This window comes from Citrobacter sp. Cpo040, assembly GCF_030332915.1.
GTDB classification, from domain to species: domain Bacteria; phylum Pseudomonadota; class Gammaproteobacteria; order Enterobacterales; family Enterobacteriaceae; genus Citrobacter; species Citrobacter portucalensis.
Map to the genome: position 1 here is coordinate 687,790 of NZ_JAOWGX010000034.1, position 56,753 is coordinate 744,542.

The following is a 56,753-nucleotide window of genomic DNA, read 5'->3' on the forward strand; positions in this document are numbered from 1 at the left end:
GTCACCTTCCACCAGCGCATGACGAATGAACAGTTCACGCGACAACGCGGGATCGATCTGGCTGTAATTTACCTTACGGGCCGCAACAATCGGTAAGCCGTAGACAGTGACTTTTTCTGTCGCCATCACAGCACCCTGCGCGCGTTCCCAGTGCGGTTCGCTGTATGAACGTTTGATCAGATGCTGGGCTACCGGTTCCACCCATTCGGGATCGATACGCGCGGCAATACGTCCCCACAGGCGGCTGGTTTCCACCAGCTCAGCGACCATCGTCCACTTCGGCGGTTTTTTGAATAAACCTGAACCCGGGAAGATCGAGAAGCGAGCGTTACGCGCCCCGGTAAACTCCTGTTTATCGGTATCTTTCATCCCGATGTGCGACAGTAAACCGGTCAGCAACGCGACGTGGATCTCCCGATATTCAGCGGGTTCGCTGTTGACCGGAATACCCAACTCTTTCACCACCTGGCGCAGTTGCGTGTAGATATCCTGCCACTCACGCACGCGCAGGTAGTTCAGAAAATCAAGTTTGCACTGGCGACGGAACTGGTTTGACGACAGCGCTTTTTGCTGCTCGCCGAGATAGTTCCACAGGTTCACAAATGCAAGAAAATCAGACTCTTTGTCGTGGAAACGGCGATGCTTCTCATCGGATGCCTGCTGCTTGTCCATTGGACGCTCGCGCGGATCCTGAATGGACAGTGCCGAGGTGATGATCATCGCTTCGCGCACACAACCATGTTTTTGTGCTTCCAGCACCATTCGCGCCAGCCGTGGGTCCACCGGAAGTTGCGACAGCTGACGGCCCAACGGCGTTAACTTGTATGCGGTTGCCTGTTCGTCGGTGGTTATCGCCCCCAACTCTTCGAGCAGGCGCACACCGTCCTGAATATTGCGCTTATCCGGCGCTTCAACAAACGGGAACGCCGCGATATCGCCCAGCCCCAACGCGGTCATCTGCAAAATAACGGATGCCAGGTTGGTACGCAGGATCTCCGGGTCGGTAAACTCCGGGCGCGACAGGAAATCGTCTTCGGAATACAGACGAATACAGATCCCTTCCGAAACACGACCGCAGCGACCTTTACGCTGGTTAGCAGAGGCCTGCGACACCGGTTCAATCGGCAAGCGCTGAACTTTGGTGCGGTAACTGTAACGGCTGATACGCGCGGTGCCCGGGTCAATTACGTATTTGATTCCCGGAACGGTCAGCGACGTTTCCGCCACGTTGGTCGCCAGCACGATACGGCGACCGCTGTGCGACTGGAACACGCGGTTCTGTTCGCTGTTTGAAAGACGCGCATACAGCGGTAGCACTTCGGTATGGCGCAAATCCAGCTTATTCAGCGCATCGGCGGTATCGCGAATTTCACGTTCGCCGCTCATGAAGATCAGAATGTCGCCTGGCCCTTCACGCCCCAGTTCATCTACGGCATCAAAAATTGCCTGCAGCTGGTCACGCTCAGTGTCATCTGCATCTTCAACAATTGGACGATAGCGCACTTCCACCGGATACGTTCGTCCGGAGACTTCGATAATCGGCGCGTTATTGAAATGCTTTGAAAAACGTTCAGGATCAATGGTCGCCGAAGTGATGATAATTTTTAGATCCGGGCGACGCGGTAGAAGTTCTTTCAGATAGCCGAGCAGAAAATCGATATTCAGACTGCGTTCATGCGCTTCATCGATGATGATGGTGTCGTACTGCATTAGCAGCCGATCCTGTTGGATTTCTGCCAGCAGGATACCGTCCGTCATCAGCTTGACCATGGTGTTATCACTGACATGATCGCTGAAACGTACCTTATAACCGATACAGCCGCCCGGCTCGGTCTGCAGCTCTTCCGCAATACGGTTCGCCACGGTGCGCGCCGCCAGACGACGCGGCTGGGTATGGCCTATCAGCCCTTTTACCCCGCGCCCCAGTTCCATACATATTTTGGGTAACTGGGTGGTTTTCCCCGAACCGGTCTCACCGGCGACAATCACCACCTGATGGTCGCGAATAGCCTCCAGAATATCCTGTTTTTTCTGGCTGACGGGCAGGTTTTCCGGGTAGCGGATTTCCGGACGCGCCGCTTCACGCAGCACAACTTTACCGGCTGCCAGCTCAATCTCTTTCGCCATCTCCTGGTAAATGGCCTGTTGTGCATCAGGATTTTTAACCTTCTTCACACCGTGCAGGCGGCGGGCAAAACGCTGTCTGTCACGCAGCATCAGTGAGTCCAGCTGTTGCTGCAACATGTTGAAGGTTAATTTTTGTTGTTCTGTCATAGCGTTAAAAGGCAGTGCTCTGCCGGGTTAAATCTCTTTTAGATGATGGGTATAGAGTACCACATCGGCGCTTTTCATGTGTTGTTCAATAATTTCGAACATAGGATTCGATATATTGCGCTATCACTGCGACAGGATTGTGAATAAAGTGTCAACAAGCAACGGGGCACTACCCCTTCAAACACATAAAAGGAAACACCCATGAGCAAGGTATTAGTTCTTAAATCCAGTATTCTGGCAGGGTACTCTCAGTCTGGTCAGTTGTCTGATTATTTTGTTGAACAGTGGCGTGAAAAGCACTCTGCTGATGAAATCACTGTCCGCGACCTGGCTGCAAATCCTGTACCGGTACTGGATGGCGAACTGGTGGGTGCGATGCGCCCGAGCGATACACCGCTGACGCCGCGTCAGCAAGAAGCGCTGGCGCTGTCCGATGAGCTGATTGCTGAGCTGAAAGCGCATGATGTGATTGTTATCGCCGCGCCGATGTACAACTTCAACATCCCAACGCAGCTGAAAAACTACTTTGACCTGATTGCCCGTGCAGGTGTGACTTTCCGTTATACCGAGAAAGGCCCGGAAGGTCTGGTGACAGGTAAACGCGCGGTGGTGCTGACCAGCCGTGGTGGTATCCATAAAGACACACCAACCGACCTGATCACGCCGTACCTGAACGTATTCCTGGGCTTTATCGGCATCACCGACGTGAATGTTGTCTTTGCTGAAGGTATTGCTTACGGCCCGGAAGTGGCATCTAAAGCACAGTCCGATGCGAAAGCCGCTATCGACAGCGTGGTTGCTGCCTGATAATTCCCCCTCTCACCATCCGGTGGGAGGGTTTCTCCGACACTTACTTCTTTCCCTGCATCTGTATCTGTTTGCCGTGAATGCGATTAATATCACGCCAGATGGTTGCATAATCCCTGCATTTCGCCAGATTCTCTTCCCAACAATGAAGCAAAAACTGTTCCGGTTCCGCGACATCCCGGCTTAACAGCTTGAATACCCAACGATTCCAGACATACCACTTGAAAAGCCACATGATTTCACCCTACGACGCGACCGGTGTTGGACTATACCAGCATCCATTTTATGCCGTGTGGCAACTATTGCGATGTCAACGATTAATCCAGATGAATGCTACACAAGCAGTACCAGCCAGACAGCCCACAGAATAGCTGCCAGGCAGAGCGTATGCCGACACTGTTGCAATGCGCCGGACTGGCGCTCGGCCAACGTGAGCGTTTTCAGTCGCTCACGACGCCAGATAAAGCACAGCGCATCGCCTGCCTGTACATTGTTATGTGCAGTGATTAGCGAAAAATAGCGCTCATCAAGCCATAATCGCCAGCAGCCAAACCAGACAATGGCGCACAGCAGCGCGATAATGGCACGCAGGACGCCAGGCGGTGCGACAAAGAGCACCCACACCATCGGCGGGAGGGAAAAAAGCAGGATGAAGCGCCAGCTTGCCAGCGTGTTTCGCAACAAGTCATGCCGAAGCGCCTCCCCATCTGTTACGTTGTCACTTTCCGTTGCCATTGTTGCAGCATCTCCAGATGTTTATCAGTCAGCACCACCTGTGGGCGGCACGCACGGATCTGTGCCACGGCCTGCTCTACCGTAGTTGCATTACCATGGAGTAACAACCACGCCGCAATCACCATCGCACTACGCGATAGTCCTAAAGCACAGTGCACCAGCACCGTGCCCTGAGTCTCACGCAGGGTCTCCAGACTGCTCACCGCCTGATGAAGTTCAGCTTCATTCGGGATCACTAAATCCAGCATTGGTACGCAGTGATACGTTCGCGAAGCCGTCGCCCGTCCACGAGGAAACTCAAAGGTCACGTCCAGTACCGCATTTTGTGCTGGCTCCTGGCGCGGAAAACTACCAAGATACACGCCAGGTGCCACCGAACTTACCGCAGGCAAACGGCGGGTAAACCAACGCATCGACAGCCACATTCCTGCTCGCCACGGCAATGACAGCCAGTAAACAGCGGGAGGGAATCGGCCATGCGAATCTTTCGCCGTCGTTGCTGCACCGAATCCAGCGTAGCCGCACCCGGCGATCAACAACGCCAGCGCAGGCCATAACAACCATGGCGTCAGCAACACTGCTGAAATGAAGCATACTGCCGCCCCTGTCAGGTATCGCCGCATCAACCTCATGCGCGCTGCATCCGGTTTACACCAGTGCCAGCGGCGTTGTTCCGGAACCATCCAGTCAATCAGCATTCCTGCTGCCAGTCCGGTAATAATATCTATAAAATGGTGTTGCCAGGTGGTAAGAACAGAGATAGCAATCAGCAAAAACCAGCTATCAAAGAGCCTGCGCCAACCGCCTGACAGATACCGACTGAAATGCCGCCACAGCAGCCAGCAGAGAATAATATGCAGTGATGGCGACTGGTTATAAGGTAGATCGAACTGCTCCAGTTGCGCAAACAGCCAACCCGCCGCCCCCACCACCTCGGGACGCGTAAAACTAAACTGCAACGGAAACAGTAAAAAACCGCCGCAGGCAATCACCGATGCCAGTACCAGCCGGAGCACCAGTCGACGCTGTTCGAAACGCGTGGTGCAAACAAACAGAGATAATCCGTAAAACAGATCCAGGCTCCAGTAAGGAAGAATGGTCCACGGAATAAAAGGAATGGCCGACTCCCAGTCAAAAACGATACTTCCAACGTTCTGATATTGCGCGTCTTGCCAGGCGGTAAACTGATTTACCTTGCCATACGTAAGGAAAAAAAACGGTGCCAGCAGCAGTAACCAACCTGCTGCCTGCACCATGACTTTACGCTGCTCAGGAGGCACGACGCACCGCCATAGAAACGGTGAAGATACCCCATTCATCAATCAGCTGTGTACACTTCTCAAAGCCCGCGTCACGAACCAGCGCATCCATTTCCCCCTGCGTACGTACGCGCATCACCCACGCTTTACCATCTTTATGGCTGGTCAGCGACCAGGCGATCGTTTTTAGCTGTGGATGCCAGGGTTGCCCGGTATAGATCAACACGCCCCCCGGCGCTATCGCCTCTGCCAACCCGGACAAAGAGTTTTTGACCAGCGTGTTGTCAGGAAAGAGTTCGTACAAACCGGAGACAATCCCTAATGTGGGACAAGGTTCCAGCGCTGCCAATTGTTCGCGGTTGAAGGCATCACCTTGTTCAAAGTGCGCAATGTCAGTCATGCCTCTGCTGGCGATCATTTCGCGACCTTTATTCACGTTCAGCTCACTGTAATCGCGCAATAAAATTGAACTTACCGCCGGTTCGCCTTCCAGCGCATCGAGTACATAGCGTCCATGTCCGGCAGCAATATCCACCACATGCACCGGCGTGCCCTGCTCCGCCAACTGAGCGACTGCCTGGCTAATCAGCATCTGCAAATGAACCTTACGCTGGCGGATCCCCTGCCAGCCGACATTGTTCAGGTAGTTCTTGTCAATTAAACGCCCCAGCGCACTGCTACCCTGAGGCTGGTTGCGATAGACATAATCCAGCGTACTGCCGGAATCAAAACCGGTGTCAAACCCCAGACGTACACCCGTAGATTGCGTCCCCAGAAGCTTCATGCCATAGCGCAAACCGCGGTACGCAAGATCTTCAAGAGAATACGGCGCAGGTCCGCCATTGAGCATCCGCCAGGTATCCGCACCCGGGCTCCAGCGGTCTTCGTTACTGTAATCAAAACGCTGCACCGGCGTAGCATAGAGCGTCGTAATAAAATCGCGCATTTTATCGAATGCCAGGTACCGATCTTTTTCGCCTAACGTGTCGTGGTAAAAACCCGGCAGCACGTGCAATTCTTTCAGGGGATTCCTCAGGCGCTGATAAAAATCAATCTGCGGCTGGCGATGCACAACAAAATCATCCCCGGACACCAGCAACTGCACAGGTAACGTAATAGCAGCGGCATCGCTGACAATTCGCTCTGCCGTTTTGTAGAGATCCAACAGGATGTTCACCGCAATGGCACGGGTGATCTGAGTATCAAGGTTAAAGCTGGCCACGCGATCAACATCGTGCGTCAGGTATTTGCCTTTAACATAAGAATTAACGAAAAACAGGCCACGTAGCCGGTGCAGTAACGTTAGCCCCTGGCGGGCAAACGGCACATACAATTTCACTTTGAAAGCCGGTGACGCCAGCACCAGTCCACGAATATCAGGCGCATAGTCATGTGCCCAGGTTGCAGCCAGTACCGCGCCTACGCTTTGGGCTACGACGACCACATCTTCCATTGCGGCCTGGCTGTCTGCTGCGGCGAAACGTACAAATTCTTCAACATCCTGCACCGAGCGCGCCAGCGAGGGGCTATAACCACGCTGACCCGGCGAGTGCCCGTGACCACGTGCATCCCAGGCATAAAATACGGTGTCTGGCATCGCCAGTTCATCCACAATATGCTGCAGCCGCCCGGAATGTTCGTGTCCACGATGGAACAGAACAATCACTTTAGGTGTCATGCCTGGCGTAGGCGCAGGCCAGTGACGATAAAACAGCACGGTGTTATCGCTGGTCAAAAAATGTCGCTCGTCTGGCACGCGTGTATTATTCATGTGGCTGCATTCCTGTAGTTTGTTGCTGTAGCAGCAACAACTGCTGCCTGAGTTCGTCCATGAAGCGGTGTTTATCATCATGAAAACGCAATGCTCTGCCAATATTGACGTCAATAAACAGCGGCAGCGGTATACGATTCCCTTTTGCCATTACGTGTTCCGTCCCACGTAGCCAGACGGGAATAATCGGCACATCCGGCACTCTCTGGCTCAGATGCCATAACCCGGATTTCAGCGGTGACAGTTTTCCCGGCTCACCGCGCGTCCCTTCCGGGAAGAGGATTAGGATCTTGCCGTCGCGTAATGCCTGTTCACACTGCGCCAGCGGATTGGTTTCCCCGCCCTTACGCGAAATGGGAATAATGTTGAGAATATTCAGCGCAAACCAGGCCATCGCCTTATTACGCAGGAAATAATCAGCAGCAGCCACCGGATGAATGGACGCCTGGCGGCGCAGCGGAAAGAGCGAAAGGAGTGCAAACACGTCCATATGGCTGTTGTGATTGGCGACAATAATCGCCGGGCCGCGAATGGGCAGACGATCCCGATGCCTGATACGCAGCCCAAGCCACAGCCATATCACTGGCCAGACAATGCAAAGCGTAAACAGCGTTCGCAAAATTGAGCTCATCATAAGTTAGTAGCAAAAGTAGCGGATGAAGTGGAAAAAAACGGGGGCGGTGAAGATCAGAGAATCCAGTCGATCAAGAATACCGCCGTGGCCTGGCAACAGTGTTCCGCTGTCCTTCACGCCGATATCACGTTTTATTGCCGACATCACCACATCGCCACAAAAACCGCTGAGACCGATAATAAAACCCGCCAGCAGCGACAACGGTAAGTTTAATGGCGTCATCACAGGCCCAAGCAGTGCCGCCATCAGCGTAGTCGTTGCCACGCCGCCGATCAATCCCGCCAGCGTCTTGTTAGGGCTGACCTTAGGCATAACCTTCATACGCCCAATCGATTTTCCCCACAGGTACTGCGCAATATCGTTGAATTCCGTTAAACCTACCAGGAAGAGCACCAGCAATGCGCCGGTTTGTTTGCCATCATCAGGCAGTACCAGCAAAAACGCGACATGGCTGAACGCAAATACGGTGGTCATCAGGCTCCAGTGATGCTGCGAGGCAAAACGTAAGAAGCCCTGCGTATCACCCGCAATCACCATACGAACAGGTAAGAATAAGAATGCATAGACCGGGATAAAAACGACAAACATGCCGTACCAGTTGATCCCAATCAACCAGTAGTTAATCGGAATAGCAACGAACATCCACAGCAGCGGCATGCGGTCGGTTTGACGCGACGGAGCCAGCGTCAAAAACTCCTTTAGCGCCATGAAACTCACCAGCGCAAAAAAGGTTAACGCCAGCCAGCGCGGACTTAAAATAGCCAGAGAAAACAATAAGATGATTACCCACCAGGTGCGAATGCGTAATGTCAGTTCCCGCCAGTCTTTGCCCGGTCGTCGCCACACCAGTAATCCATTCACCACCGTTGCAACCAACAGCAGCGCAAAAATGACCGCGAGTGACCTCTCTAACAGCATCATTTCACGGCCTCTTCACGCAATGCACTTTTACAGCGATTAATCACCGTCCATAGCAGTAAGAGCGTAGCAATACCCCAGAGCACATTGTTCCACTGCGCAACCTGCGGCCACAGCGCCAGCGCCAGACCCCACGCGCCAAATACCAACGCTCTGTCGCTTTTACCCAGCGGTCCGGCATAGCTGCGGACGCCATTAATCGTTTGTGCCAGGACGCCGCAAAACTCCGTCATCACCGCACAGAACAGCATCACCAAAACCAGTAATACGTTACTGTCGGGGAGCAGCATAAACGGCAAGTAAAGCGCAATGTCGGAAAGAATGTCTCCGCTTTCATTAAGAATGGCCCCAAGTCGCGATTGTTGGTTGCATTCCCTCGCCAGCATGCCGTCCAGTGCATTGAGCGCCATCCGTATAAACAACACGATGGGCAGGAGAACAAAAAATTCAGGTTGGGGGAAAATAACCAGCACTGCACCGGTCACAAAAGAAAGCGCCATCGCGGCAAGAGTAACGTGATTCGCTGTGACGCCTTTTTTATGTAGCCAGAACATGAGAGGCCGCAAAAGCGCCTGAAAGGCGGGCTTTATCTGATAAAGCGTCATCATCACTCCTTGATAATTTGTTGATTTAAATATAGTGGATTAATTAACCGCTGCCGCCTATTACTTTTTATGGGAGTAACTACATAAATCGAGCTTATTAAAATACTCTATTGTTTTTTCAGCCACTTACCATTTATACCCTGCACATACTCTCCCGGTTTAGCGCGAGCAACCAGCTTTTGCCCGGCCATTTTTGCCACTTCATCTGGCGGAATATTATTGCTCTCAGCCAGTTGCTGATAGCTGGCGTTGCGCGCTTTATTAATCTCACTCACCAGCGCCTGCGTTTCGGCATCGGTTTGCAATGCAACCAGATAGCCATTTAGCGTTTCCCCTACTCGCCCCTGAGTTCTGGCTTCATTCAGGGTCAATGCCCACGTATTGCTGCTGAGTAAACTTAGGACGACCAGCGCCACTGCAAACTGTTTTCTCATCATGACCTCAGAACAAATCGCTGCGCGATTTCAATAAACTTTCGACGTCTTTATCAACTTTGATATGGATCTCATGCTCGATTTTGACGTTCATATTAATGGTGATGGGCTCTTTTGGCGCAGCCACTTCGATTCTGGGAGTACATCCTACCAGCAGAGATGAAGTCAGCAGACCTAGCATGGCAGCTATCGTTTTCATTGTTGTTCCTCACATTCCTTGCCTTCCGGGCAATGGGTTTCCGGCAGCGCTGCATTTTGTTCAAGCCATGCCTGTAAATTGTCGCCAAAACGCAAACTGCGCCATAGCGTAAAGACGTTTTCCTCGTGGGTATAATTCAAATTAACCGTACCTACTTTGCCATCTACCCGACTATTGCCAGTCACGGTTGACTGCATGGTTAAGACACCGAGGTTATCCAGATTTATTTTCGTCCACGAATGGCTTATTTCCATATAACGCAGCCAGTTAATGGCCGCCCCCGCCGCCATGTTATCTTTGACGACCGCATCCGCTGTGTCCTTATCAATACGCAACGTCATCGGCCCTGGATTAGTCAACCAGCCGTCTTTAATGATCCATTTTTCGTTGTCCAGCCATAATGGCAACGCACCACTGACCGGGCCAGACATGGCGAACTGTTTGGGGTTAACCGCACTGATAAGCTCGCTGGAAGAGATATTCTGCACCCGCAATAAGGCCGGGTCGTGCTGCGGCATCCGCAGTTGCTGCATGATGATTTTGCCACCCAGCAGGTCGGCACTGACATCGCTCAACAGTAACGGGTTGTTTTCACTCCAGGGGTACGCCCCCTGCAGATCGGCGGCGATATTCTTCACCGTCACCTGATTCACCACTTCCGCAATACGCAATGAAATAGGTCCACGCGTACCCAGTTGCCATGCGCCTTCACTAAACCGGAAAGGCAATACAAAATCGACACCGTTGATTTGGTTATCGGGCATCCAGGCGCTACCGCCTTTTAACACCCCATGACCGCCTGCTTCAAAGCCCTGCTCCGGGGCTGCCGAAAATGCGACCTGCGCATACAGATCACCTTCACGTAGCTTCATTTTCCAGTCAGGTGGAACCAGAGGTTGGAATACGGTGAGCGATTGTTTTGGCCACCAGGCCTGTCCGCGCAGGCGGATACCGTCCCAACGACCATTCAGCTGTACGGGCCCAATCGCCCCAGCGTGAAGCTGGCCTTTGAACTGGAAAATTGTCGGATCGCTACCTTCCACGCTGAACTTCAGCGTCGATGGTGGTAACACGCTTCCCCCGGTGAAGGTGGTGTTCCCTGCGTCCAGCGACAGCGCGCCGCTAAATGTCGGTTTGGTTGCATCCCGCACCCAAACTATCGGTTCGTCCATCACCAGACGCGGATTTTCCACCTTCATCGTGCCGTATTGCAGATGATCAAATCCGGTAGAAAGATCAAATAGCTTCAGGGTGTTGTCATGCCATTCTCCCTTACCCGCTACGTCCCAACGGGCATGCATCGGCGTAAAGCTGCCTTCCCCCCAATATCGCCACTGCCAACGACCGGCATCAGGAAGAAAATCATTTGCCAGGCCATCCAGATGCAGTTCAAAGCCCCCCATCTGGTTTTCATGCGCACGTAAAATAGCCTGCAGACGCCCATCCACACCACGTTGCGTGACTTTTACGCCTGCCAGCGGCCAGCGAATCTCGTCAATATCCAGCGAATCAATTACCCGCCCACGTGAGCGCAGCAGCGCTCCGGGCTCAAAAGCCAATTGTGGATCGTTCAGACTTCCGGTAAGTCTGGCGGGCAATTTCGCGTAGAAGATCAGATCGCCCTGTTTCGCTTCACCGGTCAACTGTAGCGGCATCTCGCTACTATCCATGCCAAGCTTACCCGGCCCCAGCGTTAATACGGCATTTCCTTTACCGGCGTCGCCATGCGTCAGAACGTTCAGACGCCCGCTCACCACCGCGTTTTCCAGTCCGGCCTGCCAGTTTTCAACTTTTATGCCCAACCGCCCGCTTAACGGGAATCCCTGATAAGGCCAGTTCCAGCGTCCGTCGCTGATGGTCAGTTGCTGGCGTGTTATTTCCCACGGAAGGTCCAGCAGCGGATCGGCATTATCACGCGCCATGACAATCAGTTGTCCGCTGTTTTCTTGCCACTCCAGTTCGGCGTCCACAAGCGTAGGCTCTTGCGGCAGACTTAACGTCGCAACCGCATGACCGCTTACCGGTAGCCCATCGGGAACCAGTGGCATAGTAAATTCACCGACCAATTTTACCGGCGGCTGGCCTTCAAATGCCGCAACATCCAGCTCAGTTACCGTGAGGTTTTGCCCGTGCAAACGCCCCTGGAATTTAACTTTTTCACCCTGGTAACGCAGCTGTTGAGTGGTGGGAGTGAGCGAGAGTGACAGTTTTCCCTGCCATTCCTGCCATGGAGAAAGAATAAGTTTGTCGATGTTAATCCAGGTATTGGGCAGCATTGACTGCCATTCAGCCAGCGTTTTAGGCGCTGCCGGCGATGGCTCTGCCTGCGGCAATTTGGACAGGCAAGCTGAATCCAACTCAATGGTCCCAACATTGAGCAACCAGCGGCTGGGGTGAGACAGATCCGCCTGAGTGATGCGTGCTAGCGGGCAATCTTCAACCAGATAGCGGAGTTCAGGTATATGCAACCCATGCCGTGTCAGCCGCGGGCTTTCATCCAGCGCGATGCGTGTTCCAACGGGTAACCAGATACCCACCAACGTAGGCACCCACAGGCCAAGCGTCATCACTAGCGTCAGCGGCACGAGAATCAATAATAAGAGGAGTGCCAGAACGGCTTTATATTTACCCTTCATGGGTAGTTAATATCCTGATTTAGCAAAAATTTAAGCCGGTTTAGGCCTGTATTGTGGCATGTTTAACTGGATATGCCCACATTAAGGATAGATAACCGATTTCTAGGCACGCTGTTACACGTGCCGTCTGGGATATTAAGATTCAGACTCAATGAGGCCTAAGTTGTCCATCGCTATGTTTAGGTCCGATACGACCTGCTTCTATCAGAATTTCCTCAATGAGTTCTTCGAGGCACTCCCTACCATGATGATCGCAGACCAGATGTACCTGCCGGGAAATCTCATCAGGTTTCATACCATCGCATAATGCCGCCTTGAGCATTAGGGTGGCCCATCGTTTTGCTTCAGAGTGAGTCAGCATAACCCCTCCCGATAATTGCTACCTGTATAAGCGTAGCTGCCCGGATGTGATTCGGCTGGCTTTTTACCTGCCGCGATATTCGGGGGTTGAGTTGGATAGAAAAATATACAGTTGTTGAAATTGTGTAACCTGCCCACACTAACAACAGATGCGCTGACATTATTCATTACGCCTATGACTATCAATAACTTTTTAGATTTTGTAAAATAATTTGAATTGGATTAATGTGACGTCAAAATCACTGGAGAAAGTCTTATGAAACTCGCCATCTATAGTACAAAACAGTACGACAAGAAGTATCTGCAGCAGGTTAACGAGGCTTTTGGTTTTGAACTTGAATTCTTTGACTTTCTGTTGACGGAAAAAACAGCGAAAACCGCCCATGGCTGTGAAGCTGTGTGCATTTTCGTCAACGACGATGGCAGCCGCCCCGTTCTGGAAGAACTGAAAAAGCATGGCGTGAAATACATTGCGCTGCGTTGTGCCGGGTTCAATAACGTCGATCTCGACGCAGCAAAAGAGCTGGGTCTGCAGGTGGTTCGTGTTCCAGCTTATTCACCAGAGGCTGTCGCTGAGCATGCGATTGGCATGATGATGACACTGAATCGCCGTATTCACCGCGCCTATCAGCGTACCCGTGATGCCAACTTCTCTCTTGAGGGGCTGACCGGTTTTACTATGTATGGCAAAACCGCTGGGGTGATCGGTACCGGTAAAATCGGTATCGCTGCGCTGCGGATCCTGAAAGGTTTTGGTATGCGTCTGCTGGCGTTCGATCCTTATCCGAGCGCTGCTGCTCTGGAGTTAGGCGTTGAATATGTCGATCTTAAAACGCTGTTTGCAGAGTCAGATGTCATCTCTCTGCACTGCCCGTTAACACCGGAGAATTATCATTTGCTCAATCACGAAGCCTTTGAGCAAATGAAAAACGGCGTGATGGTCATTAATACCAGTCGTGGTGCATTGATCGACTCACAAGCCGCTATCGATGCGCTGAAAAACCAGAAAATTGGTTCTCTGGGTATGGACGTGTATGAGAACGAACGCGACCTGTTCTTTGAAGATAAATCTAATGATGTCATTCAGGATGATGTATTCCGTCGTCTGTCAGCCTGCCATAACGTGCTGTTTACCGGTCATCAGGCATTCCTGACCGCAGAAGCGTTAACCAGCATTTCTGAGACCACGCTGCAGAATCTGGCCCAAATCTCTAAAGGCGAGACCTGTCCAAACGCCCTCTTCTAATACCTGTGCTCCCCTGGCGTCAGGGGAGCATTTTCAGACAATCACCGATGATAAAACATTCAGTATCATTATTATATTGAATGTATTCCCGTCACAAACGTAGAGAAATTTAATGAAGAAAGTTGTCACGTTGATTGCGCTCAGCATGCTGATGGCTGGCTGTGTGAGCAATGGAAAAGTTTCCGTCAATCGCGAACAGTTGCAGCATCACCGCTTCGTTTTGCAAAGCGTGAATGGTAAAGCCGTCACCGCCACCAACAACCCACCTGAGTTAAGTTTTGGCGAAAACATGACGGTATCAGGAAAGATGTGTAATCAATTCCACGGCCAGGGCAAGCTGTCCGACGGTGAGTTGAAGGTAAAAGATATGGCGATGACGCGTATGATGTGCGCCGATCCACAGCTTAACGCGCTCGACGGGATCGTCAGCGAAATGTTTAAGCAAGGCGCACAGGTCGATCTGACTGCTGACCAGTTAACGCTGGCGACAGCAGAACAAACGCTGACGTATAAACTCGCGGATTTAATGTAGGAAACGTGGTGGCTTAATAGCTCCCACAACTTCCGGCGGCAAGCGACTGCTCACTACAGCGTTTGCCGTTGGGTAGCGCACACATCCCGATAGCAGAACCATCCAGTTGACGAGCAACAGAGAGCGAACCGCCAATCATGGCGCAATTAGCTTCTCCTGAACTGGACATTGCTGCCTTCATGCCCGGTGCGACATGCGCGGCGGTTGCCTGCTGAACAGGTTCGCTGCTACAAGCCGATAATAATAACGCGGCACATCCTACCCAAAACGCTGCGCGCATCTTACTCCCCTCTGAATATTAACCAAACGACACAGCCATAAATAATAGGCAGCGGAAACACCGCCGTCGAGAGGCAAAATACGCATTTATGCGTACTGTTTACATTTTCTGGCAATTTTTTGCCTGCTCCTTTGATCAAACCATTCATTCTGTTTATTCCAGGGACACAAAAGCGAAAATCTGTCTTTAGCGCTTTTGCTAAAATAGAAAGATAACTACAGGACTCGCCGCTGTTACGCGTGTCCCTCTTTTTGCGCAATGTAAGGGTGTCAGTATGATCACAATTGACGGTAATGGTGCGGTTGCTTCAGTCGCATTTCGTACCAGCGAGGTTATCGCCATCTACCCGATTACGCCCAGTTCGACGATGGCTGAACAGGCAGATGCCTGGGCCGGGAACGGGCTTAAGAACGTGTGGGGGGATACCCCTCGCGTCGTAGAAATGCAGTCAGAAGGCGGCGCGATCGCAACCGTTCATGGCGCGTTGCAGACCGGTGCGCTCTCTACGTCGTTTACCTCATCGCAGGGCCTGTTGCTGATGATCCCAACGCTGTACAAACTGGCCGGTCAGTTGACCCCGTTTGTACTGCACGTTGCGGCTCGTACAATTGCAACTCACGCATTATCGATCTTTGGCGATCATTCCGACGTGATGGCGGTGCGCCAGACAGGATGTGCGATGCTGTGTGCCAGCAGCGTTCAGGAGGCACAGGACTTTGCGCTGATTTCGCAAATTGCCACCCTGAAAAGCCGGGTTCCGTTTATTCATTTCTTTGATGGTTTCCGTACATCCCATGAAATCAATAAAATTGTGCCACTGGCCGACGACACGATCCTCGGATTGATGCCGCAGACGGAAATCGATGCTCATCGCGCTCGGGCGCTTAATCCTGAGCATCCGGTTATTCGCGGTACGTCTGCGAACCCGGACACCTATTTCCAGTCACGCGAGGCAACAAACCCGTGGTACAACGCGGTTTACGATCATGTAGAGCAGGCGATGAACGATTTCGCCGCAGCGACAGGTCGCCAGTACCAGCCATTTGAATATTACGGCCATCCTCAGGCTGAGCGCGTCATTATCTTAATGGGCTCGGCAATTGGCACCTGCGAAGAAGTCGTTGAAGAACTACTGGCGCATGGCGAGAAAGTCGGCGTTCTGAAAGTGCGTCTGTTCCGTCCATTCTCTGCCAGACATTTACTGCGCGCGCTGCCGGAAACCGTACGCAGCATCGCCGTCCTGGATCGCACCAAAGAACCCGGCGCACAGGCAGAACCGTTGTATCTGGACGTAATGACCGCGTTAGCAGAAGCCTTTAACTGTGGCGAGCGAGAAACGCTACCGCGCGTGATTGGCGGACGTTATGGCCTTTCTTCCAAAGAGTTCGGTCCAGACTGCGTGATGGCAGTCTTTAATGAGCTGAGCAGCGCGAAGCCGAAACCTCGCTTTACGGTCGGTATCTATGATGATGTCACCAACTTGTCGCTACCGTTACCGGAAAACACCCTGCCCGGTACGGCTAAGCTCGAAGCGCTGTTTTACGGGCTGGGCAGCGACGGTAGCGTGTCAGCCACCAAAAACAATATCAAAATTATTGGTAACTCGACGCCATGGTATGCGCAAGGTTATTTCGTCTACGACTCGAAAAAAGCAGGCGGTCTGACAGTCTCCCACCTGCGCGTTAGCGAGCAGCCTATTCGATCAGCGTATCTGGTTTCACAAGCCGATTTTGTTGGCTGTCACCAGCTGCAATTTATCGATAAGTATCAGATGGCCGAGCGCCTGAAACCAGGCGGTATCTTCCTGCTTAATACGCCATACAGTGTGGATGAAGTCTGGGGTCGTCTGCCACAGGAAGTTCAGGCGGTACTGAATCAGAAGAAAGCCCGTTTCTACGTGATTAATGCGGCCAAAATCGCCCGCGAATGCGGTCTGGCAGCGCGTATTAACACCGTTATGCAAATGGCCTTCTTCCATTTGACGCAAATCTTACCCGGCGACAGCGCGTTGGCTGAATTGCAGGGGGCGATTGCGAAAAGTTACAGCAGTAAAGGACAGGACCTGGTTGAACGTAACTGGCAGGCTCTGGCCCTGGCACGCGAATCCGTCGCCGAAGTAGCACTCCAGCCGGTTGATCCGCACAGCGCAAACCGCCCACCGGTGGTTTCTGATGCCGCACCTGATTTCGTGAAAACCGTCACCGCGGCAATGCTCGCCGGTCTGGGTGATGCCCTCCCCGTATCCGCGCTGCCGCCAGACGGTACCTGGCCAATGGGCACCACGCGTTGGGAAAAACGCAATATCGCCGAAGAGATCCCCATCTGGAAGGAAGAACTGTGTACCCAATGTAACCACTGCGTTGCCGCTTGCCCGCACTCGGCAATCCGCGCCAAAGTGGTTTCACCTGAAGCGATGGAAAACGCCCCTGCTAGTCTGCATTCTTTGGATGTGAAATCACGCGATATGCGCGGTCAGAAGTATGTCCTGCAGGTTGCACCAGAGGATTGCACTGGCTGTAATCTGTGTGTCGAAGTTTGCCCGGCAAAAGATCGCCAAAACCCGGAAATCAAGGCCATCAATATGATGTCGCGCCTTGAGCATGTTGAAGAAGAAAAAGTTAACTATGACTTCTTCCTCAATCTGCCGGAGATCGACCGCAGCAAGCTTGAACGCATTGATATCCGTACCTCGCAGTTAATCACTCCGCTGTTTGAATATTCCGGCGCCTGTTCTGGTTGTGGTGAAACACCGTATATCAAACTGCTTACGCAGCTGTATGGCGACCGCATGCTGATCGCTAACGCGACCGGCTGTTCATCGATTTATGGCGGTAACCTCCCTTCAACGCCGTATACGACCGATGTCAATGGTCGTGGACCTGCGTGGGCAAACTCTCTGTTCGAAGATAACGCCGAGTTTGGTCTGGGCTTCCGCCTGACGGTGGATCAACACCGTGTGCGCGTCATGCGTTTGCTGGAGCAGTTTGCGGATAATATTCCGTCTGAACTGAATGACGCCCTGCATGCTGAAGCGAGGCCAGAAGTACGCCGTGAGCAAGTTGCTGCGCTGCGCCAGCATCTGAAAGATGTCGAAGGTGCACAGCAACTGTTAACCGATGCCGACGCGCTGGTCGAGAAGTCCATCTGGCTGATTGGCGGCGACGGCTGGGCTTACGATATTGGTTTTGGCGGGTTGGATCACGTCCTGAGTCTGACCGAGAACGTCAATATTCTGGTGCTGGATACCCAGTGTTACTCCAACACGGGTGGACAAGCGTCGAAAGCCACACCGCTTGGGGCGGTTACAAAGTTTGGTGAGCATGGCAAGCGCAAGGCTCGCAAAGATCTTGGCGTCAGCATGATGATGTACGGGCATGTTTATGTCGCACAGATTTCTCTGGGCGCCCAGTTGAATCAGACGGTCAAAGCTATCCAGGAAGCTGAATCCTACCCCGGCCCGTCGCTGATTATCGCGTATAGCCCATGTGAGGAGCATGGCTATGATCTCGCGCTAAGCCACGATCAGATGCGTCAACTCACGGCTACCGGATTTTGGCCGCTGTACCGCTTTGACCCACGCCGAGCAGACGAAGGTAAGCTGCCGCTGGCGCTCGACTCGCGCCCACCGTCAGATGCGCTGGCCGAAACATTGCTTAACGAGCAGCGTTTCCGCCGCCTGAACGCCCAACAGCCAGAAGTTGCAGAACAGCTGTGGAAGGATGCGACGGCTGATTTGCAAAAACGCTACGACTTCCTGGCCCAACTGGCAGGCAAAGCGGAAAAGAGCGGTACCGAATAATACGATTTTCTCAGTATTAGCCCGGAACCAAAAAAAAAGCCCGAACAGTTGTTCGGGCTTGTCAATTTATTCGCTGGCTAATTAATAAGTGTCATCAATATACCAACGAAAAATAAAACGTGACAATAAAGGCATATAACACGCGCAGAATAGCCCAACAAAATTCAATTGTATAATTTTTATTTTATATATATTTTCATTAACTCATTCATGTCAACTATCACTATTTCCGTAGAATTATTTGTTTAAGGTTTTACTTAAGACGTAACAATTCATATTTATCTCTTTACGGAACTTCTCCTTTAGCATGCTTTTACTCCCTACATGGGTAGTCACAGGTTAATAAAAAAACTAAAGGATTATTTCAATGAACAGAAAAGTACTGGCTCTCGTAATTCCTGCCCTGCTGGCTGCAGGCGCTGCTCACGCTGCTGAAGTTTATAATAAAGACGGCAACAAATTAGATCTCTATGGCAAAGTAGACGGCCTGCATTATTTCTCTGACGACGCTAACAGCGATGGCGATCAGACTTATATGCGTATGGGCTTCAAAGGCGAAACACAGGTTAATGATATGATCACCGGTTATGGCCAGTGGGAATATCAGGTTCAGGCCAACGGCACCGAAGGTGATAAAGGCGACTCCTGGACTCGTCTGGCATTCGCAGGTATTAAAGTCGGCGACTACGGTTCATTCGACTACGGCCGTAACTACGGCGTAATGTACGACGTTGAAGGCTGGACCGATATGCTGCCAGAATTCGGTGGCGACTCTTACACCAAAGCTGACAACTTCATGACCGGTCGTGCAAACGGTGTTGCAACCTACCGTAACACCGACTTCTTTGGTCTGGTTGACGGTCTGAACGTTGCACTGCAGTACCAGGGTGCGAACGAAAATCAGTCACCAGAGCAAGAAGGCACCAATAACGGTGGCGACGATCGTAACATGAAGAACTCTAACGGTGACGGCTTCGGTATCTCCTCTACCTACGATCTGGGTATGGGCGTAAGCTTCGGTGCGGCATACACCTCTTCTGACCGTACTAATGAGCAGGTAAACCACTCTACCGCAGGTGGTGATAAGGCTGACGCATGGACTGCTGGTCTGAAATACGACGCGAACAATATCTACCTGGCAACCATGTACTCTGAAACCCGCAATATGACCCCGTATGGTGGTTCTGACGGTAGTGATAATACTATTGCCAACAAAACTCAGAACTTTGAAGTCACTGCACAATACCAGTTCGACTTCGGTCTGCGTCCGGAAGTTTCTTTCCTGATGTCTAAAGGTAAAGATCTGGGTGTAAACGGATCAGACGGTGACCAGGATCTGGTTAAATATGCCTCCGTAGGTGCCACTTATTACTTCAACAAAAACTTCTCCACTTACGTTGATTACAAAATCAACCTGCTTGATGAAGACAAAACCTTCTACACTGCCAATGACATCTCTACCGATGACACTGTAGCACTGGGTATGGTTTACCAGTTCTAATCCGTCAGCCCGCTGGCAACGGCGGGCTCTCTTTACGCTCTAATAATTCTGTTTTATCTCATTCAAAACATTATATCTGTTGCGTTAAAACACATCTCTGATAGATGATATCTTGCATTAAGGTCTGTAGTAGAGGATACCTGCAATGAATCATCATCCTGTAAAATCATCCCGTATTGCATCCGTCGGCTATGACGAATCCTCTTGCACGCTAGAAATTCGCTTTCACCAGTTGGCTACGCTGCAATATCAGCAGGTCCCTGCCCGTATTTTTCGTGATTTCCTGATCGTGGTCTCTAAAGGCCGATTTTACGATGGGGTAATAAAAGGCAAATTTCCTGAAATCAAAATAAAGTGATGCCAAAATGTGATCGTTGTCATTGTACATAAAGTGCCATTACGCGGTAAGCTTTAGGTGGATACTTAAACAGGAGGTTTTATGAACAGAACGATTCTTGTACCCATCGATATTTCAGACTCAGAATTAACTCAACGCGTTATTGCCCATGTTGAAGCAGAAGCAAAGATCGACGATGCACAGGTTCATTTTTTGACCGTCATTCCGTCATTGCCCTATTACGCTTCCCTGGGACTGGCCTACTCGGCAGAGTTACCGGCCATGGACGATCTGAAAGCCGAAGCGAAATCTCAACTGGAAGAGATTATCAAGAAGTTCAATATCCCAACGGACAGAGTGCACGTTCATGTCGCAGAAGGTGCGCCGAAAGACAAGATTCTGGAGATCGCTAAAAAATTACCGGCTGATATGGTCATTATTGCCTCACACAGACCTGACATCACCACCTACCTGCTGGGCTCTAACGCCGCGGCGGTAGTGCGTCACGCGGAGTGTTCGGTACTGGTAGTCCGCTAAGCTGTTTGGCCCGCACATCGTTGCGGGCTTTTTGTTTCTACGCCTTATCCCCCACGATTCCTGTCCTAAATGTGCTGACATTTTTCCCGCCAGAACATTCAGCACGTTGCCGCAAAAGGCAAACTTACTTGTTCCTTTATTAAGCGCCTGTAGTTTCAGTTTTATGAAATTTGATAATGATCCACTTGTGCAAGCAACCTACGCCCCTAATGCGACAAAATCTACAGTTTTTGCCGCAGGTGGAAAACCAGATAGTGAGATAAATATTCCGGAAATAAATGGGACTTGCATCAACTACACCTTAAGAAAAGATGCAGAGACAATGTCTTTTTATGTGGCATTCGATAAGAATGGGAATAAAAAACATTTTGGCTATATATCCTGACAACAGGCGAGAGATAGGGGAATATTTAGCCAATAAGGAAGATTAGAATACCATTCCTCTTATATCAACTAAGATAATAGAGGAATAGATTAATTGCTTATAAATTAGTATCCTGCAGCCTTATTTGCTGCTTTTATGCGCTTATTTCTTGCGTCTTTTTCATTTTTGTCTTTAGCTTGCATTATCCCACTGGCGGCATCCAACCAATCATTTGTTGTGCATCCTGACAATACCATGCTCAACATTAGTGCTAACACACACTTCATTTTAACTCCATCATTTATTTTTTGTACAAATAACGTCCGTGTAATACTTAATGTATTTAACGATTATGCAGACAATTTAACAAATAACCCCAATCCTGGCAAGGCGTCATTTAAACAACCCGTTAAGCGATGAGGGTATCATTACCATTTTTTAAATGAGGATAATCAAAAAGAATAAATCGGTCCGCAAAAAGATATATTACATAATGGACCCTATGTTTCTACGCATCTATCCTACATGACTATCCTAAATGACAGTTCGATGCACAGATAATATCGATGGTACGGCTCTCGCTTTCCTGCGTTGATGTATCGCTACGTCGCGACAACATTACGTCCTCTCTTGAAACCCAGGTAAAAACAGAGTATAAATACTGTATATAAACCCAGCAAATGAGCGATAAGCAATGTTCGTGGAACTCGTTTATGATAAAAGGAATTTTGATGGTCTGCCCGGCGCAAAAGATATTATTCTGGGCGAGTTGACCAAGAGGGTTCATCGGATCTTCCCCGATGCTGAAGTTCGGGTTAAACCGATGATGACACTTCCGGCGATCAACACTGACGCCAGCAAGCATGAAAAAGAACAGATAAGCCGAACGGTTCAAGAAATGTTTGAAGAGGCTGATATGTGGCTGGTTTCAGATTAAGCACCTTGAACCGTCATATTGCTTAAGTACCATCCGCTGTGACTGGCAATCATTCTATACTCGCACTATCGGACGTTTGCCGGTCGGCCGCAGCCATGCTCTTGCATACGGCATGGTTGCGGCAGTTCGCTACACCCTGCGTTTTTCGCTCCCTGACATTGCTCGTTGATAGTTCAGAACTGAATTATCTGGCGGTGAACTGCTCCACAATTTTCTTCAACGCTTCAATATCTGCTTTCAGCTGATTAATTGCTTCCTGTCCGGGGCCATGTACCTTTATTCAATCATGCTGTTCGTAGTTTATTCTGGTCTGGTCACGAAGAGCAAAAATCTTACTACTCTATGAGTAACATCGGTGCCAGATAGAACTCAGCTGTAAAACGTGCTGGTATTCGTCGCCGTAATCCGTACCATACGCGGCATACTTTTGCCTGCTGGCAGTAATCGGCTGGAGCGAACCCATCATTTATAGCTAATCAGATGGGGCATGAAAACGCGCAAATAGTGTACGACGTCTACAGTACATGGATTGAAGAAATGAATGACGATCGGGTTGCAATGTTGAATAACCAACTAGCCCTGTGATTGAAGTTTGCCCATTATATGCCCCTTTTGGTTTTTGAGAACGGTAAGAATGCAAGATAATCAACAAGTTACAAAGAAAGAACAATACAACCTGAACAAACTGCAAAAACGTCTGCGTCGTAACGTGGGCGAAGCCATTGCCGATTTCAATATGATCGAAGACGGCGATCGCATTATGGTGTGCCTTTCCGGCGGGAAAGACAGCTATACCATGCTGGAGATCCTGCGTAATTTGCAGCAAAGCGCCCCGATCAGTTTTTCCTTAGTTGCGGTTAACCTCGATCAAAAACAACCCGGTTTCCCGGAGCACATTCTGCCAGAGTATCTTGAACAGCTGGGCGTTGAGTACAAGATTGTCGAAGAAAACACTTACGGGATCGTCAAAGACAAAATCCCAGAAGGCAAAACGACCTGCTCGCTCTGCTCTCGCCTGCGTCGCGGCATTCTGTACCGTACGGCAACCGAGTTAGGTGCCACCAAGATTGCGCTCGGCCACCATCGCGACGACATCCTGCAAACGCTGTTTTTAAACATGTTCTACGGCGGGAAAATGAAAGGCATGCCGCCGAAGCTGATGAGTGATGACGGTAAGCACATCGTGATCCGCCCGCTGGCTTACTGCCGTGAGAAAGATATCGAGCGTTTCTCCGAGGCGAAAGGTTTCCCGATTATTCCGTGCAATCTGTGCGGCTCACAGCCTAACCTGCAGCGTCAGGTCATTGCCGACATGCTTCGTGACTGGGACAAACGCTATCCAGGCCGCATTGAAACCATGTTCAGCGCAATGCAAAACGTTGTACCTTCACATCTGAGCGATATCAATCTGTTCGATTTTAAAGGCATTAAGCACGGCTCAGAGGTTGTGAACGGCGGTGATTTAGCGTTCGATCGTGAAGAGATCCCGCTGCAGCCTGCGGGCTGGCAGCCAGAAGAAGATGATGCTCAACTGGATGAATTACGCCTGAACGTGGTGGAAGTGAAGTAAGCGTCTGTCAGGCCTACAACGTGCATAAGCGCCTGTAGGCCTGATAAGCGGAGCGCCATCAGGCGCCCCAACGGGTAGTTATTTCAATAACCGGACCCGGCAAGTCTTGCCTTTAATCTTACCGTTTTGTAATTGCTTCCACGCCTTGTGCGCTATGTTCTGGCGGACGGCGACATAGACGTGTGCCGGATGAACAGTAATTTTGCCGATATCAGCGCCATCCAGGCCAATGTCACCGGTCAGAGCCCCCAGAACATCGCCAGGACGCATTTTCGCTTTTTTACCGCCATCAATGCATAACGTCGCCATCTCTGCTTCCAGCGGCAGGATTGAGCCGTTAACTGGCGCAGTTAGCCAATTCAGCTTCAGTTGCAGCATTTCAGAAAGGATGTTGGCACGCTGCGCTTCTTCCGGCGCACAGAAGCTAATCGCCAGACCGCTGTTGCCGGCACGCGCGGTACGTCCGATACGATGGACGTGGACTTCCGGATCCCACGCCAGTTCGAAGTTAACTACCAGCTCAAGTGATTTGATATCCAGGCCACGTGCGGCCACATCGGTTGCGACCAGGACGCGCGCGCTACCGTTGGCAAAACGAACCAGCGTCTGATCGCGATCGCGCTGTTCCAGGTCGCCATGTAATGACAGTGCGCTTTGCCCTGCCGCATTCAGTGCATCGCAAACGGCCTGACAATCTTTTTTGGTGTTACAAAAAACCACACACGATGCGGGTTGATGCTGGCTGAGTAGCTTTTGCAGCAGCGGAATTTTTCCGTGGCTGGAGGTTTCGAAAAACTGCTGTTCAATCGCCGGTAACGCATCGACCGTATCAATTTCAATCGTTAATGGATTTTGCTGTACCCGGCCACTGATAGCAGCAATGGCTTCCGGCCAGGTTGCGGAAAACAGCAAAGTCTGACGTGACGCAGGCGCAAAGCGAATGACATCATCAATCGCATCGCTAAAGCCCATATCCAGCATGCGGTCGGCTTCATCCATAACCAGCGTATTCAGGGCATCCAGAGAAACGGTGCCTTTTTGCAGGTGGTCAAGTAAACGACCCGGTGTGGCAACAATAATATGTGGTGCATGTTGCAGGGAGTCACGCTGTGCGCCAAAGGGTTGCCCACCGCACAACGTTAAGATCTTGGTGTTTGGCAGGAAGCGCGCTAAACGACGCAGTTCACCCGCCACCTGGTCGGCAAGCTCGCGCGTTGGGCACAGCACCAGAGACTGCGTCTGAAACAGCGCGGCATCAATATGCTGTAATAGCCCAAGACCAAAAGCAGCCGTTTTGCCACTGCCGGTTTTAGCCTGCACGCGAACATCTTTACCTGCCAGGATTGCCGGTAACGCAGCAGCCTGAACAGGCGTCATTTCAAGATAGCCCAGCTCGTTAAGATTCTCGAGTTGAGCAGCAGGTAAAACATTCAGGGTTGAAAAAGCGGTCACAATTTAATCTCGCGGTAAAAACTCACATTCAGCAGGCGCGTATCCTCGCAGATCTGTGCCCGTGATGCGACAATTTAATCGGTTCTTCATCCGGCGGCGGATCCGGCATGGGCTGCGGACGAGGTATGGGATCGGGAATGGGAACCGGATCGGTCGGTAGCGAATCAGTGTTCGACGTTGCAATCAGACAGGTCATATACCCCTCCAGTCATTCAGGTTGACTCTTTTAGGGTAGACGCTGATTTCCTGCGGGCAAAAAAAAGCCGACTAATCTAAGTCGGCGTCGTACGAATCAATTGTGCTATGCAGTAATTCAAAAAAGGAAGTAAGACAATATGGAGCGCAACGCCCATCGCTTGACGTTGCATTCACCTGCGAGAGAGATATTGCCCCGAATAGGTAGATGGTTTATTGACTTCGCTCAAAAATCAGGACGTTTTCATGCGCAAAAGCCACTAAAAAACGTTGTTGTTACAACCATTTACTACGGTGCAACCATAAAGTAACACCACCAATCAGGACCACTAACAGAATACAAAAAAGTGAGAAACCAAACTGCCAACCACCGCCGGGGATACCGCCGAGGTTAACGCCGAAAAGCCCAGTTAAAAATGTGCTGGGAAGAAAAACCATTGCCATCAATGACATTGTATACGTTCGGCGAGCCAGAGACTCCTGCATCACCTGCGCAATTTCATCCGCCATAATACCGGTCCGGGCAATACAGGCGTCTATTTCATCCAGCCCTCTCCCCAGCCTGTCAGCGATATCCTGCATCCGTCTCCGATGGTCGTCGGTCATCCAGGGTAAACGTTCACTCGCCAGACGGGCATAGACATCACGCTGTGGTGCCATATAACGGCGCATCACAATTAGCTGCTTACGCAGTAAAGCCAAAAAACCACGCGGTGGGATCTGCTGATCGAGCAGGTTATCTTCCAGATCAATAATCTTGTCGTGCAGCTGTTCGATAAATTCGCTGGCATGGTCGGTTAGCGCATCACACACATCCACCAGCCAACTGCCACAATCAGCCGGTCCTGTCCCTTCCTGGAGATCGCTGACCACATCATCCAGTGCCAGCACTTTGCGCTGGCGGGTTGAGACAATCAGACGTTCATCCATATATAAGCGCATCGCCACAAGTTGGTCAGGACGCTCGTCGGTGCTGCCGTTAATACAGCGCAGTGTAATCAGCGTACCTTCCCCGACTCTACTGACGCGTGGGCGTGTACTTTCGCCTGCCAGCGCATCACGCACATTGTTGGGAAGAAGAGGTGTTGTCGCCAACCATTGGGCGCTTTCAGGATGGGTATAATTAAGATGTAGCCAGCAGGGATGCTGACTATCGATAACATCGTTATCTTCCAAGGGTTTCACCCCACCCCGGCCATCCAACAGCCAGGCAAACACGGCATCCGGCACATTAACATCCGTTCCCTTAATGGCTTCCACAGCGCCTCCACAAACATTCAGCTTTTTTCGTTAGTCTAGCTGTCAGAATATGTTAAGCAATATCTCATTGTCCCATTGTGCTGAAATGATTCATAAAAATATCTGATAATACAAAAAGCGCCGACGATTGCGACGCTTGCATCGAGATGTCCGGTTAAGCCCGCTGCCATCTCGCTGACTCAAGAGCGTTACTTAAGCGAAATTTATGTGTTCGCGACTGGAGATCAATCACCTGGTTTTTCAGGATACCTGAGGAATCAGAAAGCTCATCAACCATAATGGCATTACTTTGGGTTACATTCTCCAGTTCGGCCAGTGCATGAGTAATTCTGATAATTCCTTTCTCCTGCTCCTGTGTAGTGGTTAATATCTCGCCCATCAGTTGGTTTAATTGACCGGCACCACCGACAATATCATGCATATTTTTTTCTGCTTCACGCACAATAGCTGCACCTTGCTGAACATTTTGATGGGTTTGCGCAATCAGCTGCTTAATATTCTTAGCAGCATCCGCACTTCGGTGTGCAAGCATTCTGACCTCACCGGCCACCACGGAAAAACCTTTGCCATGTTCACCGGCCCTCGCCGCTTCCACGGCAGCATTCAATGCCAGAATATTTGTCTGGAATGCGATACCATCAATTAGCGTAATAATTTCCGTCATCTGCTGTGCACATTCGGTGATTGAACGCATATTTGTCGCAACCTGCACCATTAATTCGCCACCCTGAATGGCGCATTGCGTGGCAACTGTTGCCTGGACGCTGGCGATTTGCGTGTTGTCAGCATTATTTCGCGTATTAACGGCTATCTCATCCATATTAGCAGCCGTCTGCATCAATGCTCCGGATTGTTGTTCCGTTTTCACTGAAAGCTCGGCGCTGCGTTCCGCAAGCTGTTCAGAGAGCGCCATCGCCGTTTGCGAGGATGTTCTGATCTCATTAACGAGTGTTGAAATATTACTCGATAAACTATTGATGCCCGGTATTAGTCTACCTGCACAATTATTACCAAACTCTGGAATACTGATCGCCAGATTCCCAGACGTCACTTCCTCAATGCTCCTTTTTACCGTATTGATCGGCATGACCAGGTATTTCGTCATATACCACCATAAGCATAATATAGAAATAAGGCTTACCACATTCGTACCAATTATAATTTCCGACGTGGCCGAGAAAATCATCTCAACAATATTGAGAGCAACCGCCGAAATGAGCAGAAATAAAATAATGAAGGTTCTGACGCTAATATCATTTAACATTTTAGTCCTGTGCACAAAGAAATCATGTAGATATTATTTTTTATAGCACCTGCAATGCAGAATGCCATTGCTCTGCGACGAAAGCTGAACTTTCAATGAGAGCCCGCAATCCTTTTACTTAAGGCAAGAAATTGCACCTTTTATTTCTGTTAGTTCAGTGTTTTATTCCATTAAATGGCTGTAATGGCGCCAGGCATCAGGTTATTGTGATGACAAGCACATGGAGAGCATAAAACGCACAGAACTATAAATTTGGTGAATGTTTATATAAGTAATGACTCGTTATTTTCACTATTTTCCTGTTTCCTCTAATACCAGTGTAAAAACATAAGAACATTCCCGGTGTTATCATGTTAACTGGACAAAACCTGCTAGATTTATTACCACGGCTTTTTTTCGATAGGTAGTATGATGTTGAACGTGTCGTGGGACCCTGTATTGATTGGGATTTCCTTTGTTGTCGCGTTTATTGCCTCTTTTATTGCTCTCGATAGTGCGGGCAAGGTGGCAATCTCCAACCGACGACAATCTACCTTCTGGCGGCTGTCTGGCGGGGCTACGCTAGGGATGGGTATTTGGTCAATGCATTTTATCGGTATGCTGGCCATGAAGATGAGTATGCCGATCAATTACCATTTTTCGCTCACGGCATTTTCTTTCTTTATTGCGCTCATTTCTGCAACTCTCGCCATTAATATCGCCATTTCCGGTAATACGCTTTCAACAAAACGATTAGTCGTAGCCACAGGAATATTAAGCGCCGGTGTCGTCACCATGCACTACGTTGGCATGTATGCCATCATTGAGCATGTTGCCATCCTATGGAGTCATTCGCTGATACTGCTCTCAGTGATGATTGCCATCGTTGCATCTGGTGTGGGTTTGTGGCTGGCGTTTCATTTACGCCAAAATACCCGTCGAGTCCTGATCAATCGGCTTGTCGCCGCCTTTATTATGGCGCTGGCGATTGCCTCTATGCATTACACCGGGATGGGAGCGGCAACATTCACCCATTTTGGACACTCTGTACACAATGGGCTCAGCACGTTGGAACTCTCTGTCTGGGTCTGCGCCGTCACGCTGGTTATTTTGGGTATCATGCTGGTGGTGTCGATGGTGGATTCGCAACTGCGTACCTCCCGGCTGGCAGACAACTTACATCAACTTAATTGCCAGCTTGAGCATCAGGTCCACTTCGACGCACTGACCGGACTTGCCAATCGCACACAGATTGATGCCTGCTTACAGGCCTGTCTGCAGCATTCCAAACTGGATCAGCATCAATTTGCTCTGGTATTCATCGACCTCGATCGCTTCAAAGTCGTTAACGATACCTGGGGACATCACATCGGCGATCAGTTGCTGATCGCCAGTACGCAGCGAATCTACAGCTGCCTTGATGACACCATGACGCTGGCGAGGCTGGGGGGAGATGAGTTTATTCTTCTGGTTCCTGACTGCAATAAAGAGGATATCACCGCTCTGCTGACCCGGATTGCCGCTGCGATTGGCGATCCTTTCACGCTTTTTGGGTACACCATTCGGGTTTCGTTAAGTGCGGGAAGCAGTATTTATCCTGAGCATGGTTCCACGTTGCATGAGTTAAAAGTAAAGGCTGATATGGCGATGTATCATGTCAAACAGGCTGGCAGAAACGGTTGGGCTATTTATAGCCCAGAAATGGAAGCTATCGCCGATACACCGCCGACATTTTTACAGGAACTGTCACAAGCTCTGGAACACGATCAATTTGAGCTTTGGTACCAACCCAAATACACCGCCGGAGATCATTCCCTGACCGGTTTTGAAGCGTTATTACGCTGGCATCACCCGGAACGCGGCATGCTGTTACCCGCAGAGTTTCTGCCTGCGCTGGAAGAAACAGGGCTTATCATTCCGGTCGGTAAATGGGTTATCCAGCAGGCATGCCAGCAGTTACATCAATGGAAGTTACAGGGCCATGCGGAATGGACCCTCGCCGTTAATCTTTCCCCTTCCCAGTTTGAACAACATGACATCGTTGATGTGGTTTGTAGCGCCCTTGCACAATATCAACTATCACCTGCATATCTCACGCTGGAATTGACTGAAAGTACAGCACTTAAAAATTTAAAACGTAGCGCTGAAGTCTTAAATGCATTTTCAGCTTTAGGGATCACCGTTTCTATTGATGATTTCGGTACCGGTTATTCAAATATATTGATGTTGAAGTCTCTTCCGGCACGGGAATTAAAAATTGACAGAGTATTTGTTAAAGATATCAGCGAGAACAGCAAAAATACAAAGATTGTGTCTACTATTATTGACATAGCCCACTCCATGAATATGCAAGTGGTGGCTGAAGGAATAGAGACCCAGGAGCAGGAAATACTCCTGACCCAGATGGGATGTGGTGTGCTGCAAGGTTTCTTGTTTGCAAAACCGTTGCCTGCGCATCAGATCCATGAATTGATTCCAACGGAAAGCAACATTAAGCAGCAGCGAATCGTACAGTCTTTGTCTCCTCAACAATCAATAACATTATGAGACTGTAATATAAAAAACAGATGCCATTAAACGGGCAACACAGCAGATAAAGATAACGGGATTATCGATGAGCACAACCGAGCTGCATTCACTGGATTTATTAACCCTGCCGGTGTGGATTGTTTCGCCGCATACCGAAGAACTGGTGTTCGCTAATACCGTTGCACGGGAACTGATGCAGGCCCCCTGCTTTTCTCTACTCCGCAAGGGCATATTTTCAACTCATGCCCAGAATGATTTAACCATGTATCTCAGCGATTTGAGAAATCATCACGACATTGTAGAAATCCTTACGGTTTGCCGCGAAGGTGAAGACGTCGCGATGGCCAGCCGCCTGTCCATCCGCTCTCTGCCGGAATCAGGTGACGTCATTCTTTTCGAAGGCATTGAAACACCGACTTCGCAAGGTCTGAAAGCGAGTCGTTCAGCGAATTATCAGCGAAAAAAACAGGGATTTTACGCGCGTTTTTTCCAGACCAACTCGGCCCCAATGTTGCTTATCGATCCGTCCCGTGATGGGCTGATCGTTGATGCAAATCTCAGTGCGCTAAATTTTTATGGCTATAGCCATGATACGATGTGCCAGAAACATACATGGGAAATCAATACGCTGGGCCGTCATATACTCCCGGTGATGCATGAAATCGCCCATCTTCCCGGTGGCCATAAGCCTTTGCATTTTGTGCATAAACTGGCAGACGGCACATCCCGGCACGTACAAACCTACGCCGGGCCAATCGAAATCTACGGTAATAAGCTCATGTTGTGCATTATTCATGATATTACCGAGCAAAAACGGCTGGAACAGGAGCTTGAGCGTGCGGCCCTGCGTGACGCCTTAACGGGATTGCTTAACCGCCGTCATTTTTATCAGGTAACCGAGCCGGAACAGACCCACGCGATGTCATTGACACAGGATTACAGCCTGCTGTTGATCGACACCGATCGCTTTAAAAGCATTAACGATCTTTTTGGTCATTTAAAAGGTGATGAGGTACTTTGCGCTCTGGCCCGCACACTTGAATCCTGTGCAAGAAAGGACGATCTGATTTTTCGCTGGGGAGGTGAAGAATTTGTGCTGCTGCTGCCGCGAACCTCGTTAGATATTGCCCTCAATCTCGCAGAAGTGATACGGGCGACAGTGGCCAAAGTGACTCTCCCTGGCCTTCCCCGCTTTACCGTCAGCATTGGCGTAGCTCGGCACGAAACAAATGAAAGCATCGATGAGTTATTCAAACGCGTTGACGACGCGTTGTACAAAGCCAAGAACGAAGGCAGGAACAGAGTGCTGGCCGCCTGATGTTTACGTCGTTCAGCGACTGCGTTTAGCGTGACGCTCCCAGTTGTCCTGTTTTGCCTGTGCGGTTTTACGCAATGCCACATAACATGCCCCGCTGCCGCCGTGATGCGGCAGTGCGGCGCAGTATGCTTGCACGTCGTCAAATTCCGTCAACCAGCGCGCCACGTAGCTGCGAACAATATTGGCATGGGAGTTATCGTCACGTCCCTTGCCGTGTATCACCAACACGTTACGCAACCCTTCCTGCTGCGCCTGCAGAATAAAGCTAAAGAGCATCTGGCGACATGTTTCAACAGGTTGGCGAATAAGATTAAGGCTCGCCTGCTGCGGGTATTTTCCGTTTCGCAGCTTGTCAGTCACGCCGTTCTGTAAACCTTCGCGACGAAACTCGAGCGGCACATTCAACGGGACAATATCGAGAAATCCCGTCGAGAGAAAATTATCCAGTTGTAGCGTATCAATACGCGCCGGAGTGCGAAGATTGCGCATGGGTTGCCAGTGCACATCGGCATGGTTTTTCAGCGGTTGAACATCCCCCATAGCGTCAAGAAACAGCGATGCATCATCAAGGTTCATGTTTCATCCTCCAGCGTATTGCGACGGGCATTATCATAACCGCGCACTATTATACCGACAACTATACCGGTAACGGTTTACGGTTATTTCCAATAATTAACCGGATCCTCCGCGCTGAACCGACCTACTCACGACAAATTGATATCCGTTTTTAGGGGTATAGCTGCGACGGTCACTGGCGTGATAATGTGTAGCCTCGCCTGAATGCTGTAATGAGAGAAACGGATGCTTAACTTACTGGAAGACACCATCGACACGCCGCTGGGCCCGCTGTGGGTTATTTGTGATGAGCAATTTCGCCTGCGCGCAGTGGAATGGGATCAGCACAGCGATCGCATGGCACAATTGCTTGATATTCATTACCGTACAGAAGGTTATCAGCGCATTACCGCCAAAAATCCTGGTGGATTAAGCGACAAACTCTCTGAGTATTTTGCCGGAAACCTCAGCATAATTGACACGCTGGAAACGGCAACCGCTGGGACGCCTTTCCAGCGTGAAGTCTGGCAAGCATTACGCACTATCCCCTGCGGGCAGGTCATGCATTATGGTCAGTTGGCCGAACAGTTGGGGCGCCCCGGCGCTGCAAGAGCCGTCGGCGCTGCTAATGGCTCCAATCCAGTAAGCATTGTGGTCCCCTGTCATCGCGTCATTGGACGTAACGGCACCATGACCGGATATGCCGGCGGTGTACAACGAAAAGAGTGGTTATTGCGCCACGAAGGTTATTTGCTACTCTAGATTCCAGGCAATTAATGCCTTATTCATCACACTTCCGCATAATGCGGCCCCAGATTAAGTGTGGTTAATCAAGCAGATACAAACATTCGCTCCAGTTATGCCTGAATTATTCTCTATTGGGAGTAGCTCAGGCTTACGTGCTCACCAAAAAGATGTTAAAATTGACAAATATCAATTACGGCTTGAGCAGACCTATGATCCCGGAAAAGCGAATTATACGGCGCATTCAGTCTGGCGGTTGTGCTATCCATTGCCAGGATTGCAGCATCAGCCAGCTTTGCATCCCGTTCACACTTAACGAGCATGAGCTTGACCAGCTCGATAACATCATCGAGCGCAAAAAGCCTATCCAAAAAGGGCAGACGCTCTTTAAAGCAGGTGATGAGCTTAAATCACTCTACGCTATCCGCTCCGGAACGATAAAAAGCTATACCATTACCGAACAAGGCGATGAGCAAATTACCGGTTTCCATCTGGCGGGTGACCTGGTAGGTTTTGATGCCATTGGTAGCGGCCATCACCCGAGCTTTGCTCAGGCGCTGGAAACCTCAATGGTATGCGAAATTCCTTTCGAAACCCTGGATGACCTGTCCGGTAAGATGCCGAACCTGCGTCAGCAGATGATGCGTCTGATGAGTGGCGAAATCAAAGGCGACCAGGATATGATCCTGTTGCTGTCGAAGAAAAACGCTGAAGAGCGCCTGGCGGCCTTTATCTACAATCTGTCTCGTCGCTTCGCCCAGCGTGGGTTCTCGCCTCGTGAATTCCGCCTGACCATGACCCGTGGTGACATCGGTAACTACCTCGGTCTGACGGTTGAAACCATCAGCCGCCTGCTGGGTCGTTTCCAGAAAAGCGGCATGCTGGCGGTGAAAGGCAAATATATCACTATTGAGAACAGCGACGCGCTGGCAGTTCTTGCCGGCCACACGCGTAACGTTGCGTAATCTTTCCGCAAGCCTCTCTGTTATCCTTCTGTCAAATCGCTAAATTTTCCCGATTTATTGATCTGGCAGGAGGTTATTCCCTGTTTTAATAATCAACTTGTAATGTGTGCACCCGCCGTTTATCCATACTCAGACAAAGGAATGTTATGAATCATATTCACAGGGAAAGCACCTGCGCGCGTTTGCAATTAAACTCAAGCCTGGACCATGAACTTGATGGCTATAAATGGGCACGTGACCATGTCGGTCAATCTGGTGCTGCCATCTACCGACTTTACGACAAAGTGGATGCCCCTGAATTATATCTGAAGCAAGGTAACGGTAGCGTTGCCAATGATATTACGGATGAAATGGTCAGGCTCATCTGGTTGAAAGATTACATCCCGCTGCCAAACGTTAAGCATTTTTCCCGAACGCCTGACGTAGCATTGCTACTCACCACGGCAATACCAGGGAAAACTGCCTTCCAGATGTTAGAAGAGCACCCTGATATGAGTAATGATATTGTTGACGCTTTGGCGACATTTTTGCGTCGGTTACATGCCATTCCAGTAAATAGTTGCCCCTTTAACAGCAATCACCAATTTCGTCTCACACTGGCACAAAACCGGATGAAAAATAATCTTGTTGATGCCGAGGATTTTGATGATGAACGCAATGGCTGTTCTGTTGAACAGGTCTGGGAAAAGATGCACACTCTTTTGCCCTTCTCATCTGTTCCTGTTGTTACTCACGGTGACTTTTCACTGGATAACATTATTTTTTGTAATGATGAAATAGTGGGGTGTCTTGATGTGGGACGAGTTGGCATCGCCGATCAATACCAGGATCTCGCTATTCTCTGGAACTGCCTCGGTGAATTTTCACATTCACTGCAAAACAGGCTTTTTCAACAATATGGCATTCCTCAACCCGACGAGAAAAAATTGCAGTTTCACTTGATGCTTGATGAGTTTTTTTAAATTTACAGCGCATTACTGCCAAAGCGAGCGGAAGAGTCGGTGCACTACAGGCTGAGAAAAATTGTTTAAATTGAGCGGGATGTAGATAAAAGCTGGAGATTTCCCCAATTTATTGATCTGGCTAGAGGTTCTCCCCTGTTTCAAACCACATTATTGGGTTACTCTTTTAGTTACAAACTGCGATGACAGTTGTAAGGAGACCCTGTATGGCTATGTATAAAAATATGCTGGTCGTCATCGACCCTAACCAGGACGATCAACCAGCATTACGGCGAGCTGTTTATTTGCATCAACGGATTGGTGGCAAAATTAAAGCCTTTTTGCCGATCTATGACTTTTCCTATGAAATGACTACCCTGCTGTCGCCTGATGAGCGTACGGCAATGCGTCAGGGGGTTATCAGCCAGCGAACTGCATGGATACGTGAACAAGCGAAATACTATATCGAAGCAGGGATCCCTCTGGATATTAAAGTGGTCTGGCATAACCGACCCTTTGAAGCCATCATCCAGGAAGTCATCAGCGCCAGGCATGACCTGGTCCTCAAGATGGCGCACCAACACGACCGCCTCGAAGCCGTAATATTTACGCCAACCGACTGGCATTTATTGCGTAAATGTCCAAGTCCGGTATGGATGGTGAAAGACCAGCCATGGCCTGAAGGGGGTAAAGCACTGGTTGCCGTAAACCTCGCCAGTGAAGAGGCTTATCACAACGCGCTCAATGAAAAACTGGTCAAGGAGACGCTACAGCTTGCAGAACAGGTTAACCATACCGAAGTGCATCTGGTAGGCGCCTACCCTGTCACTCCAATCAACATCGCGATTGAACTGCCTGAATTTGATCCCAGCGTTTATAACGACGCAATCCGTGGACAGCATCTGCTGGCCATGAAGGCGCTACGCCAGAAATTCAGTATTGATGAGAAAGTGACGCACGTTGAAAAAGGCTTACCTGAAGAGGTCATTCCTGATTTAGCCGAGCACTTGCAGGCGGGTATTGTGGTATTGGGGACCGTCGGACGTACCGGTATTTCTGCTGCGTTTCTTGGTAATACCGCGGAACAGGTTATCGATCATCTACGCTGTGACCTGCTGGTCATCAAGCCGGATGAATATCAGACGCCAGTTGAACTGGACGACGAAGAAGACGATTAACCACACAATAAAATGCCGGATGGCGATATCATCCGGCATTTTAAACGCCTAGTGTTGCTCCTCACCACCGAGGAAATAGATACCAAGCGGGATAGCCAACAGAATCGTAAACACCATGCTGTAGACACAAATCATTGCAGATTGAATGGCATACATTGAAGCGGTCCAGTCGGATAGCGGAATGTCATACTGTTCAATAACGCCACCGATCGTCGCTCGCGTCACGACCGACGCTGCGATAATAAACACTCCAAGCAGGCACAACAGAAACTTCCGTCCCTTCGCTGTTTTCAGCTTAGCCATGATCATAGTACTGTCCTTTTGCAGATGAAAACCTTGTTACTCTGCGCTAACAATACCATGACATTAACTTACTGTCTGCTACATAAACCGCATACAGGGTTGACGTCAGCGTTATTTCGCTGAGAATAGCGCTGATTGCATTATTTATCTCTCCTTTTGATTAATGATCTGACCGCCTTAACTGAGTAAAATATCTGGGGATTAGGATGTCAGATGATATTTAGCTAACACGGAGTTGCCAGGAAGAATCATGATCGCTGAACTGTTTATGAATAATGCGTTTAATTTGACGGTAATTCTTAGCTGCTGTGCCGCGCTGGTCCTGATGAGCGTCTGGTATCATCGTGGGGAGCGTCGCTGCAAAGGATTCATATTTCATGCCGCACAATTTTTTGTCTATGCCATTATCATTGGGACGTTTGGCAGCATTGCTAATAACGTTATCGAAAGTTACAGCCTGAAATTTATCTCCCCCAGCGTGGTCGACTTTATCTGCACCTCGTTGATTGCGTTGATCCTGACCATCAAACTTTTTCTGGTGATTAATCAGTTTGAAAAGACGCAGATTAATAAAGGCAGAGATATCACCAGCGCGAGGATCCTGTCGCGTATCATCAAGATCACCATCGTGGTTGCCATCATTTTACTGTATGGCGAACACTTCGGTATGAGCTTATCCGGCCTGTTAACCTTTGGCGGTATTGGCGGTATCGCAGTGGGTATGGCGGGGAAAGATATTCTGAGCAACTTTTTCTCAGGCATTATGCTCTATTTCGACAGACCGTTTAGCATAGGCGATTGGATCCGCTCCCCGGACCGCAATATTGAAGGCACGGTAGCAGAAATTGGCTGGCGAATGACTAAAATAAACACCTTCGACCATCGTCCGTTGTATGTGCCAAACTCGATTTTCTCCTCCATCAGCGTAGAAAACCCAGGGCGCATGACCAACCGGCGAATTAAAACGGTGATCGGGTTACGATATGAGGATGCCGATAAAGTCGGTGCCGTTGTCGAGTCGGTCAGAGAAATGCTGCAAAACCATCCAGGAATAGACCAGAAACAAACTCTGTTGGTCTATTTTAATGAATTTGCCGATTCATCGTTGAATATCATGGTGTATTGCTTCACGAAAACCACCGTCTGGAAGGATTGGCTCGCGGTACAGCAAGACGTTTATTTAAAGATTATCACGATAGTCCAGGCAAACGGTGCCGACTTTGCATTCCCCAGCCAGACGCTGTATATGGATAATCCTGAAGCATCGCCATCGACACACTAACAAAAGAAAAGACGCGGAAATCCGCGTCTTTTTTGTACTTATTTCAATGAAGCAATATCAATTACAAAGCGGTATTTCACATCGCTTTTCAACATCCGCTGCCAGGCACGATTAATATCCTGAATATCGATCACTTCGACATCGGCGGTAATACCATGCTGACCGCAAAAATCCATCATCTCCTGCGTTTCGGCAATACCGCCGATAACTGAACCCGCCACGGATCTACGCCCAAGGATCAGGGGAACCGTATTCAGCAACGGATCCAACGCACCAAGATAACCAACCAGCACCAGCGTACCGCTTAGCGCCAGGGTTGGGATATAAGGGTTCAGGTCATGAACGTAGGGCACAGTATCGATAATCAGATCAAACTGATTCGCTGTCGCTTTCATCTGTTCACTGTCAGTGGAAAGCACAACGTGACTGGCACCCAAACGTCTGGCATCAGCTTCTTTGCCCGGTGAACGCGTAAACAGCGTAACTTCCGCGCCCAGCGCATTTGCAAATTTGATTGCCATATGCCCGAGTCCACCCAGACCGACAACCGCGACTTTACTGCCCTCACCTACCTGCCAGTGGCGCAGTGGCGACCATGTTGTGATCCCGGCGCAAAGCAGCGGCGCCGCACCGCGTAAATCGATCCCTTCAGGGACCTTCACCACAAACTTTTCGGTAACGACAATTTTGTCAGAATAGCCGCCGAAAGTAGGCAGGCCGTCATGACGGTCGATATCGTTATACGTTAGCGTGTTACCTTCTTCGCAATACTGCTCTAGCCCCTGCTCGCAGGCGCTACAGTGTTGACACGAATCAACCATGCAGCCGACCCCTGCGAGATCGCCCACTTTGAATTTTGTTACCGACTTACCAACATGCACCACGCGGCCAATGATCTCATGCCCTGGTACCATCGGATATTTAGCGCCGCCCCAATCGTTGTAGGCGTTGTGAATATCCGAGTGGCATACACCGCTGTATAAAATATCGATAACCACATCATCTTCACGCGGATCGCGACGAACAAAATTATGGGGGACTAAATCTTCTTTCACCGCCAGAGCAGCATAACCCTTCACATTCATGACCATTGAGATCTCCTCAGGGATTAGGAGTTACCAGAACCAGCATAGTTCAGGGCAGCAGGTTGTACTCAGCGTCGCTAACCGGTTCCAGCCATTCGTTCGACGCGCCAGGAGCCGGGATTTCCACAGCGATATGAGCAAACCAACTATCACGCGCAGCACCGTGCCAGTGTTTCATTCCAGCCGGAATGTGCACGACATCGCCGGTTTTCAGCTCACGTGCCGGTTTATTCCACTCCTGATACCAGCCTCTGCCACCGGTCACCAGCAATATTTGTCCACCCTCATGATGAACATGCCAGAAGTTACGACAACCCGGTTCAAATGCGACATTGCCAATTACCACGCCTTCCATGGAGAGCATGGTCAGATAGCTGTCGCCAGTGAAATACTTCGCATACGCTTCATTTTTCTCTCCACGTGGAAAGACGCTGTTACCATCAAATTGTTCGTTCATAGTGACTCCAGTATGGATAATGTCCGCGGTGTTCATGCCAGACATTCATCAAGAACCCTACGGGCATTTTCCCCAATCCCGGCTCCACAGTGATATTCAAGTATCGTAATAAACTCACTAAGTTGCTCAGGGAGGATCCCGATGTTAAGGCATATCGCAAAATGGCTTTTCAACTGGCTGTTAACGCCGCCCACAACGGCCAGCGCCGAAACGGTCGCCCATTCACGGTCCTGCCAGTCAAGTACATCTCGCTGAAAAATATCGCCAAACAGATGTGCTTTGAGCCAGACATCAATAGCGGGTGCAAAGTCAAACAGCGGACCGCTTACAGGCTGTCCAACCAGTTGCGTCTGAGTTAGGCTCCCAGCCTGAACACTGTTCCAGTCTGCAGGTGGCGGCGTGGCCGTTCTACCTTCGTCGTCTGAAAGCCCTTTCTCGCTTCGACTTTTTACCACCGACATAAAGCAGGACAGACCGTTCAGGCTGCGAGGGAAACCGCAGTATGCGTAGAGCTGTAGCAGGATCTCTTTTACTTCACTGAGCGTGAGTCCCGCATCCAGTCCGGCATTGAGCGCGACGTCCAGCTTTTCCATCTGTCCTGTGGCAGTGAATGCCGCAATGGGGATGATTGCCTGTTGTCTGGCATCCAGTTGGTATTGCATATTCGACTCTCCAAAACGGTGGCAACATTGCACCACCGGGGGCTGAAAACAGTAAAATTATAGAGACTCGACGTGTCGGTGATTAGAGAGGAAAAGAAGGACAAACTTATGAGCTGTGCTCATCAATAATGAGCAGCAGGTACTCATTATTTGCAGGTAACTGATTGAAGACTTACGCCACAATCTCGATTAAATTGCCGTCAGGATCTTTTATCACCGCTTCGTAATAACCATCGCCAGTAGTGCGCGGACCTGAGACTAATATCCCCTGTTCCTGCGCTTGCAATGCAATGGCATCAACATTTTCATTGCCGCCAACAGAAATGGCGAGGTGTACCCATCCGCAACGATTATTGTCAGATTGCTGCCCGATAAGACCCGGTTTGGTCATTAACTCAATCGCAATTTCCTCGCCAATTTTGACAAAATAAGATTCAAAACCAGGATTGGTTTTACTGCGGTATTTCTCGTTGATCTTGCCGTCAAAAAACGAGACCCAGAAGCAAGCTTGCTGCTCGAGATCCTGTGTCCATAAGGCCATATGCGCAATCTTCATAGCGAACCTCTTCCCGTTGTATCCAGAATAGTACGGCCCCTGTAAGGGATGTTGACATCGTTAATCATAATGCACGATCATGCACTCTATTGCTCGATGTTTATTTCACCTGGAGTATCTATGCTCGATTACGCCGCATTCCCGGAACAGCGCCAGGCGCTTATCTTTCAGATCCTGCAAGAAAACGGCAGGGTCATTTGTTCTGAACTCGCTAACCGATTAGGCGTTTCTGAACATACAATTCGTCGTGATTTGCATGAATTGAGCAAAGATGGCGTGTGTAAAAAAGTTTATGGTGGCGCGGTCATTACACTCCCTGAATCCGAAGACATCGACGTACGCAAGAGTATTAATGTAGCCAAAAAGAGCAACATCGCGCAGAGATGTGCCCGACTGGTCAAATCTGGAAGCTGTATTTTTATCGACACGGGTAGCACCAATCTGGCAATGGCAGAAGCTCTGCCCGCCGAACTGGCATTAACCGTGGTGACAAATTCACCGGAGATTGCCGCCGTTTTGCTAAAAAAACCGCTGTTTGAAGTCATTATGCTGGGTGGCGTGGTGCAGAGATCTTCAGGTGGGTGCGTGGGAGCTTCCGCCATCGCGCAAGTGCAGGACATTTTATTCGATCAGGGATTTATTGGCGGCTGCGCGATGTCGCCTGAATCCGGCTTAACGGGATTTGATTATGCGGATTGTGAGTTCAAAAAAGCGGTGATTAAACAATGTAATGAAACTATCGTCGCGCTAACGGCTGAAAAAATCCCAGCCGTCGCCCGATATGTCGTTACCGAAAGCAGCAATATCGATGTGATTGTTGTAGAGGACAACATCAGCAAAGAGTACGCCACAGCGTTCCAGGCGCACGACATTCGAATTTATACAGTCTAACCGCGGTAGGCTCGCTGAAAACTAACTGTGCTAAACGTCGCTCCGGGCGTCAGCGCGGTGATCGCTGACAGACAATCCAGACGGATTTTTTGCTGGTTTTCAGATTGCTCCACTACCAGAAATTCTTCTTTTTCCACGGTGGTACACGTCGTCAGCGCTTTAGCATCAAAACATGTGCCATCCGTTAGTTCAATGTGCAACCAATAGTGGTACATGCAGGCGATTTCCAGATAATCATGAAGATCGCAATCTATCGGGTGATACTCTTCGGCCGTTTTCATCACATTACCTTCCCCAACGTCTTGTATATTCGGGAAATCGCCAACGCAACTTCCCGAACTTTCCAGCTATTTCAACGCTTCAATGGGAGCGCCGAAATTAATATGCAGCACATTGCCGTCAATCACCAGCGCCGGAACAGATTTCACGCCAGCCACTTCAGCCTCAGCAACCCGATCAGGTTGCTCTCCCAGATGAACCACATCGATTTCAACATCCGCAGACAAATGCTGCAGAAGTGTCTGTTCTGCGGAAACACAAACCGGGCAACCTGCATGATAGAAACGAGCTTTAGTCATGATACATCTCCTTTAAATTATAGTATCGATTCGATACTATAATTTATGCTACGCTGCTTTTATCCTTTGTCAATATAGTTTTTAATCGATACTATATGCCGAGGAGGATTTGTTATGCCCGACATGTCACTTTTCGACGTACTTGACCGGCTTTCCAGCCTGACAAGGATGTGGTTTCGCCAGCATCCTTTACTGGCGGATCTCCAGCCAGTGCAACTTAGCGCGTTAATGTATCTGGCCCGTTGCAACCGTTATTCCAATACGCCGCTTGGCGTGACAGACTACCTTGGTCTCACCAAAGGTACCGTGTCGCAATCGCTGAAGCTTTTGGAAAACAAAGGGTTGATTGTTCGCAAGCCGGATGACCGTGATAAACGTAGCGTCCATCTACACTTAAGTGAGTCGGCCAATACCTTACTGGAAGCCCTGCTGCCCCCCACGTTTTTAGTGGAGGGTGAATCGGTAATGGGTGAACGGGCGATCGTGCTCAGAGAGCTGCTGTTAGAACTGTTACGCGGGATCCAGAGGACCAACAATGTGCCTGGCTTTGGTCTTTGCCATAGCTGTCGCTTCCACCAAAAAACGGGTGGTCAGGGATATTGTAATCTGACAAAAGAGAGATTGAGTGAAGAGGATGCGTTGCTGATTTGCCGGGAGCACCAGCCCCCGGAAACTTAAAATGGCTGGTGCAAAATCACACCAGCCATTATCTCTGTTAGTGCTTAACGATATACATTGTGCGGCTATAGGCCACATCTTCAGGGTTAGTAATCGGATACCCTTTCAGCCACGGTTTAATTAAACGCCCGTTGGTATACTGATAAATCGGTGCAATAGGTGCCTGTTCCATCAGAATTTTCTCCGCGGCGTTATAATCGGCATTGCGCGCTTTCTCTGTATTCTCCAGAGTTGCCTGGGTCAACACTTTGTCGTACGCCGGATCATTAAAGCGGGAGATATTGCCCGTATGGGTCGATGTTAATAGCGACAAGAACGTAGAAGGCTCATTGTAGTCACCCACCCATGAGGCGCGGATCACATCAAAATTACCGGTATTACGGCTGTCGATATACGTTTTCCATTCCTGGTTCTGCAGTTTTACGTCAACACCGAGGTTCTTCTTCCACATAGAAGCCACAGCGATAGCAATCTTCTGATGATTTTCTGAGGTGTTGTACAGCAGCGTCAGTTTAAGCGGTTTCTGCGGGCCATAGCCCGCCGCGCGCAGCAGCGTTTTCGCCTGCGCGTTCAGCTCTTCCTGACTCATTTGCTCAAACGGTGAAGGTTCCGGCACAAATCCTGCCGTTACATCCGGCGTAAAATGCCATGCTGGTTTCTCACCGGTACCCAAAACTTTCTCCGCCATCAGACGACGATCGATAGTCATGCTGAGCGCCAGGCGCACGCGTGAGTCGGCAGTCGGTCCCTTCTGGGTATTGAAGGCATAATAATAAGTACCAAGCTGCGGCGGGGTGTAAACCTGACCCGGGATATCCTTCAACAGTTTCTGGTACATATTTTTCGGGAAGGACTCGGTAATATCAATATCACCAGCAAGATAGCGCTTGGTCGCAGCTGATTCCTGGTTGATCGGCAGGAAGGTGACTTTTTGCAGCACTGTTTTGGCGTTGTCCCAATAATGCGTGTTCGGCACCACTTCCAGTTTTTCGTTTACGACGCGATCTTTGAGCACATAGGCGCCGTTACCAATCAGATTGCCTGGTTTGGTCCACTCTTTGCCGCTCTCAACGTTGGCTTTTTGTACCGGATAGAATGCAAAACTCGCCGTCAGATTGGCAAACCAGGGCAGCGGTTTATCCAGTTGAACTTTCAATGTCCGTGCATCAACAGCACTAACGCCAAGTATATCAGGCGTGGCTTTGCCATCGATAATAGCCTGAGCATTATTAATACCCGCCAGCGCAGCAAACCAGGCAAACGGCGACAGCGTTTTTGGATCAACCAGACGCTGCCAGCTATAGACAAAATCCTGCGCCGTTACCGGCGTACCATCCGCCCATTGCGCATTGTCACGCAGCGTAAACGTCCAGATGCGGTTATCGTTACTCTTCCACTGGGTAGCGACGCCAGGCACGATCTCACCCTTCTCATTCTGGTTGACCAGCCCTTCAAATAGATCACGAATAACCTGTATTTCAGGCAGCCCGACGGCTTTTGCCGGATCAAGCGACGCCGGTTCGTCTTTTATATGACGCACCAGTTCTTGTTTCTCTGCCAGTACCGTTCCGCTGGGAACATCAGCAGCCCAGGATAAAGAAATGCTGCTAACCAACAACGCACAACAGGTTACTGAAACAGAATACTGCATAAGATACCCTCAATTCCGGCTACTAAGTGAATGTGTAATTATTTGTATCGCCAGCAGGAAATGCAATTAACTTCCGACAAGAAAGTGATATTACACCTGAAAAGATAAGTGTGTGAAAACGATTTGATTATCCATACATTTTGCACAACACTGCGAGTAACAATCCAAGCATTCAGAGATGACTATGACCGTTACCCGTCCCCGTGCCGAGCGCGGCGCATTCCCACCTGGAACCGAACATTACGGACGTTCCTTGTTAGGCGCACCGCTAATCTGGTTTCCTGCACTGGCAGCCGATCGTGAAAGCGGCCTGATACTGGCGGGAACGCACGGCGACGAAAACTCCTCTATCGTTACCCTTTCCTGCGCATTGCGTACGCTTAACCCTTCCCTGCGTCGCCACCATGTGGTGCTGGCCGTAAACCCTGACGGTTGCCAGCTTGGACTGCGCGCAAATGCGAACGGCGTCGATCTGAACCGTAACTTTCCCGCCGCAAACTGGAAAGCGGGCGAAACGGTGTACCGCTGGAACAGTAGCGCAGAAGAGCGTGATGTGGTGTTGTTGACCGGCGAAAGTCCGGGTTCGGAACCAGAAACCCAGGCGTTGTGTCAGCTTATTCACCGAATTCATCCCGCCTGGGTAGTCTCTTTTCACGATCCACTGGCCTGTATTGAAGATCCCAGAAGCAGCGAGCTGGGTTCGTGGCTGGCACAGTCGTTTGAATTGCCTCTGGTCACCAGCGTAGGTTATGAAACGCCCGGCTCTTTTGGGAGCTGGTGCGCAGACCTGAATTTACACTGCATAACCGCCGAATTTCCGCCCATTTCATCGGATGAAGCGAGCGAAAAATACCTGCTGGCCATGTCCAATCTGCTGCGCTGGCACCCTAGGGATGGAGCTGCCCGGTCGTAAAATGTAGGGCTGGCTCCGCATCGCTGGCCAGCCACGTAGGGCCATCAAGATCGGCAAAGTTAACCTGCGGCGTAAGCGGTAACGCCGCACCAATAGCCCGGGAGGTACACAGCATGCAGCCCAGCATCAGCGCAAATCCCTGCTCGCGGGCTTCCGTTGCCAGCGCCAGTGCTTCCGTCAGACCGCCTGTTTTGTCCAGTTTGATATTGACCATTTCATAGCGTCCGTGCAGCGCTTTCAGGCTACTGCGAGTGTGGCAACTTTCATCTGCGCAGATGGGCAGCGGATGCACAAAATTCTCCAGCGCGGCATCATCCTGGGCCGGCAGCGGCTGCTCCAGCATCGCCACCCCTAAATCAGCCAGAAGCTGACAGCGTGCCGCAAGGCCTTCTGCCCGCCAGGATTCGTTGGCGTCGACAATAATCGTGGCGTCAGGAACAGCCGCACGAATGGCAACCATCCGCTCACTAATTAAGCGAGCATCCAGTTTAACTTTCAGCAGTTTTGCGCCATTTCCCCACAGCGCAGCCGCGCTCGCAGCCATTTGTTCCGGCGAGCCAATCACTACGGTTTGCGCCGTCGTCACCACTTCCGCCAGTTCACTTCCCACCAATTCCGCCAACGACTTCTGCTGTTGACGCGCACTCAGATCCCACAACGCACAATCTACGGCATTTCGCGCAGCTCCTGCTGGCAGCAGTTTTTGCAGTTCTTCACGCGTCAGTCCGTTTTCCAGTTGTGGTGCAATGCTCATAATTTGCGCCAGGACAGAGGCATCGCTTTCACCGTAGCGTGGGTACGGTGTGCACTCGCCAATACCTGTGACGCCATTTTCTGTCAATTCGACGACAACCACATGCGCTTCGGTCCTGCTCCCACGGGCGATGACAAAGGGAGTGTGCAGCGGCCAGGCTTCCTCATATACCTTAACTGTTCTCATTTGTTTTCCTTAATGCAGTCCCTGAAGCGGATATCCGCAAATAGCGTTTGCCGTGTTAACTGTTGATGGCATAAACTAGCCTCGACGTTAACTATATGTAAACAGGAAGATAACCATGTCACAAACCGTTCATTTCCAGGGCAACCCGGTTGCAGTTGCCGGCTCCATTCCTCAGGCTGGAAGCAAAGCTCAGGCTTTTACCCTTGTGGCTAAAGACCTGTCTGACGTTACGCTGGGCCAGTTTGCAGGCAAGCGCAAAGTGCTGAATATTTTCCCAAGCATCGATACCGGCGTTTGCGCGGCATCGGTACGTAAGTTTAACCAACTGGCGACAGAAATCGACAATACCGTCGTACTGTGTATTTCGGCCGACCTGCCATTCGCCCACTCTCGTTTTTGCGGCGCGGAAGGTCTGAGCAACGTTATCACGCTGTCCACCCTGCGCAACGCAGAATTCCTGAAAAACTACGGTGTTGAAATCGCTGAAGGCCCGCTGAAAGGTCTGGCCGCACGTGCCGTAGTTGTTATCGATGAAAATGACAACGTCGTCTTCAGCCAACTGGTCAATGAAATCACCAACGAACCAGACTACACAGCGGCGCTGGACGTACTGAAAGCGTAAGCTGCGTTTGCATACAAAAATGCCTCCGCATGGAGGCATTTTCATTTACGACATTACTCTTCGCTTTTTTTCTGTTGGCTCAGGCCGTACTCGCGCAATTTATTGGCAATCGCGGTATGCGAAACGCCGAGGCGCTTGGCCAGCTTGCGCGTGCTGGGATAATTCATATACAGCTGCGTCAGCACGGAGCGTTCAAAGCGGCTGGTAATTTCATCCAGCGACCCTTCCATTACCTCTTCTCCGACCGCAACCGTTGCCGCGTCGTAATCCGGCAGCAAAATATCCTGTGGCCGCAGCTCATAGCCTTCAAGCTGGGTCAGCGCCCGGTAGATAGCGTTTTTAAGCTGACGCACGTTGCCCGGCCAACCGTAACGGGTCAACACCGTGCTGAGATCGGCGGACAGCTTCGGACGCGGCACGCCCTGTTCATCGGCAAAACGCGCCACAAACAGTTCGGTAAGCGGCATAATATCTTGTGGGCAATCGCGCAGCGGCGGCAGGTTTAGCGTCAGTACATTCAGACGATAATAGAGGTCCTCACGGAAAAGTCCTTTCTGCACCAGCTCCACAAGGTTCTTTTGCGTCGCGCAAATCACACGGACATCAACATGAACTTCGTGATCTTCTCCCACGCGACGGAACGTGCCGTCATTGAGAAAACGCAGCAATTTGGTCTGCATACGCGGCGACATTTCGCCAATTTCATCTAACAGAACCGAACCGCCATTCGCCTGCTCAAAGAACCCTTTTTTGCCTTCCGGCGCATGGCCAAACAGCTCGCTTTCAACCGCATCTTCAGGGATTGACGCACAGTTCAGCGCCAGATACGGTTTCGACGCACGCGGGCTTGCCAGATGACAGGCATGGGCAAAAAGATCTTTGCCGGTGCCGGTATTACCAGTAATCAGCAGCGGTGCGCTCAGCGTCGCCAGCTTGCGCGCTTGTTCTACGACGTGTTTCATTTTGGCGCTGACGGCAATAATCTGGCTAAACGCGCTGAGATCCTGCGTTGTCATATTTTGCAGCTGACGTCCCATTCGGATGGTGGAGCGCAACATCACCACCGCGCCGGTCAGCATCTGCTCCTGATTTTCGCCCTGCAAATGGACAGGCGTAATTTCCATCAGGAAATTCTGCCCGTTAATCACGACATGTTCGCTATGGGAATCCTGCGGATTGCTTTCCAGCCAACGCTGGAAGTTAAACCCATTGATTAACTGGGCTGCGGTATGGTTGCGCATCCGCTCCTGGGTGTGCGCAAAAAGTTGACAGCTCGCAGGGTTCGCCATCTCAACTTTGCTTTTCATATCAAGAGAAAGGACCGGTTCTGGCAACGCTTCAAGCAGAGCACTCAGCGCCAGATGTTCACGTTCGGAAGGCATCCAGGGTACGGTACGCACATCCGTAACCCCTGAAATACGGCGGATTTCAGCCATCAGACTGCTGAAGTTGGTGAACTCCAGCTCCGCAAAATTAAGGTAAATTCGCCCGATGGGGTCAATCTCGATACCGCGTAAATCAATGCTTCTGAGCACCAGTAAATCGAGCAATTCGCGGGTCAGACCAAGACGGTCTTCACAAAAGACTTCCAAACGCATAGGAACCTTCACCTGGACAAGGGATTATGTGTTAAATGATAAGACAGTATTTGGTTTGCAGGAAGAACTCTGTCAACAAATATTGACAGCGCGCTGGAAAATTAGGCGCCGGGGCGTAAAGTTATACGATCGGCGCCTGTTTTATAGCTAACTTTCGCGCGGAGATTTGTTCTTTTGTAAGGTCTCTTTCACCTGACCAATCAGTTGACGGCGAAAATCGCCCAGTCGTGGCTTATCATCATCGATCCACGGCAGCGGTCGGCAAAGCTCCATAGCTTTAATGCCCAGACGCGCCGTTAATAACCCCGCGCCAATGCCCTGTGCGGCACGCGTTGATAAGCGGGCGGCTAAATCCTGCGACATCCAGTCCATCCCTACTTCCCGCACCAGCTCACTGGCCCCGGCAAAAGCGATATTCAACAACACCAGGCGGAACAGGCGCAGACGGCTGTAATAACCAAGTTCAATGCCATACAGCGATGCAATGCGATTAATCAGGCGCAGATTGCGCCAGGCGATAAACGCCATATCCACCAGTGCCAGCGGGCTGACGGCAATCATCAGCGTGGACTCTGCCGCTGAACGACTGATCTCACGCCGGGCTTGCGCATCCAGCACCGGCTGCACCAGATGGGCATACAGGCTGACCACTTCGCGATCGTTCTGCGTTTCATGAATTGAGGCATACCAACGCTGTAGAGCCGGATGCGACTGATCGATACCCGCCTGCTGCGCCAGTTTTTCACAAAATGCACGACCTTTTCCGGTTCCATGGCTGTGGAGCAAGTCTCGCGCTTCATCACGTTCGTGCGCGCGCTGACGCAATCGCCACAATCTGCGCCACTCGGTCGCCACCGATCCGACACCTGCGCCGATAATCAATGCGCCTGCGGCACATCCTCCCAGCGCGACCCAGTCCTGAGTCTGCCAGGCGTTCATGGTCCACTGCACACCCTGAGCAACAACGCTCACGCCAAACAGCGCCAGCCCGCCCATCACCATCTTGCGCCACAGACTGCGTTTGGGGCGTAAGGCCGCATCAATGACGGCCTCCGCCTGACCTTCGTCTTCCAGGGGTTCATCCACTTTCGCCGGAGAAAAAGTCTGCGCCTCCGTTTCGTTGAACATTTGCTGCGCTTTAAACGCCGTGTTTTGTTCCACGTCCAGCGGACCTGAGAAGTCGATACGCGGTTTTAACGGCTCGCTCATCGCAATTTATCTCCTATTAAAAACTCCAGCGCGGCATCGAGGCGGATATGTGGTAAGGGTTTATCGACATCCATAACCTGCGGGCGAAATGCTTCAAACTGAAATCCCTGGCGGTCCCAGAACGACTGTCCTGGCAGTCGCGCGGGCACTTCACCAGGATAAACGGTCAGCGGTTCGCCATCGCTCAGACGATTACCACGCAGCGCCGGGATCTTTTCACCTTTCACATCGATCAAGCCGCTGGTGGTTGCCTGCACCGATGCCAGCCCCAGACAATCCATGCTGATACCTTCGAACGCCGCGTTTTGCCAGGCATCCTGGATCAACTGCTGTAAAAGCGACACCATATTGGCGTGCTGATCGACTGTGACGTGGTCAGCTTTGGTGGCGGCAAACAGCAGCTTGTCGATCACTGGAGAAAATAGCCGACGAAACAGCGTGCGCTGCCCGTAATGGAAGCTTTGCATCAACTGGGTAAGCGCCAGGCGCATGTCGTTGAACGCCTGTGGCCCGCTGTTGAGCGGCTGCAGGCAATCGACCAGCACAATCTGGCGGTCAAAGCGCAGGAAGTGATTCTTATAAAACCCTTTGACGACCTTTTCGCAGTAATAATTGAATCTTTCGCGCAACATGCCAGCGTTGGTGTGTTTGTCAGCCTGCGCCAGCTTTGATTCACCCCAGGCATCGACATCCGGCCACGGGAAGAATTGCAGCGCAGGCGCGCCCGCCATATCTCCGGGCAGGACAAAACGGCCCGGTTGAATAAAATGTAGGCCCTGCTGTTTACACTGATGCAGATACTCCGTCCAGGCGGCAGCAATTTCCGCCAGACGGTTTTCATCAGCAGGCGCCAACGGATCCAGCCCCTGGCATAACTGCCGCCATTTTGCCGACCATTCGCCCCGCTGCCCCTGCAATAATCCGGTCATTTGCCGCGACCAGCTCAGATAATCTTGGGCCAGCATCGGTAAATCGAGCAGCCACTCCCCCGGATAATCGACGATCTCCAGGTACAGCGTGGAGGTGTCTTTAAAGTGGCGCAGTAAAGAGTCATTGGATTTATAGCGCAGCGCCAGACGTATTTCACTCACGCCACGCGTAGGGGTCGGCCAGGTCGGCGGAGAACCGTACAGCTGTGCCAGTCCCTCATCATAGGTAAAGCGCGGAATGCCAAAATCGCGTTGAGGAACCCGTTTCACGCCAAGCAGACGCTCTTCGCGCACGCAACTGAGCAACGGCAAGCGCGCACCGGCATGAATATTGAGTAACTGGTTTACCATCGCGGTGATAAACGCCGTCTTACCGCTGCGGCTAAGTCCAGTAACAGCCAGGCGTAAATGCCGGTCTACCCCGCGATTAACCAGCGAATTGAGTTCATTTTTAAGTCGCTTCATCGCCATCCCGTTTTGCTGAAGGAACCGAAGAAATTATAACAAACAGGAAGTAAAGATAGGGGCCAATTCTTACTTATCAACTACCTGTGCTGTTTCAGGCGGCATTATTCTTACCGCCTGTAGCAGAATGAATGCGGGCGGTTTATTTATTCTCTACTTTAGGAAGCGCTATCTGATTGATGCCACCTTCATTCGTCACCTGCGTATAGCCCATTTCAGTTAACATATCCTTCGCCTGCCCCGATTGACGCCCGGAGTTGCAGTACAGCTTCACGGTGTCGTTCTTATCAGGCACTTCAGCTGCGATACGCGTCTTCATCTCTTTCAACGGAATGTTGACGGCCCCCTGAATATGCTGCTGTTGGTACTGTTCAGGAATGCGAACATCAATCCAGTGTTCAACTGCATAAACCGGCATGCCGATGACCAGTGCCAACGCTAATACGCCTTTTTTCAACATAATATCTTCCCGACTGATTGTTGGATTTAACCACCACACTATACGCCTGTTCTTAAGAAAATATTGCGACCGCATTATCACCGCCTGCAGGCGCGGACGATTGTTCCTCAGGTTACCCATGTTGCAGTTAGCCTTTTGATTTTTCTAACCGCATTCCGAGATTGTTGTCATTCGTCAATTAACTCCATAATATGTCCGCCATTGACTCTCGGACGGAGCTTGGGATCTATGTCTCCTACCATTTATGATATTGCACGAGCCGCTGGCGTATCAAAATCCACGGTATCGCGCGTGCTTAATAAGCAAACCAACATCTCGCCGGAAGCGCTTGAAAAGGTGCTGCGCGCAATTGATGAGTTACAGTATCAACCTAATAAACTTGCTCGCGCGCTGACCTCTTCCGGGTTTGATGCAATAATGGTGATATCTACCCGTTCTGCAAAAACAACTGCCGGTAATCCGTTTTTCTCTGAAGTGTTGCATGCAATTACTGCCAAGGCTGAAGAAGTCGGTTTTGATGTCATATTGCAGACGTCGCGAAGCACCGAAGATGATTTACAAAAATGTGAGAGCAAAATTAAGCAGAAGTTGATCAAAGGGATCATTATGCTGAGCTCTCCTGCCGATGAATCATTTTTTGCTAGTCTGGATAAATACAACGTACCGGTTGTGGTTATTGGGAAAGTTGAAGGTGACTACGCCAATGTCTATTCTGTAGACACCGATAATTATCGCGACAGTATTACGCTGACAAATGCGCTGATTGAGAGTGGCCACCGTAATATAGCCTGTTTGCATGCACCGCTTGACGTCCATGTTTCTATCGACCGCGTTAACGGTTATAAAGCCAGCCTTCAGGCACATAACATTAAAATGCGCGATGAGTGGGTTATTGACGGCGGGTATACTCATGAAACCGCCCTGCTTGCTTCTCGAAAATTACTGAGCCAGCAGCCGCTACCCGATGCCGTATTTGCGACAGACAGCTTAAAGTTAATGAGCTTATATCGCGTGGCGGCCGAGAAAAACATTGACATCCCACAACAACTTGCCGTTGTAGGCTATAGTAATGAGCTACTTTCTTTTATGCTCACACCAGTTCCTGGTGGAATTGATGTACCTACTCAGCAGTTGGGTGAACAAAGTTGTAATTTATTATTTAATCTGATTGCAGGTGAGAAAGGATTACAGAATATAACTGTAAGCACGCAAATATCTTTGGCCGACTCACTGGTGTAAAAACAGGGGCATAATAATGCCCCTGTTCTTTTTTAGAATGCGTAGTTCACGCCTATACCAGCATAATGGAACCTGTCGCTTTCGCCTTCGTCATGATCTTCCCATTCATAAGCATACTCCAGAGACATTGATAAACCGTTCTGGAAATCATACGCATACAGTAAACCGAGACGATTGAAATCATGGCCTTCGCGTTCAGGATCATCCTGCCAGTCCCAGTTTGACCAGCGATCAAGCCCCAGGCGGGTATACGGCGTCAGGGTTGTATTGCCGAAGGACAGAGGCAAATAAGCACGAATTTCCTGGGTTGAGAACTCACCATTATTACGCGAATCTGCCAGATTAAAGCCGCGTTCAAGGTAATAGTTCACAGTTAACCCTACTGTTTCGTTAAACGTATAATTCAACCCGCTCTCACTTTCGACGCGGCTATCAGAGTAGCCGGTGGTGCTCAAATCATTAACGAATTGATACATCGCAAACCAGCCGCTAAAGCGAAGGTCATCGCTAAGTTTAACATCCCAATCTGGCTGCACTTTCCAGCGCTGCATATTAGCTGTGTCTTTTCCGGGTTCATTCACATAGTGATAACCGTAATTACGGAAGCCACCTGTCAAGCCGAAATTAACATTCTCGCTTTCGAGGAATTGATAGCGGACTTCCAGTTCAGGTCGGTCAAACCACGTACCGCGCTTACCCTCGCTGTAATCAACCGGCCCTTCCTGGTAATAGGCCAGCGATATTTTCCACGGCCCATTGGACGCATTAAAATAGACGGACGGCTCAGCCAGTCCATCCATATCTTCGCCCTGACCTTCAACGTTTTCTATTTCGTACATAGCACCTATATTAAAGTGCCAGTCATTCTTTTCAGCAGCCTGCGCGCAGGCCATTCCTGCGCTCATAATCAGCGCAGTAGCGGACAGTAGGGTTTTCATTATTATTCCTTGTTAAAATACTCGCAAAAATGCCCCAAGGCGTGGGGGACTATTATCCCCCCGGAGTTTTATTGAATAGCTACTTCAGTTTCAGCATCAAAGAAATGGCATTTCGCCATATCAAAATGAATAGTGATATTTTCTCCTGCGTGATAATCATTCACTGCCCCAGCACGGACCACTAACTCATGCCCCCCAACAATGGTATAAAGCATAAATTCAGCGCCAGTTAATTCTGCAACGCTAATTTTTGCCGACACACTATTTTTATTATTAACCTGCGGATGTATATCTTCAGGACGAATTCCCAGCGTGACCGCCTGATGTTCATAACCCTGTAGTTTTAATTGTGCTAATTTATTTTCTGGAATCGTTAATTTCAGTGTTTCAGTAACAAACTTATCACCGTCAATCGCGCCACGAATAAAGTTCATGGCCGGTGAGCCAATAAATCCTGCGACAAACATATTTGCTGGGTGGTTATAAACTGTTTTCGGCGCACCAACCTGCTGAACAATGCCATCCTTCATAATCACAATACGCGTCGCCATGGTCATGGCTTCGGTTTGATCATGGGTAACATATATCATGGTGGTATTGAGTTTCTGATGCAGCTTGCTGATTTCTGCCCGCATCTGTACGCGAAGTTTGGCATCGAGGTTCGATAAGGGTTCATCCATCAGGAAGACCCCTGCCTCACGAACAATCGCACGCCCCAGTGCCACACGTTGACGCTGACCACCGGATAACGCCCCCGGTTTACGTTGCAGATAATCGCGCAGGCCAAGGATTTGCGCCGCCCAGTTGACACGCTCCTCAATCACGGCAGGGGGAATTTTCTGCATTTTCAGGCCAAACGCCATGTTGTCATAGACTGTCATGTGCGGGTACAACGCGTAGTTCTGAAAAACCATCGCAATGTTGCGCGATTTCGCCGGCACATCGTTCATCCGTTTACCGTCAATCAGCAGATCGCCGCCGCTGATCTCTTCCAGGCCGGCGATCATGCGCAACGTCGTTGACTTCCCGCAACCGGAAGGCCCAACAAAAACAATAAACTCTTTGTCTTCGATTTCCAGATTGAAGTCTTTAACGACGTGTACCTGGTTGTCGTAAATTTTTTGAATATGCTGCAACGAAAGCTGTGCCATGTTGAATCCTTTACTTGTCGTGTTGCCAGAGAGCCGATAAGCACGGCCACGTCAGAAATTCGGTTGAAGGAAGTTGCAGGCTTGCCCCGTTCAGCCCCGTACCGATGCCGACAGAAAGCATGCCGCAGGCGTTGATTGCATCAATTCCTGCTTGTGCATCTTCTATGCCAATGCACTGTTGCGGGTCAACGCCAAGCCCCGCACAGGCCGCCAGAAAAATCTCCGGATCCGGTTTTGAATGGGTAATCAGCGCCGCATCCGCACAAAAGTCAAAACAAGCGCTAAGATCAAGCGCCTGTAAAATAGTGGGCGCATTGAGCGACACGGAGGCCAGCCCCACTGGAATCCGCTCTTCCCGCAGCGTCATCAGCAGCTCACGTATTCCCGGCAGTACCGAGTTCACCGTCAACTGGCGCAAAGAATGGACATACAGCCTGTTTTTTCTCTCGGCCAATTGTGCGCAAACTTCAGGTGTAAATTCCCCCGCTTTCCCGCCATATTGCAAAATACGCTGTAGCGATTCGCCGCGACTAATCCCTTTCAGGCTGTCATTAAATGTTTCGTCAATCGCAATTCCTATTTCACCGGCTACCTGCCGCCAGGCGAGAAAATGCAGATGAGCAGTGTCGGTAATCACGCCATCTAAATCAAAAATGATGGCCTGTGGTTTGAAGATCATTCATCGCCCCTTCTAGTGGTAGCGGTCCCATGGGTGGGCGAAATAATGGCGTCATAGCAGATTACGGCCTCCCCCTGCACGGAGACTTTTTTGCCATTAATCCAAAGGATAATTTGCTCAGCACTGCGAATACGGATTTCGGCAGCGTTGATAGTTATCTGCATAGTGGAACCCTGCCAGCGCATTGGGAAAGACAGTGTTTGCCAATGTTCCGGTAATGCAGGGGCAAGATGTAACTCCCCATGGCGAATATTCACTCCGGCAAATCCCTGGATTGCGCCCAGCCAGATGGCCCCCGTCGCCGCTGCGTGAATACCGTCATCACAGCTATGTGGATCGTCTCCGAGATCGATAAGCGAACCTTCGCGCCAGAACCGATACCCCTGAGCCGAATCACCGCAACGCGCAGCTACAATCCCATGAATCGCCTTACTCAAAGAGGAGTCGTGAATCGTGCGTGGCTCGTAATAACGCAGGTTAGCCAGACATGTTTGCGGGCTAAATTGCTCCGGCAGCATGTAAGTCAGCATCACGACATCGGCCTGTTTGAGAATTTGCATCTCGTTGACTTCTGCACGGGAGTAATCGAGCAAAATCGTCTGCTTGCCCGCTTTTGCTTTGTAACTGGACAGATCGATAACCGGTTTGCTCAGGAAGGTGTCATCCTGAGGTAACACACCATCGGACAACGCTTCCGGACGCCAGAGATGGCGTAAAAAATGCTCAGCACGATGAATAAAGATCTCATCGTTACAGCCCAGGCGACGCGCAAAACCGAGCGCCTGCTCTACGTTGTACCAGGCCATGTAGTTGGTGAACGCATTGTTGTTCACATGCTCAGTGTATTCATCCGGACCAATCACATCGTGGATCTCTAAACGATCGTTGACCATGACAGCCCTGCTTATCCAGAACTTCGCTGTTTCCAGAAGCAGCGTTATACCTTCACGAGACATAAAGTTCATATCCCCGGAGGCATGCCAGTAATTGATCACCGCCCAGGCAATATCCGCCACGAGATGATGCTCAGCCTGGGCGGAGGCCACTTTCTGCCGCAGTCCGGTACGGATGTTGATCGCCGCGAATTCAGGCGTCTCCTCCTCACCGCTGCGCGCGCTCTCCCAGGGAAACAGCGCCCCCTGCCAACCGTTGCGGCGGGCTTTCTCACGCGCGCCCGACAAATTATGCCAACGGTAACGCAATAGACTTCTCGCGGTTTTCGGTTCGGTAAATAGGTGAAACGGTAACAAAAAGACCTCAGTATCCCAGAAGATGTGGCCTTTATACCCTTCGCCCGTCAGACCTTTGGCCGCAATACTGCTGCGCTCATCGTGATCTGGCGTCATTACACG

The 56,753-nt window shown here is 50.3% G+C and carries 57 protein-coding genes and 1 pseudogene (2 of these 58 only partly in view); 23 read left to right on the forward strand and 35 right to left on the reverse strand.

Translation table 11 applies throughout. From position 1 onward, the window contains the following. On the reverse strand, positions 1-2,274 hold the 5' portion of the coding sequence (hrpA, locus tag OGX86_RS08065) for an ATP-dependent RNA helicase HrpA (RefSeq protein ID WP_032943558.1). The gene continues 1,629 nt to the left of window position 1, outside the view; 2,274 of the gene's 3,903 nt are visible here — the first part of the coding sequence; its start codon is at positions 2,272-2,274; its stop codon lies off the left edge, out of view. Between the two features lie 201 nt (positions 2,275-2,475). On the opposite strand from hrpA, the gene azoR reads away from it, so the two are divergent. After that, on the forward strand, positions 2,476-3,081 hold the full coding sequence (gene azoR / locus OGX86_RS08070; protein WP_003020341.1) for an FMN-dependent NADH-azoreductase: 606 nt from the start codon (positions 2,476-2,478) through the stop codon (positions 3,079-3,081). A gap of 43 nt (positions 3,082-3,124) precedes the next feature. Here azoR and OGX86_RS08075 read toward each other — a convergent pair whose 3' ends face one another. From OGX86_RS08075 to OGX86_RS08120, 10 genes are all read right to left on the reverse strand, one after another. After that, entirely contained in the window at positions 3,125-3,316 is a 192-nt protein-coding gene (locus tag OGX86_RS08075) for a hypothetical protein (RefSeq protein ID WP_048216308.1), read from the reverse strand. 98 nt (positions 3,317-3,414) lie between these two features. Beyond that, complete coding sequence (locus tag OGX86_RS08080; RefSeq protein ID WP_079934086.1) at positions 3,415-3,816, reverse strand: hypothetical protein; 402 nt, start codon at positions 3,814-3,816, stop codon at positions 3,415-3,417. After that, positions 3,792-5,096 (reverse strand): phosphatase PAP2/dual specificity phosphatase family protein, encoded by a 1,305-nt coding sequence (locus OGX86_RS08085; RefSeq protein WP_286639777.1) that lies wholly within the window; start codon positions 5,094-5,096, stop codon positions 3,792-3,794. Before OGX86_RS08085 ends, OGX86_RS08080 begins: the two co-directional genes overlap by 25 nt. After that, positions 5,086-6,846: a bifunctional alpha/beta hydrolase/class I SAM-dependent methyltransferase gene (locus tag OGX86_RS08090; RefSeq protein WP_136391916.1), complete on the reverse strand. Its 1,761-nt coding sequence runs from the start codon at positions 6,844-6,846 to the stop codon at positions 5,086-5,088. The genes OGX86_RS08085 and OGX86_RS08090 overlap by 11 nt, the downstream gene beginning before the upstream one ends. Next, positions 6,839-7,480 (reverse strand): lysophospholipid acyltransferase family protein, encoded by a 642-nt coding sequence (locus tag OGX86_RS08095; protein WP_103285273.1) that lies wholly within the window; start codon positions 7,478-7,480, stop codon positions 6,839-6,841. Before OGX86_RS08095 ends, OGX86_RS08090 begins: the two co-directional genes overlap by 8 nt. Positions 7,481-7,483: 3 nt before the next feature. Continuing rightward, on the reverse strand, positions 7,484-8,401 hold the full coding sequence (locus tag OGX86_RS08100; protein WP_079934090.1) for a phosphatidate cytidylyltransferase: 918 nt from the start codon (positions 8,399-8,401) through the stop codon (positions 7,484-7,486). Beyond that, the gene (locus OGX86_RS08105) at positions 8,398-9,003 is read right to left on the reverse strand and encodes a CDP-alcohol phosphatidyltransferase family protein (protein WP_128316873.1); all 606 of its coding nucleotides are present in this window, start codon (positions 9,001-9,003) and stop codon (positions 8,398-8,400) included. Before OGX86_RS08105 ends, OGX86_RS08100 begins: the two co-directional genes overlap by 4 nt. 107 nt (positions 9,004-9,110) lie before the next feature. Further along, positions 9,111-9,437 carry a YdbL family probable chaperone protein gene (locus OGX86_RS08110; protein ID WP_048216302.1) on the reverse strand — a complete coding sequence of 109 codons (327 nt, stop codon included), beginning with the start codon at positions 9,435-9,437 and terminating at the stop codon, positions 9,111-9,113. A 7-nt stretch (positions 9,438-9,444) separates the two neighbouring features. Then, the gene (locus OGX86_RS08115; RefSeq protein WP_008784882.1) at positions 9,445-9,636 is read right to left on the reverse strand and encodes a YnbE family lipoprotein; all 192 of its coding nucleotides are present in this window, start codon (positions 9,634-9,636) and stop codon (positions 9,445-9,447) included. Continuing rightward, on the reverse strand, positions 9,633-12,272 hold the full coding sequence (locus OGX86_RS08120; RefSeq protein ID WP_286639781.1) for a YdbH family protein: 2,640 nt from the start codon (positions 12,270-12,272) through the stop codon (positions 9,633-9,635). Before OGX86_RS08120 ends, OGX86_RS08115 begins: the two co-directional genes overlap by 4 nt. A gap of 616 nt (positions 12,273-12,888) precedes the next feature. On the opposite strand from OGX86_RS08120, the gene OGX86_RS08125 reads away from it, so the two are divergent. Then, positions 12,889-13,878: a 2-hydroxyacid dehydrogenase gene (locus tag OGX86_RS08125; protein WP_003833196.1), complete on the forward strand. Its 990-nt coding sequence runs from the start codon at positions 12,889-12,891 to the stop codon at positions 13,876-13,878. A gap of 112 nt (positions 13,879-13,990) precedes the next feature. After that, entirely contained in the window at positions 13,991-14,410 is a 420-nt protein-coding gene (hslJ, locus tag OGX86_RS08130) for a heat shock protein HslJ (RefSeq protein ID WP_048216300.1), read from the forward strand. Positions 14,411-14,423: 13 nt separating this feature from the next. Here the strand turns inward: hslJ and OGX86_RS08135 are convergent, their stop codons facing one another. After that, the gene (locus OGX86_RS08135; protein ID WP_003833199.1) at positions 14,424-14,690 is read right to left on the reverse strand and encodes a putative hemolysin; all 267 of its coding nucleotides are present in this window, start codon (positions 14,688-14,690) and stop codon (positions 14,424-14,426) included. A gap of 274 nt (positions 14,691-14,964) precedes the next feature. On the opposite strand from OGX86_RS08135, the gene nifJ reads away from it, so the two are divergent. The 5 genes from nifJ (at position 14,965) to OGX86_RS08160 (ending at position 21,249) form a co-directional block, all read left to right on the forward strand. Continuing rightward, a complete protein-coding gene (gene nifJ / locus OGX86_RS08140) occupies positions 14,965-18,489 on the forward strand; it encodes a pyruvate:ferredoxin (flavodoxin) oxidoreductase (protein ID WP_286639783.1) in 3,525 nt (1,174 codons plus the stop codon). A gap of 367 nt (positions 18,490-18,856) precedes the next feature. Further along, entirely contained in the window at positions 18,857-19,990 is a 1,134-nt protein-coding gene (ompC, locus tag OGX86_RS08145; RefSeq protein ID WP_048216298.1) for a porin OmpC, read from the forward strand. Between the two features lie 145 nt (positions 19,991-20,135). Next, positions 20,136-20,348, forward strand: coding sequence for a KTSC domain-containing protein (locus OGX86_RS08150; RefSeq protein WP_003833205.1), 213 nt, complete (start codon positions 20,136-20,138; stop codon positions 20,346-20,348). An 81-nt stretch (positions 20,349-20,429) separates the two neighbouring features. Beyond that, positions 20,430-20,864: a universal stress protein UspF gene (uspF, locus tag OGX86_RS08155; protein ID WP_003833207.1), complete on the forward strand. Its 435-nt coding sequence runs from the start codon at positions 20,430-20,432 to the stop codon at positions 20,862-20,864. Between the two features lie 163 nt (positions 20,865-21,027). Continuing rightward, positions 21,028-21,249 (forward strand): hypothetical protein, encoded by a 222-nt coding sequence (locus tag OGX86_RS08160; RefSeq protein WP_128317125.1) that lies wholly within the window; start codon positions 21,028-21,030, stop codon positions 21,247-21,249. A gap of 104 nt (positions 21,250-21,353) precedes the next feature. Here the strand turns inward: OGX86_RS08160 and OGX86_RS08165 are convergent, their stop codons facing one another. After that, the gene (locus OGX86_RS08165) at positions 21,354-21,515 is read right to left on the reverse strand and encodes a hypothetical protein (RefSeq protein ID WP_167493775.1); all 162 of its coding nucleotides are present in this window, start codon (positions 21,513-21,515) and stop codon (positions 21,354-21,356) included. Between the two features lie 407 nt (positions 21,516-21,922). Here OGX86_RS08165 and OGX86_RS08170 point away from each other — a divergent pair, with 407 nt between their 5' ends. The 3 genes and pseudogenes from OGX86_RS08170 (at position 21,923) to ttcA (ending at position 23,735) form a co-directional block, all read left to right on the forward strand. After that, positions 21,923-22,165: a DinI family protein gene (locus tag OGX86_RS08170; protein WP_032943565.1), complete on the forward strand. Its 243-nt coding sequence runs from the start codon at positions 21,923-21,925 to the stop codon at positions 22,163-22,165. Positions 22,166-22,486: 321 nt separating this feature from the next. Beyond that, positions 22,487-22,750: pseudogene (locus OGX86_RS08175) on the forward strand (tyrosine-type recombinase/integrase); the annotation flags it as partial. 49 nt (positions 22,751-22,799) lie between these two features. Next, complete coding sequence (gene ttcA / locus OGX86_RS08180; protein WP_048223931.1) at positions 22,800-23,735, forward strand: tRNA 2-thiocytidine(32) synthetase TtcA; 936 nt, start codon at positions 22,800-22,802, stop codon at positions 23,733-23,735. Positions 23,736-23,813: 78 nt separating this feature from the next. Here ttcA and dbpA read toward each other — a convergent pair whose 3' ends face one another. The 4 genes from dbpA to OGX86_RS08200 all read right to left on the reverse strand — a co-directional run bounded on the left by dbpA (position 23,814) and on the right by OGX86_RS08200 (position 27,906). Continuing rightward, positions 23,814-25,187 carry an ATP-dependent RNA helicase DbpA gene (gene dbpA, locus OGX86_RS08185; protein ID WP_048223933.1) on the reverse strand — a complete coding sequence of 458 codons (1,374 nt, stop codon included), beginning with the start codon at positions 25,185-25,187 and terminating at the stop codon, positions 23,814-23,816. Between the two features lie 28 nt (positions 25,188-25,215). Beyond that, entirely contained in the window at positions 25,216-25,383 is a 168-nt protein-coding gene (gene ynaL / locus OGX86_RS08190) for a proline-rich small protein YnaL (protein WP_095533097.1), read from the reverse strand. Positions 25,384-25,658: 275 nt separating this feature from the next. Next, a complete protein-coding gene (gene zntB / locus OGX86_RS08195; protein WP_032943570.1) occupies positions 25,659-26,642 on the reverse strand; it encodes a zinc transporter ZntB in 984 nt (327 codons plus the stop codon). Between the two features lie 154 nt (positions 26,643-26,796). Then, entirely contained in the window at positions 26,797-27,906 is a 1,110-nt protein-coding gene (locus OGX86_RS08200) for a methyl-accepting chemotaxis protein (protein ID WP_071692408.1), read from the reverse strand. A gap of 411 nt (positions 27,907-28,317) precedes the next feature. Between OGX86_RS08200 and OGX86_RS08205 the strand changes: the two genes are divergently transcribed. Both OGX86_RS08205 and OGX86_RS08210 read left to right on the forward strand, forming a co-directional pair. Continuing rightward, entirely contained in the window at positions 28,318-30,432 is a 2,115-nt protein-coding gene (locus OGX86_RS08205) for a putative bifunctional diguanylate cyclase/phosphodiesterase (RefSeq protein WP_128317127.1), read from the forward strand. A gap of 67 nt (positions 30,433-30,499) precedes the next feature. Continuing rightward, positions 30,500-31,732 carry a GGDEF domain-containing protein gene (locus OGX86_RS08210; RefSeq protein ID WP_008784893.1) on the forward strand — a complete coding sequence of 411 codons (1,233 nt, stop codon included), beginning with the start codon at positions 30,500-30,502 and terminating at the stop codon, positions 31,730-31,732. Positions 31,733-31,744: 12 nt separating this feature from the next. Here OGX86_RS08210 and smrA read toward each other — a convergent pair whose 3' ends face one another. Continuing rightward, a complete protein-coding gene (gene smrA / locus OGX86_RS08215; RefSeq protein ID WP_032943576.1) occupies positions 31,745-32,308 on the reverse strand; it encodes a DNA endonuclease SmrA in 564 nt (187 codons plus the stop codon). Positions 32,309-32,533: 225 nt separating this feature from the next. Between smrA and ogt the strand changes: the two genes are divergently transcribed. The 4 genes from ogt (at position 32,534) to uspE (ending at position 36,115) form a co-directional block, all read left to right on the forward strand. Then, entirely contained in the window at positions 32,534-33,049 is a 516-nt protein-coding gene (gene ogt / locus OGX86_RS08220) for a methylated-DNA--[protein]-cysteine S-methyltransferase (protein WP_048216289.1), read from the forward strand. Positions 33,050-33,243: 194 nt separating this feature from the next. Beyond that, positions 33,244-33,996 carry a fumarate/nitrate reduction transcriptional regulator Fnr gene (fnr, locus tag OGX86_RS08225; protein WP_003020397.1) on the forward strand — a complete coding sequence of 251 codons (753 nt, stop codon included), beginning with the start codon at positions 33,244-33,246 and terminating at the stop codon, positions 33,994-33,996. A 146-nt stretch (positions 33,997-34,142) separates the two neighbouring features. After that, the gene (locus tag OGX86_RS08230; RefSeq protein ID WP_087878563.1) at positions 34,143-34,958 is read left to right on the forward strand and encodes an APH(3')-I family aminoglycoside O-phosphotransferase; all 816 of its coding nucleotides are present in this window, start codon (positions 34,143-34,145) and stop codon (positions 34,956-34,958) included. A 206-nt stretch (positions 34,959-35,164) separates the two neighbouring features. Next, positions 35,165-36,115, forward strand: coding sequence for a universal stress protein UspE (uspE, locus tag OGX86_RS08235; protein WP_008784897.1), 951 nt, complete (start codon positions 35,165-35,167; stop codon positions 36,113-36,115). 48 nt (positions 36,116-36,163) lie between these two features. Here the strand turns inward: uspE and OGX86_RS08240 are convergent, their stop codons facing one another. Then, positions 36,164-36,424: a DUF2534 family protein gene (locus OGX86_RS08240; RefSeq protein ID WP_003020403.1), complete on the reverse strand. Its 261-nt coding sequence runs from the start codon at positions 36,422-36,424 to the stop codon at positions 36,164-36,166. Between the two features lie 244 nt (positions 36,425-36,668). On the opposite strand from OGX86_RS08240, the gene OGX86_RS08245 reads away from it, so the two are divergent. Next, entirely contained in the window at positions 36,669-37,700 is a 1,032-nt protein-coding gene (locus OGX86_RS08245; RefSeq protein WP_096149693.1) for a mechanosensitive ion channel family protein, read from the forward strand. Between the two features lie 38 nt (positions 37,701-37,738). Here the strand turns inward: OGX86_RS08245 and OGX86_RS08250 are convergent, their stop codons facing one another. The 4 genes from OGX86_RS08250 to OGX86_RS08265 form a co-directional block, all read right to left on the reverse strand. After that, a complete protein-coding gene (locus OGX86_RS08250; RefSeq protein ID WP_048223942.1) occupies positions 37,739-38,791 on the reverse strand; it encodes an NAD(P)-dependent alcohol dehydrogenase in 1,053 nt (350 codons plus the stop codon). 43 nt (positions 38,792-38,834) lie between these two features. Further along, entirely contained in the window at positions 38,835-39,242 is a 408-nt protein-coding gene (locus OGX86_RS08255) for a cupin domain-containing protein (RefSeq protein ID WP_020996378.1), read from the reverse strand. A 32-nt stretch (positions 39,243-39,274) separates the two neighbouring features. Continuing rightward, on the reverse strand, positions 39,275-39,904 hold the full coding sequence (locus tag OGX86_RS08260; RefSeq protein WP_087878516.1) for a carboxymuconolactone decarboxylase family protein: 630 nt from the start codon (positions 39,902-39,904) through the stop codon (positions 39,275-39,277). 172 nt (positions 39,905-40,076) lie between these two features. Beyond that, positions 40,077-40,460 carry a VOC family protein gene (locus tag OGX86_RS08265; RefSeq protein ID WP_096149694.1) on the reverse strand — a complete coding sequence of 128 codons (384 nt, stop codon included), beginning with the start codon at positions 40,458-40,460 and terminating at the stop codon, positions 40,077-40,079. A gap of 120 nt (positions 40,461-40,580) precedes the next feature. On the opposite strand from OGX86_RS08265, the gene OGX86_RS08270 reads away from it, so the two are divergent. Next, positions 40,581-41,351 (forward strand): DeoR/GlpR family DNA-binding transcription regulator, encoded by a 771-nt coding sequence (locus tag OGX86_RS08270; RefSeq protein WP_008784903.1) that lies wholly within the window; start codon positions 40,581-40,583, stop codon positions 41,349-41,351. On the opposite strand, the gene OGX86_RS08275 is transcribed toward OGX86_RS08270, so the two are convergent. After that, on the reverse strand, positions 41,348-41,632 hold the full coding sequence (locus tag OGX86_RS08275) for a Rho-binding antiterminator (protein ID WP_048223955.1): 285 nt from the start codon (positions 41,630-41,632) through the stop codon (positions 41,348-41,350). The genes OGX86_RS08270 and OGX86_RS08275 overlap by 4 nt on opposite strands. Before the next feature lie 66 nt (positions 41,633-41,698). After that, on the reverse strand, positions 41,699-41,929 hold the full coding sequence (locus OGX86_RS08280) for a glutaredoxin family protein (protein ID WP_008784905.1): 231 nt from the start codon (positions 41,927-41,929) through the stop codon (positions 41,699-41,701). A gap of 114 nt (positions 41,930-42,043) precedes the next feature. Between OGX86_RS08280 and OGX86_RS08285 the strand changes: the two genes are divergently transcribed. Continuing rightward, entirely contained in the window at positions 42,044-42,607 is a 564-nt protein-coding gene (locus tag OGX86_RS08285; protein ID WP_136391927.1) for a MarR family winged helix-turn-helix transcriptional regulator, read from the forward strand. A 37-nt stretch (positions 42,608-42,644) separates the two neighbouring features. On the opposite strand, the gene mppA is transcribed toward OGX86_RS08285, so the two are convergent. Further along, the gene (mppA, locus tag OGX86_RS08290) at positions 42,645-44,258 is read right to left on the reverse strand and encodes a murein tripeptide ABC transporter substrate-binding protein MppA (protein WP_286639794.1); all 1,614 of its coding nucleotides are present in this window, start codon (positions 44,256-44,258) and stop codon (positions 42,645-42,647) included. 184 nt (positions 44,259-44,442) lie between these two features. Here mppA and mpaA point away from each other — a divergent pair, with 184 nt between their 5' ends. Then, a complete protein-coding gene (gene mpaA, locus OGX86_RS08295; protein ID WP_048216283.1) occupies positions 44,443-45,171 on the forward strand; it encodes a murein tripeptide amidase MpaA in 729 nt (242 codons plus the stop codon). Here mpaA and ycjG read toward each other — a convergent pair. Continuing rightward, complete coding sequence (ycjG, locus tag OGX86_RS08300; protein ID WP_048223963.1) at positions 45,146-46,111, reverse strand: L-Ala-D/L-Glu epimerase; 966 nt, start codon at positions 46,109-46,111, stop codon at positions 45,146-45,148. The two genes, mpaA and ycjG, sit on opposite strands and share 26 nt — an antisense overlap. 115 nt (positions 46,112-46,226) lie before the next feature. On the opposite strand from ycjG, the gene tpx reads away from it, so the two are divergent. Then, entirely contained in the window at positions 46,227-46,733 is a 507-nt protein-coding gene (tpx, locus tag OGX86_RS08305; protein WP_003020437.1) for a thiol peroxidase, read from the forward strand. Between the two features lie 53 nt (positions 46,734-46,786). On the opposite strand, the gene tyrR is transcribed toward tpx, so the two are convergent. From tyrR to pspE, 4 genes are all read right to left on the reverse strand, one after another. Continuing rightward, the gene (gene tyrR / locus OGX86_RS08310; RefSeq protein ID WP_008784910.1) at positions 46,787-48,331 is read right to left on the reverse strand and encodes a transcriptional regulator TyrR; all 1,545 of its coding nucleotides are present in this window, start codon (positions 48,329-48,331) and stop codon (positions 46,787-46,789) included. Between the two features lie 147 nt (positions 48,332-48,478). Next, entirely contained in the window at positions 48,479-49,540 is a 1,062-nt protein-coding gene (locus tag OGX86_RS08315; protein WP_032943592.1) for a YcjF family protein, read from the reverse strand. Continuing rightward, positions 49,537-50,934, reverse strand: a complete 1,398-nt coding sequence (locus OGX86_RS08320; protein WP_286639796.1) for a YcjX family GTP-binding protein — start codon at positions 50,932-50,934, stop codon at positions 49,537-49,539. The genes OGX86_RS08315 and OGX86_RS08320 overlap by 4 nt, the downstream gene beginning before the upstream one ends. 142 nt (positions 50,935-51,076) lie before the next feature. After that, positions 51,077-51,394 carry a thiosulfate sulfurtransferase PspE gene (gene pspE / locus OGX86_RS08325; RefSeq protein ID WP_048216281.1) on the reverse strand — a complete coding sequence of 106 codons (318 nt, stop codon included), beginning with the start codon at positions 51,392-51,394 and terminating at the stop codon, positions 51,077-51,079. Positions 51,395-51,622: 228 nt separating this feature from the next. On the opposite strand from pspE, the gene OGX86_RS08330 reads away from it, so the two are divergent. Continuing rightward, a complete protein-coding gene (locus OGX86_RS08330; RefSeq protein WP_048216280.1) occupies positions 51,623-52,633 on the forward strand; it encodes a LacI family DNA-binding transcriptional regulator in 1,011 nt (336 codons plus the stop codon). A 32-nt stretch (positions 52,634-52,665) separates the two neighbouring features. Here OGX86_RS08330 and OGX86_RS08335 read toward each other — a convergent pair whose 3' ends face one another. The 4 genes from OGX86_RS08335 to OGX86_RS08350 all read right to left on the reverse strand — a co-directional run. Beyond that, the gene (locus tag OGX86_RS08335; RefSeq protein WP_087878555.1) at positions 52,666-53,571 is read right to left on the reverse strand and encodes an OmpG family monomeric porin; all 906 of its coding nucleotides are present in this window, start codon (positions 53,569-53,571) and stop codon (positions 52,666-52,668) included. A gap of 68 nt (positions 53,572-53,639) precedes the next feature. Then, positions 53,640-54,722 (reverse strand): ABC transporter ATP-binding protein, encoded by a 1,083-nt coding sequence (locus OGX86_RS08340; RefSeq protein WP_048223967.1) that lies wholly within the window; start codon positions 54,720-54,722, stop codon positions 53,640-53,642. A gap of 10 nt (positions 54,723-54,732) precedes the next feature. Continuing rightward, entirely contained in the window at positions 54,733-55,401 is a 669-nt protein-coding gene (gene pgmB, locus OGX86_RS08345) for a beta-phosphoglucomutase (RefSeq protein ID WP_048216277.1), read from the reverse strand. After that, positions 55,398-56,753, reverse strand: partial view of a glycoside hydrolase family 65 protein gene (locus tag OGX86_RS08350; protein WP_286639798.1) — the 3' portion only. 921 nt of this gene lie beyond the right edge of the window; only the last 1,356 of its 2,277 coding nucleotides appear in the window; its start codon lies beyond the right edge, outside the window; the stop codon is at positions 55,398-55,400. Before OGX86_RS08350 ends, pgmB begins: the two co-directional genes overlap by 4 nt.

What these genes read in the sequence shown, in the direction of transcription:
- tyrR (WP_008784910.1), bottom strand. Translation starts at nt 48,331, where the DNA reads ATGCGTTTGGAAGTCTTTTGTGAAGACCGTCTTGGTCTGACCCGCGAA.
- OGX86_RS08270 (WP_008784903.1), top strand. Translation starts at nt 40,581, where the DNA reads ATGCTCGATTACGCCGCATTCCCGGAACAGCGCCAGGCGCTTATCTTT.
- OGX86_RS08200 (WP_071692408.1), bottom strand. Translation starts at nt 27,906, where the DNA reads ATGTTAAATGATATTAGCGTCAGAACCTTCATTATTTTATTTCTGCTC.
- OGX86_RS08110 (WP_048216302.1), bottom strand. Translation starts at nt 9,437, where the DNA reads ATGAGAAAACAGTTTGCAGTGGCGCTGGTCGTCCTAAGTTTACTCAGC.
- tpx (WP_003020437.1), top strand. Translation starts at nt 46,227, where the DNA reads ATGTCACAAACCGTTCATTTCCAGGGCAACCCGGTTGCAGTTGCCGGC.
- pspE (WP_048216281.1), bottom strand. Translation starts at nt 51,394, where the DNA reads ATGTTGAAAAAAGGCGTATTAGCGTTGGCACTGGTCATCGGCATGCCG.
- OGX86_RS08170 (WP_032943565.1), top strand. Translation starts at nt 21,923, where the DNA reads ATGTTCGTGGAACTCGTTTATGATAAAAGGAATTTTGATGGTCTGCCC.
- azoR (WP_003020341.1), top strand. Translation starts at nt 2,476, where the DNA reads ATGAGCAAGGTATTAGTTCTTAAATCCAGTATTCTGGCAGGGTACTCT.
- OGX86_RS08340 (WP_048223967.1), bottom strand. Translation starts at nt 54,722, where the DNA reads ATGGCACAGCTTTCGTTGCAGCATATTCAAAAAATTTACGACAACCAG.
- OGX86_RS08330 (WP_048216280.1), top strand. Translation starts at nt 51,623, where the DNA reads ATGTCTCCTACCATTTATGATATTGCACGAGCCGCTGGCGTATCAAAA.
- hslJ (WP_048216300.1), top strand. Translation starts at nt 13,991, where the DNA reads ATGAAGAAAGTTGTCACGTTGATTGCGCTCAGCATGCTGATGGCTGGC.
- OGX86_RS08075 (WP_048216308.1), bottom strand. Translation starts at nt 3,316, where the DNA reads ATGTGGCTTTTCAAGTGGTATGTCTGGAATCGTTGGGTATTCAAGCTG.
- OGX86_RS08160 (WP_128317125.1), top strand. Translation starts at nt 21,028, where the DNA reads ATGAAATTTGATAATGATCCACTTGTGCAAGCAACCTACGCCCCTAAT.
- smrA (WP_032943576.1), bottom strand. Translation starts at nt 32,308, where the DNA reads ATGAACCTTGATGATGCATCGCTGTTTCTTGACGCTATGGGGGATGTT.
- OGX86_RS08150 (WP_003833205.1), top strand. Translation starts at nt 20,136, where the DNA reads ATGAATCATCATCCTGTAAAATCATCCCGTATTGCATCCGTCGGCTAT.
- OGX86_RS08250 (WP_048223942.1), bottom strand. Translation starts at nt 38,791, where the DNA reads ATGGTCATGAATGTGAAGGGTTATGCTGCTCTGGCGGTGAAAGAAGAT.
- OGX86_RS08080 (WP_079934086.1), bottom strand. Translation starts at nt 3,816, where the DNA reads ATGGCAACGGAAAGTGACAACGTAACAGATGGGGAGGCGCTTCGGCAT.
- OGX86_RS08120 (WP_286639781.1), bottom strand. Translation starts at nt 12,272, where the DNA reads ATGAAGGGTAAATATAAAGCCGTTCTGGCACTCCTCTTATTATTGATT.
- OGX86_RS08125 (WP_003833196.1), top strand. Translation starts at nt 12,889, where the DNA reads ATGAAACTCGCCATCTATAGTACAAAACAGTACGACAAGAAGTATCTG.
- mppA (WP_286639794.1), bottom strand. Translation starts at nt 44,258, where the DNA reads ATGCAGTATTCTGTTTCAGTAACCTGTTGTGCGTTGTTGGTTAGCAGC.
- OGX86_RS08205 (WP_128317127.1), top strand. Translation starts at nt 28,318, where the DNA reads ATGTTGAACGTGTCGTGGGACCCTGTATTGATTGGGATTTCCTTTGTT.
- nifJ (WP_286639783.1), top strand. Translation starts at nt 14,965, where the DNA reads ATGATCACAATTGACGGTAATGGTGCGGTTGCTTCAGTCGCATTTCGT.
- OGX86_RS08275 (WP_048223955.1), bottom strand. Translation starts at nt 41,632, where the DNA reads ATGAAAACGGCCGAAGAGTATCACCCGATAGATTGCGATCTTCATGAT.
- ynaL (WP_095533097.1), bottom strand. Translation starts at nt 25,383, where the DNA reads ATGACCTGTCTGATTGCAACGTCGAACACTGATTCGCTACCGACCGAT.
- OGX86_RS08255 (WP_020996378.1), bottom strand. Translation starts at nt 39,242, where the DNA reads ATGAACGAACAATTTGATGGTAACAGCGTCTTTCCACGTGGAGAGAAA.
- uspE (WP_008784897.1), top strand. Translation starts at nt 35,165, where the DNA reads ATGGCTATGTATAAAAATATGCTGGTCGTCATCGACCCTAACCAGGAC.
- OGX86_RS08165 (WP_167493775.1), bottom strand. Translation starts at nt 21,515, where the DNA reads ATGAAGTGTGTGTTAGCACTAATGTTGAGCATGGTATTGTCAGGATGC.
- mpaA (WP_048216283.1), top strand. Translation starts at nt 44,443, where the DNA reads ATGACCGTTACCCGTCCCCGTGCCGAGCGCGGCGCATTCCCACCTGGA.
- OGX86_RS08115 (WP_008784882.1), bottom strand. Translation starts at nt 9,636, where the DNA reads ATGAAAACGATAGCTGCCATGCTAGGTCTGCTGACTTCATCTCTGCTG.
- OGX86_RS08090 (WP_136391916.1), bottom strand. Translation starts at nt 6,846, where the DNA reads ATGAATAATACACGCGTGCCAGACGAGCGACATTTTTTGACCAGCGAT.
- OGX86_RS08315 (WP_032943592.1), bottom strand. Translation starts at nt 49,540, where the DNA reads ATGAGCGAGCCGTTAAAACCGCGTATCGACTTCTCAGGTCCGCTGGAC.
- ogt (WP_048216289.1), top strand. Translation starts at nt 32,534, where the DNA reads ATGCTTAACTTACTGGAAGACACCATCGACACGCCGCTGGGCCCGCTG.
- OGX86_RS08320 (WP_286639796.1), bottom strand. Translation starts at nt 50,934, where the DNA reads ATGAAGCGACTTAAAAATGAACTCAATTCGCTGGTTAATCGCGGGGTA.
- pgmB (WP_048216277.1), bottom strand. Translation starts at nt 55,401, where the DNA reads ATGATCTTCAAACCACAGGCCATCATTTTTGATTTAGATGGCGTGATT.
- OGX86_RS08105 (WP_128316873.1), bottom strand. Translation starts at nt 9,003, where the DNA reads ATGACGCTTTATCAGATAAAGCCCGCCTTTCAGGCGCTTTTGCGGCCT.
- OGX86_RS08230 (WP_087878563.1), top strand. Translation starts at nt 34,143, where the DNA reads ATGAATCATATTCACAGGGAAAGCACCTGCGCGCGTTTGCAATTAAAC.
- OGX86_RS08265 (WP_096149694.1), bottom strand. Translation starts at nt 40,460, where the DNA reads ATGAAGATTGCGCATATGGCCTTATGGACACAGGATCTCGAGCAGCAA.
- OGX86_RS08260 (WP_087878516.1), bottom strand. Translation starts at nt 39,904, where the DNA reads ATGCAATACCAACTGGATGCCAGACAACAGGCAATCATCCCCATTGCG.
- OGX86_RS08335 (WP_087878555.1), bottom strand. Translation starts at nt 53,571, where the DNA reads ATGAAAACCCTACTGTCCGCTACTGCGCTGATTATGAGCGCAGGAATG.
- OGX86_RS08240 (WP_003020403.1), bottom strand. Translation starts at nt 36,424, where the DNA reads ATGATCATGGCTAAGCTGAAAACAGCGAAGGGACGGAAGTTTCTGTTG.
- ttcA (WP_048223931.1), top strand. Translation starts at nt 22,800, where the DNA reads ATGCAAGATAATCAACAAGTTACAAAGAAAGAACAATACAACCTGAAC.
- fnr (WP_003020397.1), top strand. Translation starts at nt 33,244, where the DNA reads ATGATCCCGGAAAAGCGAATTATACGGCGCATTCAGTCTGGCGGTTGT.
- uspF (WP_003833207.1), top strand. Translation starts at nt 20,430, where the DNA reads ATGAACAGAACGATTCTTGTACCCATCGATATTTCAGACTCAGAATTA.
- OGX86_RS08285 (WP_136391927.1), top strand. Translation starts at nt 42,044, where the DNA reads ATGCCCGACATGTCACTTTTCGACGTACTTGACCGGCTTTCCAGCCTG.
- OGX86_RS08100 (WP_079934090.1), bottom strand. Translation starts at nt 8,401, where the DNA reads ATGATGCTGTTAGAGAGGTCACTCGCGGTCATTTTTGCGCTGCTGTTG.
- OGX86_RS08210 (WP_008784893.1), top strand. Translation starts at nt 30,500, where the DNA reads ATGAGCACAACCGAGCTGCATTCACTGGATTTATTAACCCTGCCGGTG.
- ycjG (WP_048223963.1), bottom strand. Translation starts at nt 46,111, where the DNA reads ATGAGAACAGTTAAGGTATATGAGGAAGCCTGGCCGCTGCACACTCCC.
- OGX86_RS08095 (WP_103285273.1), bottom strand. Translation starts at nt 7,480, where the DNA reads ATGATGAGCTCAATTTTGCGAACGCTGTTTACGCTTTGCATTGTCTGG.
- ompC (WP_048216298.1), top strand. Translation starts at nt 18,857, where the DNA reads ATGAACAGAAAAGTACTGGCTCTCGTAATTCCTGCCCTGCTGGCTGCA.
- OGX86_RS08280 (WP_008784905.1), bottom strand. Translation starts at nt 41,929, where the DNA reads ATGACTAAAGCTCGTTTCTATCATGCAGGTTGCCCGGTTTGTGTTTCC.
- OGX86_RS08245 (WP_096149693.1), top strand. Translation starts at nt 36,669, where the DNA reads ATGATCGCTGAACTGTTTATGAATAATGCGTTTAATTTGACGGTAATT.
- OGX86_RS08135 (WP_003833199.1), bottom strand. Translation starts at nt 14,690, where the DNA reads ATGCGCGCAGCGTTTTGGGTAGGATGTGCCGCGTTATTATTATCGGCT.